General features: G+C 72.3%; 50 protein-coding genes, 1 tRNA gene and 1 pseudogene (2 of these 52 running past the window's edge). 27 read left to right on the forward strand and 25 right to left on the reverse strand.

Annotation, left to right across the window (positions count from 1 at the left end; translation table 11 throughout):
- On the reverse strand, positions 1–1,193 hold the 5' portion of the coding sequence (locus tag AB0K80_RS24615) for a DUF1343 domain-containing protein (RefSeq protein WP_365673071.1). It extends 61 nt beyond the left edge of the window; only the first 1,193 of its 1,254 coding nucleotides appear in the window; it begins with the start codon at positions 1,191–1,193; the stop codon falls past the left edge of the window.
- A 169-nt stretch (positions 1,194–1,362) separates the two neighbouring features.
- Between AB0K80_RS24615 and AB0K80_RS24620 the strand changes: the two genes are divergently transcribed.
- From AB0K80_RS24620 to AB0K80_RS24630, 3 genes are read left to right on the forward strand one after another with little or no spacing between them, the layout of a single operon-like run.
- The gene (locus tag AB0K80_RS24620; protein WP_365673072.1) at positions 1,363–2,136 is read left to right on the forward strand and encodes an SDR family oxidoreductase; all 774 of its coding nucleotides are present in this window, start codon (positions 1,363–1,365) and stop codon (positions 2,134–2,136) included.
- Entirely contained in the window at positions 2,133–3,797 is a 1,665-nt protein-coding gene (locus AB0K80_RS24625) for an AMP-binding protein (protein ID WP_365673074.1), read from the forward strand. Before AB0K80_RS24620 ends, AB0K80_RS24625 begins: the two co-directional genes overlap by 4 nt.
- A 29-nt stretch (positions 3,798–3,826) precedes the next feature.
- Positions 3,827–4,420, forward strand: coding sequence for a TetR/AcrR family transcriptional regulator (locus AB0K80_RS24630; RefSeq protein WP_365673076.1), 594 nt, complete (start codon positions 3,827–3,829; stop codon positions 4,418–4,420).
- A 62-nt stretch (positions 4,421–4,482) separates the two neighbouring features.
- On the opposite strand, the gene AB0K80_RS24635 is transcribed toward AB0K80_RS24630, so the two are convergent.
- The 6 genes from AB0K80_RS24635 to AB0K80_RS24660 all read right to left on the reverse strand — a co-directional run bounded on the left by AB0K80_RS24635 (position 4,483) and on the right by AB0K80_RS24660 (position 9,209).
- Positions 4,483–5,706, reverse strand: a complete 1,224-nt coding sequence (locus AB0K80_RS24635) for an acyl-CoA dehydrogenase family protein (RefSeq protein ID WP_365673077.1) — start codon at positions 5,704–5,706, stop codon at positions 4,483–4,485.
- Between the two features lie 3 nt (positions 5,707–5,709).
- On the reverse strand, positions 5,710–6,744 hold the full coding sequence (locus tag AB0K80_RS24640; RefSeq protein ID WP_365673079.1) for a phosphotransferase family protein: 1,035 nt from the start codon (positions 6,742–6,744) through the stop codon (positions 5,710–5,712).
- A 133-nt stretch (positions 6,745–6,877) separates the two neighbouring features.
- On the reverse strand, positions 6,878–7,216 hold the full coding sequence (locus tag AB0K80_RS24645) for a DUF202 domain-containing protein (RefSeq protein ID WP_365673081.1): 339 nt from the start codon (positions 7,214–7,216) through the stop codon (positions 6,878–6,880).
- Positions 7,213–7,605: a DUF202 domain-containing protein gene (locus AB0K80_RS24650; RefSeq protein ID WP_365673083.1), complete on the reverse strand. Its 393-nt coding sequence runs from the start codon at positions 7,603–7,605 to the stop codon at positions 7,213–7,215. Before AB0K80_RS24650 ends, AB0K80_RS24645 begins: the two co-directional genes overlap by 4 nt.
- 104 nt (positions 7,606–7,709) lie before the next feature.
- On the reverse strand, positions 7,710–8,222 hold the full coding sequence (locus tag AB0K80_RS24655) for an NUDIX domain-containing protein (RefSeq protein ID WP_365673084.1): 513 nt from the start codon (positions 8,220–8,222) through the stop codon (positions 7,710–7,712).
- 81 nt (positions 8,223–8,303) lie between these two features.
- Complete coding sequence (locus AB0K80_RS24660) at positions 8,304–9,209, reverse strand: DMT family transporter (RefSeq protein WP_365673086.1); 906 nt, start codon at positions 9,207–9,209, stop codon at positions 8,304–8,306.
- 383 nt (positions 9,210–9,592) lie between these two features.
- On the opposite strand from AB0K80_RS24660, the gene AB0K80_RS24665 reads away from it, so the two are divergent.
- From AB0K80_RS24665 to AB0K80_RS24680, 4 genes are all read left to right on the forward strand, one after another.
- Positions 9,593–10,543 carry a hypothetical protein gene (locus AB0K80_RS24665; protein ID WP_365673089.1) on the forward strand — a complete coding sequence of 317 codons (951 nt, stop codon included), beginning with the start codon at positions 9,593–9,595 and terminating at the stop codon, positions 10,541–10,543.
- Positions 10,544–10,578: 35 nt separating this feature from the next.
- The gene (locus AB0K80_RS24670; protein ID WP_365673091.1) at positions 10,579–12,132 is read left to right on the forward strand and encodes an APC family permease; all 1,554 of its coding nucleotides are present in this window, start codon (positions 10,579–10,581) and stop codon (positions 12,130–12,132) included.
- A gap of 71 nt (positions 12,133–12,203) precedes the next feature.
- The gene (locus tag AB0K80_RS24675) at positions 12,204–12,977 is read left to right on the forward strand and encodes a molybdopterin-dependent oxidoreductase (RefSeq protein WP_365673092.1); all 774 of its coding nucleotides are present in this window, start codon (positions 12,204–12,206) and stop codon (positions 12,975–12,977) included.
- Positions 12,974–13,597: a cytochrome b/b6 domain-containing protein gene (locus AB0K80_RS24680; protein WP_365673093.1), complete on the forward strand. Its 624-nt coding sequence runs from the start codon at positions 12,974–12,976 to the stop codon at positions 13,595–13,597. Before AB0K80_RS24675 ends, AB0K80_RS24680 begins: the two co-directional genes overlap by 4 nt.
- Positions 13,598–13,835: 238 nt before the next feature.
- Here the strand turns inward: AB0K80_RS24680 and AB0K80_RS24685 are convergent.
- The 4 genes and pseudogenes from AB0K80_RS24685 to AB0K80_RS24700 form a co-directional block, all read right to left on the reverse strand.
- A pseudogene (locus AB0K80_RS24685) lies at positions 13,836–14,865 on the reverse strand (L-idonate 5-dehydrogenase).
- 17 nt (positions 14,866–14,882) lie between these two features.
- Positions 14,883–15,647 (reverse strand): glucose 1-dehydrogenase, encoded by a 765-nt coding sequence (locus AB0K80_RS24690; protein WP_365673095.1) that lies wholly within the window; start codon positions 15,645–15,647, stop codon positions 14,883–14,885.
- 12 nt (positions 15,648–15,659) lie between these two features.
- Positions 15,660–17,057: a gluconate:H+ symporter gene (locus tag AB0K80_RS24695; protein ID WP_365673097.1), complete on the reverse strand. Its 1,398-nt coding sequence runs from the start codon at positions 17,055–17,057 to the stop codon at positions 15,660–15,662.
- A gap of 85 nt (positions 17,058–17,142) precedes the next feature.
- Entirely contained in the window at positions 17,143–17,655 is a 513-nt protein-coding gene (locus AB0K80_RS24700) for a gluconokinase (protein WP_365673099.1), read from the reverse strand.
- Between the two features lie 137 nt (positions 17,656–17,792).
- Between AB0K80_RS24700 and AB0K80_RS24705 the strand changes: the two genes are divergently transcribed.
- On the forward strand, positions 17,793–18,494 hold the full coding sequence (locus tag AB0K80_RS24705) for a FadR/GntR family transcriptional regulator (RefSeq protein ID WP_365673101.1): 702 nt from the start codon (positions 17,793–17,795) through the stop codon (positions 18,492–18,494).
- Positions 18,495–18,522: 28 nt separating this feature from the next.
- Here the strand turns inward: AB0K80_RS24705 and AB0K80_RS24710 are convergent, their stop codons facing one another.
- The gene (locus AB0K80_RS24710; RefSeq protein WP_365673103.1) at positions 18,523–18,900 is read right to left on the reverse strand and encodes a YchJ family metal-binding protein; all 378 of its coding nucleotides are present in this window, start codon (positions 18,898–18,900) and stop codon (positions 18,523–18,525) included.
- A 62-nt stretch (positions 18,901–18,962) separates the two neighbouring features.
- Positions 18,963–19,047: transfer RNA gene (locus tag AB0K80_RS24715), tRNA-Leu, on the reverse strand.
- A 195-nt stretch (positions 19,048–19,242) separates the two neighbouring features.
- Between AB0K80_RS24715 and AB0K80_RS24720 the strand changes: the two genes are divergently transcribed.
- The 3 genes from AB0K80_RS24720 to AB0K80_RS24730 all read left to right on the forward strand — a co-directional run bounded on the left by AB0K80_RS24720 (position 19,243) and on the right by AB0K80_RS24730 (position 22,149).
- Positions 19,243–20,568, forward strand: coding sequence for a M20/M25/M40 family metallo-hydrolase (locus AB0K80_RS24720; RefSeq protein ID WP_365673104.1), 1,326 nt, complete (start codon positions 19,243–19,245; stop codon positions 20,566–20,568).
- Positions 20,569–20,739: 171 nt separating this feature from the next.
- Positions 20,740–20,973, forward strand: a complete 234-nt coding sequence (chpH, locus tag AB0K80_RS24725; RefSeq protein ID WP_365673105.1) for a chaplin ChpH — start codon at positions 20,740–20,742, stop codon at positions 20,971–20,973.
- 231 nt (positions 20,974–21,204) lie between these two features.
- Positions 21,205–22,149 (forward strand): chaplin, encoded by a 945-nt coding sequence (locus AB0K80_RS24730; RefSeq protein ID WP_365673107.1) that lies wholly within the window; start codon positions 21,205–21,207, stop codon positions 22,147–22,149.
- Positions 22,150–22,206: 57 nt separating this feature from the next.
- Here AB0K80_RS24730 and AB0K80_RS24735 read toward each other — a convergent pair whose 3' ends face one another.
- Positions 22,207–22,395: a DUF5703 family protein gene (locus AB0K80_RS24735; RefSeq protein ID WP_037670480.1), complete on the reverse strand. Its 189-nt coding sequence runs from the start codon at positions 22,393–22,395 to the stop codon at positions 22,207–22,209.
- Positions 22,396–22,442: 47 nt separating this feature from the next.
- Here AB0K80_RS24735 and AB0K80_RS24740 point away from each other — a divergent pair, with 47 nt between their 5' ends.
- Positions 22,443–23,162, forward strand: coding sequence for a hypothetical protein (locus AB0K80_RS24740; protein WP_365673109.1), 720 nt, complete (start codon positions 22,443–22,445; stop codon positions 23,160–23,162).
- 72 nt (positions 23,163–23,234) lie between these two features.
- On the opposite strand, the gene AB0K80_RS24745 is transcribed toward AB0K80_RS24740, so the two are convergent.
- Both AB0K80_RS24745 and AB0K80_RS24750 read right to left on the reverse strand, forming a co-directional pair.
- Positions 23,235–25,391: a helix-hairpin-helix domain-containing protein gene (locus AB0K80_RS24745; RefSeq protein ID WP_365673111.1), complete on the reverse strand. Its 2,157-nt coding sequence runs from the start codon at positions 25,389–25,391 to the stop codon at positions 23,235–23,237.
- Positions 25,388–26,371 carry an aldo/keto reductase gene (locus AB0K80_RS24750; protein WP_365673112.1) on the reverse strand — a complete coding sequence of 328 codons (984 nt, stop codon included), beginning with the start codon at positions 26,369–26,371 and terminating at the stop codon, positions 25,388–25,390. Before AB0K80_RS24750 ends, AB0K80_RS24745 begins: the two co-directional genes overlap by 4 nt.
- Positions 26,372–26,517: 146 nt before the next feature.
- Here AB0K80_RS24750 and AB0K80_RS24755 point away from each other — a divergent pair, with 146 nt between their 5' ends.
- On the forward strand, positions 26,518–27,573 hold the full coding sequence (locus AB0K80_RS24755) for an LLM class F420-dependent oxidoreductase (RefSeq protein WP_365673114.1): 1,056 nt from the start codon (positions 26,518–26,520) through the stop codon (positions 27,571–27,573).
- Between the two features lie 296 nt (positions 27,574–27,869).
- Positions 27,870–28,658, forward strand: coding sequence for a ferritin-like domain-containing protein (locus tag AB0K80_RS24760; RefSeq protein ID WP_365673116.1), 789 nt, complete (start codon positions 27,870–27,872; stop codon positions 28,656–28,658).
- A gap of 16 nt (positions 28,659–28,674) precedes the next feature.
- On the opposite strand, the gene corA is transcribed toward AB0K80_RS24760, so the two are convergent.
- A complete protein-coding gene (gene corA / locus AB0K80_RS24765) occupies positions 28,675–29,670 on the reverse strand; it encodes a magnesium/cobalt transporter CorA (protein WP_365673118.1) in 996 nt (331 codons plus the stop codon).
- A gap of 90 nt (positions 29,671–29,760) precedes the next feature.
- Between corA and AB0K80_RS24770 the strand changes: the two genes are divergently transcribed.
- The 4 genes from AB0K80_RS24770 to mshC all read left to right on the forward strand — a co-directional run bounded on the left by AB0K80_RS24770 (position 29,761) and on the right by mshC (position 33,234).
- Complete coding sequence (locus AB0K80_RS24770) at positions 29,761–30,447, forward strand: histidine phosphatase family protein (protein WP_365673120.1); 687 nt, start codon at positions 29,761–29,763, stop codon at positions 30,445–30,447.
- An 86-nt stretch (positions 30,448–30,533) separates the two neighbouring features.
- Positions 30,534–31,124 (forward strand): DUF3090 domain-containing protein, encoded by a 591-nt coding sequence (locus AB0K80_RS24775; protein WP_365673122.1) that lies wholly within the window; start codon positions 30,534–30,536, stop codon positions 31,122–31,124.
- A complete protein-coding gene (locus AB0K80_RS24780) occupies positions 31,088–31,909 on the forward strand; it encodes an SCO1664 family protein (protein ID WP_365673124.1) in 822 nt (273 codons plus the stop codon). Before AB0K80_RS24775 ends, AB0K80_RS24780 begins: the two co-directional genes overlap by 37 nt.
- A gap of 95 nt (positions 31,910–32,004) precedes the next feature.
- Complete coding sequence (gene mshC / locus AB0K80_RS24785) at positions 32,005–33,234, forward strand: cysteine--1-D-myo-inosityl 2-amino-2-deoxy-alpha-D-glucopyranoside ligase (RefSeq protein ID WP_365673126.1); 1,230 nt, start codon at positions 32,005–32,007, stop codon at positions 33,232–33,234.
- A gap of 100 nt (positions 33,235–33,334) precedes the next feature.
- Here mshC and AB0K80_RS24790 read toward each other — a convergent pair whose 3' ends face one another.
- Entirely contained in the window at positions 33,335–34,333 is a 999-nt protein-coding gene (locus tag AB0K80_RS24790; RefSeq protein WP_365673127.1) for a PAC2 family protein, read from the reverse strand.
- A 202-nt stretch (positions 34,334–34,535) separates the two neighbouring features.
- Here AB0K80_RS24790 and AB0K80_RS24795 point away from each other — a divergent pair, with 202 nt between their 5' ends.
- Complete coding sequence (locus AB0K80_RS24795; RefSeq protein ID WP_365673130.1) at positions 34,536–35,453, forward strand: TIGR03620 family F420-dependent LLM class oxidoreductase; 918 nt, start codon at positions 34,536–34,538, stop codon at positions 35,451–35,453.
- A 73-nt stretch (positions 35,454–35,526) separates the two neighbouring features.
- On the opposite strand, the gene AB0K80_RS24800 is transcribed toward AB0K80_RS24795, so the two are convergent.
- The 4 genes from AB0K80_RS24800 to AB0K80_RS24815 all read right to left on the reverse strand — a co-directional run bounded on the left by AB0K80_RS24800 (position 35,527) and on the right by AB0K80_RS24815 (position 40,665).
- Positions 35,527–37,143, reverse strand: a complete 1,617-nt coding sequence (locus AB0K80_RS24800) for a glycerol-3-phosphate dehydrogenase/oxidase (RefSeq protein WP_365673132.1) — start codon at positions 37,141–37,143, stop codon at positions 35,527–35,529.
- A 43-nt stretch (positions 37,144–37,186) separates the two neighbouring features.
- Positions 37,187–38,722: a glycerol kinase GlpK gene (glpK, locus tag AB0K80_RS24805; protein WP_365673134.1), complete on the reverse strand. Its 1,536-nt coding sequence runs from the start codon at positions 38,720–38,722 to the stop codon at positions 37,187–37,189.
- Positions 38,723–38,806: 84 nt separating this feature from the next.
- Positions 38,807–39,601: an MIP/aquaporin family protein gene (locus tag AB0K80_RS24810; protein ID WP_365673136.1), complete on the reverse strand. Its 795-nt coding sequence runs from the start codon at positions 39,599–39,601 to the stop codon at positions 38,807–38,809.
- Between the two features lie 299 nt (positions 39,602–39,900).
- On the reverse strand, positions 39,901–40,665 hold the full coding sequence (locus AB0K80_RS24815; protein ID WP_365673138.1) for an IclR family transcriptional regulator: 765 nt from the start codon (positions 40,663–40,665) through the stop codon (positions 39,901–39,903).
- A 680-nt stretch (positions 40,666–41,345) separates the two neighbouring features.
- Between AB0K80_RS24815 and metH the strand changes: the two genes are divergently transcribed.
- From metH to AB0K80_RS24835, 4 genes are all read left to right on the forward strand, one after another.
- The gene (gene metH, locus AB0K80_RS24820; protein WP_365673140.1) at positions 41,346–44,858 is read left to right on the forward strand and encodes a methionine synthase; all 3,513 of its coding nucleotides are present in this window, start codon (positions 41,346–41,348) and stop codon (positions 44,856–44,858) included.
- An 850-nt stretch (positions 44,859–45,708) separates the two neighbouring features.
- Entirely contained in the window at positions 45,709–46,404 is a 696-nt protein-coding gene (locus tag AB0K80_RS24825; protein WP_365673142.1) for an HAD family phosphatase, read from the forward strand.
- Positions 46,405–46,907: 503 nt separating this feature from the next.
- Positions 46,908–48,512 carry an ABC transporter substrate-binding protein gene (locus tag AB0K80_RS24830; RefSeq protein WP_365673144.1) on the forward strand — a complete coding sequence of 535 codons (1,605 nt, stop codon included), beginning with the start codon at positions 46,908–46,910 and terminating at the stop codon, positions 48,510–48,512.
- Positions 48,513–48,616: 104 nt separating this feature from the next.
- Entirely contained in the window at positions 48,617–50,197 is a 1,581-nt protein-coding gene (locus AB0K80_RS24835) for an ABC transporter substrate-binding protein (protein ID WP_365673146.1), read from the forward strand.
- 69 nt (positions 50,198–50,266) lie between these two features.
- On the opposite strand, the gene AB0K80_RS24840 is transcribed toward AB0K80_RS24835, so the two are convergent.
- Together AB0K80_RS24840 and AB0K80_RS24845 are read right to left on the reverse strand one after the other, a co-directional pair.
- Positions 50,267–50,938, reverse strand: a complete 672-nt coding sequence (locus AB0K80_RS24840) for a response regulator transcription factor (protein WP_014671700.1) — start codon at positions 50,936–50,938, stop codon at positions 50,267–50,269.
- A 14-nt stretch (positions 50,939–50,952) separates the two neighbouring features.
- Positions 50,953–51,996 (reverse strand): RecB family exonuclease, encoded by a 1,044-nt coding sequence (locus tag AB0K80_RS24845; RefSeq protein ID WP_365673148.1) that lies wholly within the window; start codon positions 51,994–51,996, stop codon positions 50,953–50,955.
- A 150-nt stretch (positions 51,997–52,146) separates the two neighbouring features.
- Between AB0K80_RS24845 and AB0K80_RS24850 the strand changes: the two genes are divergently transcribed.
- The 3 genes from AB0K80_RS24850 (at position 52,147) to AB0K80_RS24860 (ending at position 55,598) form a co-directional block, all read left to right on the forward strand.
- The gene (locus AB0K80_RS24850) at positions 52,147–53,802 is read left to right on the forward strand and encodes a site-2 protease family protein (RefSeq protein ID WP_365673149.1); all 1,656 of its coding nucleotides are present in this window, start codon (positions 52,147–52,149) and stop codon (positions 53,800–53,802) included.
- 50 nt (positions 53,803–53,852) lie between these two features.
- The gene (locus tag AB0K80_RS24855; RefSeq protein ID WP_365673151.1) at positions 53,853–54,755 is read left to right on the forward strand and encodes a tRNA (adenine-N1)-methyltransferase; all 903 of its coding nucleotides are present in this window, start codon (positions 53,853–53,855) and stop codon (positions 54,753–54,755) included.
- Positions 54,756–55,019: 264 nt separating this feature from the next.
- A complete protein-coding gene (locus tag AB0K80_RS24860) occupies positions 55,020–55,598 on the forward strand; it encodes a hypothetical protein (RefSeq protein WP_365673152.1) in 579 nt (192 codons plus the stop codon).
- 58 nt (positions 55,599–55,656) lie between these two features.
- On the opposite strand, the gene AB0K80_RS24865 is transcribed toward AB0K80_RS24860, so the two are convergent.
- Positions 55,657–55,962: a ferredoxin gene (locus AB0K80_RS24865; RefSeq protein WP_365673153.1), complete on the reverse strand. Its 306-nt coding sequence runs from the start codon at positions 55,960–55,962 to the stop codon at positions 55,657–55,659.
- A gap of 245 nt (positions 55,963–56,207) precedes the next feature.
- On the opposite strand from AB0K80_RS24865, the gene arc reads away from it, so the two are divergent.
- Positions 56,208–56,906, forward strand: the 5' end (the start) of a protein-coding gene (gene arc / locus AB0K80_RS24870; protein WP_365673155.1) for a proteasome ATPase. The gene runs 1,068 nt beyond the window's last position; the window shows 699 of its 1,767 coding nt (coding positions 1–699); it begins with the start codon at positions 56,208–56,210; the stop codon falls past the right edge of the window.

Consider the following 56,906-nt stretch of genomic DNA (forward strand, 5'->3'; position numbering starts at 1 on the left):
CCCGCCACCACCTCGTCGGTGCCGGCCCCCGCGTCGATCATCGTGCGCACCCGCGGGGAGCCGGTGAGCTTGTCGATCCAGTGGTCCGGGCGCCATGCGAAGCCGCTCCACACCTGCCGGGCCGTCACCAGCAGCGCGATGCCGGTCCGCACGGGGTCGAAGGCGGCCCGGTCATGCACATGGATCTGCACGCCCCCGACCGTCCTGCCCTGGAACTTGGAGAAGGTGGGCGCGAAGTACGCCTCCCGGAAGCGCACTCCGGGCAGGGCGAGGCCGTTCGCGGCGGCGGCCCAGCGCCCGTCGACGCCCTCCGCGCCCAGCAGTTCGAACGGCCGGGTCGTGCCGCGCCCCTCCGACAGGTTCGTGCCCTCGAACAGGCACGTCCCGGCGTACACGAGCGCCGTGTCCGGCGTCGGCATGTTGGGGCTCGGGGGCACCCAGGGCAGCCCGGCGGCGTCGTAGAAGTCCGAGCGCCGCCAGCCCGTCATCCGTACGGTTGCCAGCTCCACCGGCGCGGTCAGGAACTCCCCGTCGAACAGCCGCGCCAGCTCGGCGACGGTCATGCCGTGCGCCTGGGAGATTGGCTGCCGCCCGACGAAGGTCGCGAACTCCTTGTGCAGCACCGGGCCGAGGGCCGCCCGGCCGGTCACCGGGTTCGGCCGGTCCAGCACCACGAAGCGCTTGCCCGCGAGCTGCGCGGCCTCCATGCAGTCGTACAGCGTCCAGATGTACGTGTAGAAGCGCGCGCCGACGTCCTGGATGTCGAAGACGACGGTGTCCACGCCGGAGGCGGTGAAGACGTCGGCGAGCGGCCGGCCGCTCTTGAGGTAGGTGTCGTAGACGGGCAGCCCGGTCGCCGGGTCCTCGTACCGCCCCTCGGAGCCGCCCGCCTGCGCCGTGCCCCGGAAGCCGTGCTCGGGGCCGAACACGGCGGTCAGCTCCACACGCCGGTCGGCGTGCATCACGTCGACGATGTGGCGTACGTCCCGGGTGACACCGGTCGGGTTGGTGACGATGCCCACCCGCTGCCCGCGCAGCAGGGCGTAACCGTCCGCGGCCAGGCGTTCGAACCCGGTCCGCAGCCGGCGGCCGCCCCGGGCCGGTGCCGCCTGCCCGGTTGCCGCCCGCGCCGGTGCGGCCGAGGCCGCCACCCCGGCCGTGGTGGCGAGCAGGCCGCGTCTGGACAGCTTCATGCGGTGACCTCCGTCTCCCGGGGGCGAATGGCATGCTCCCGCACGCTAGCGTGCGCCCGGGACACGCGGAACACAGTGGACCGGCCGCCTTGCGCCACCCTTCCGCGTGACATACCGACCGGTTAGTCTGACGCGGCAGAGTCCAGTCGCGTCGTCGTCGAAGGAGACCGTGGTGGGAGCCGTGCAGGGTGCGGGAGTGGTCGTGACCGGGGCGGGAGGCGGCATCGGGGCCGCGCTGGCCCGCCGCTTCGCCGCCGAGGGAGCCCGGGTCGTCGTCAACGACCTGGACGCCGGCCGGGCCGAGGCGGTCGCCGAGGAGATCGGCGGCCTGGCGGTGCCGGGCGACGCCTCCGCGATCGTCCCCAAGGCCCGGGAGGCGCTCGGCGGCACGGTCGACGTGTACTGCGCCAACGCGGGCGTCGCCTTCGAGGGCGGGGAGGCCGGAAAGCCGCTCGACGAGCGGGCCTGGGCCACGTCCTGGGACGTCAACGTCATGGCCCACGTCCGTGCCGCCCACGAGTTGCTGCCCGCCTGGCTGGAGCGCGGCAGCGGCCGGTTCGTCTCCACCGTGTCCGCCGCCGGTCTGCTCACCATGATCGGCGCCGCGCCGTACGCGGTCACCAAGCACGGCGCGTACGCCTTCGCCGAGTGGCTGTCGCTGACGTACCGCCACCGTGGCCTGAAGGTGCACGCCATCTGCCCGCAGGGGGTCCGCACCGACATGCTGGCCGCGACCGGCAGCGCGGGTGACCTGGTGCTCCAGCCGACCGCGATCGAGCCGGAGGACGTGGCCGACGCCCTGTTCCGGGGCATCGAGGAGGACCGTTTCCTGATCCTGCCGCACCCCGAGGTCGCCGGGTACTACCAGGCCCGGGCCGCCGACCCCGACCGCTGGCTGGGCGGCATGAACCGCATCCAGCAGCAGTGGGAGGCCACCCGGTGACCGAGTCCCGTTACGCCGCCCGGCCCTGGCTGGCCCTGCTGAGCGACGCACAGAAGGCCCCGATCAGCCCCGCCGGCTCACTCGTGGACGCCCTGCGCCGGGCCACGGCCGAGGCCCCGGAGCGCACCTTCCTCGCCTACTTCGACGGGCGCCTGACCTACCGGGAGGTGGACGAGCTCAGCGACTCCGTCGCCGGGTACCTCGCCGCGCGGGGCCTGCGGCGCGGCGACCGGGTCGCGGTGCTGCTGCAGAACTCCCCGCTGTTCGTGCTCGCCGTGCTCGGCGCGTGGAAGGCCGGCGGGATCGTCGTCCCCGTCAACCCGATGTACAAGGCGGGGGAGATGGCGCACGTCCTGCGGGACGGCGAGGTGACCGCGCTGGTGTGCTCCGAGCGGGCGTGGGAGTCGTACCTGCGCGAGACGGCGGCGCAGTCGCCGGTGCGGATCGCGCTGACCGGCTGCGAGCGGGACTTCCAGAGCCGCGACGACACGCGTGTGCTGGGCTTCGAGCGGCTCGGGCGGGCCGCCGACGCCGACGACCTCGCGACCGTGGCCCGCGCGGGCCACCCGGCGCCCGCGGGCCGCGCGCCGGGCCCGTCCGACATCGCCCTGATCAGCTACACCTCCGGCACCAGCGGCACGCCCAAGGGCGCCACCAACACGCACGGCAACATCATGTACAACGCCGAGCGGCAGCGGACCGGGCTCGGCCTGCCCGAGGCGCCCGTGTACTACGCGCTGGCGCCGCTGTTCCACATCACCGGCATGGTCTGCCAGTTCGGCGCCTGCCTGAACAGCGCGGGCACGCTCGTGCTGACGTACCGCTTCGAGGCGGGCGTGGTGTTGGACGCCTTCGCCGAGCACCGGCCGCACTACACCGTCGGCCCCTCGACCGCCTTCATGGCGCTGGCCGCCCACCCCTCCGTCACCCGTGACCACTTCTCCTCCTTCCGGGTGATCTCCTCCGGCGGCGCTCCGCTGCCGCCCGCCCTGGTCGAGAAGTTCCAGGCCGGCTTCGGCCCGTACCTGCGCAACGGCTACGGGCTGACCGAGTGCACCGCCCCCTGCGCCTCCGTCCCACCGCACCTTCGGGCGCCCGTGGACCCGGTGTCCGGGACGCTGGCGGTCGGCCTGCCCGGTCCGGACACGGTCGTGCGGATCGTGGACGACGAGGGCGCCGAGGTGCCCTTCGGCGAGCAGGGCGAGATCGTCGTCCGCGGCCCGCAGGTCGTGCCCGGCTACTGGCGGCGCCCCGACGCGACCGCCGAGACGTTCCCGGACGGTGAGCTGCGTACGGGCGACATCGGGTTCATGGACGAGCGGGGCTGGCTGTACGTCGTCGACCGCAAGAAGGACATGATCAACGCGTCCGGCTTCAAGGTGTGGCCGCGCGAGGTCGAGGACGTGCTGTACACCCACCCGGCGGTGCGCGAGGCGGCCGTCGTCGGGGTGCCCGACGGGTACCGCGGCGAGACCGTGAAGGCCTACATCAGCCTGCGTCCGGGCGCCGAGGCGGACCCCGGTACGCTCGCCGCCTACTGCAAGGAGAGACTGGCCGCCTACAAGTACCCGCGTCAGGTGGAGATCCTGCCGGACTTGCCGAAAACGGCGAGTGGGAAGATCCTCCGTCGGGAACTGCGTTCACTCCCGCACGACAACTGAGCAGCAGAACGGAAAGGCAGGTGGCGGCAGTGCCCAGGACGACGGACGGTGACGGCACTCCCGTGCCCCAGCGGCTCCTGGCCGCCGCCACCCGGCTCTTCGCCGAGCAGGGGTACGACCGGACTTCGGTCCAGGAGATCGTCGAGGCGGCCGGCGTCACCAAGGGGGCGCTCTACCACTACTTCGGCTCCAAGGACGACCTGCTGCACGAGGTGTACGCGCGTGTGCTGCGCCTCCAGCAGGAGCGCCTGGACGCCGTCGCGGCGTCCGACGAGCCGGTGGACAAGCGGCTGCGGGACGCGGCGGCGGACGTCGTGGTGACGACCATCGAGAACCTCGACGACGCGTCGATCTTCTGGCGGTCCATGCACCACCTCAGCCCCGAGAAGAACAAGCAGGTCCGCGCCGAGCGCCGCCGCTACCACGAACGCTTCCGCGCCCTGATCGAGGAGGGCCAGGAGGCGGGCGTCTTCTCCCGGGCCACCCCGGCCGACCTGGTGGTGGACTACCACTTCGGCTCCGTCCACCACCTGTCCACCTGGTACCGCCCCGACGGCCCCCTCACCCCCCAGCAGGTCGCCGACCACCTCGCGGACCTGCTGCTGCGGGCGCTGCGGCCGTAGCGCGGCTCTCCCGGGCGACGAGAAGGGGCGGTCACCGTGGCGACCGCCCCTCCACTCGCTCCCTACAGGTACTTCTTCAGCTCCCGCCGGGCCAGCGACCGCTGGTGCACCTCGTCCGGCCCGTCGGCGATCATCAGCGTCCGCGCGCTGGCGTACAGCTCGGCCAGCGGGAAGTCCTGACTGACGCCCCCGGCGCCGTGCAGCTGGATCGCCTTGTCCAGGATCCCGACGACCGTACGCGGCGTGGCGATCTTGATGGCCTGGATCTCCGTGTGGGCGCCCTTGTTGCCGACGGTGTCCATCATCCAGGCCGTCTTCAGCACCAGCAGCCGCAGCTGCTCCACGGCCACGCGCGCGTCCGCGATCCAGTTGTGGATCACGCCCTGCTCGGCCAGCGGCCGGCCGAAGGCCGTACGGGACACGGCGCGCCGGCACATCAGCTCGATCGCCCGCTCTGCCATGCCGATCAGCCGCATGCAGTGGTGGATCCGCCCGGGACCGAGCCGCGCCTGGGCGATGGCGAAACCGCCGCCCTCCTCGCCGACGAGGTTCGACACCGGCACGCGCGCGTGGTCGAAGACCACCTCGGCGTGGCCGCCGTGGTACTCGTCCTGGTAGCCGAAAACCTGCATGGGCCGCTTGACCGTGACGCCCGGCGTGTCACGGGGCACCAGCACCATCGACTGCTGGCGGCGCGGGTCCGGCCCGTCCGGGTCCGTCTTGCCCATGACGATGAAGATCTTGCAGTCGGGGTGCATGGCCCCGGAGATGTACCACTTGCGGCCGGTGATGACGTACTCGTCCGACCCGTCGGAGGCCCGCTCGATCCGGGTGGTGATGTTGGTGGCGTCCGAGGAGGCCACCTCCGGCTCGGTCATCGCGAACGCCGAGCGGATCTCCCCGGCCAGCAACGGCTCCAGCCACTGCTTCTTCTGCTGCTCGTCACCGAAGAGCGCCAGCACCTCCATGTTCCCGGTGTCGGGCGCCGCGCAGTTGGTCGCGGTGGGGGCCAGCTGCGGGGAACGGCCCATGATCTCGGCGAGCGGCGCGTACTGGAGGTTGGTGAGCCCCGCGCCGTACTCGGCGTCCGGCAGGAACAGGTTCCACAGGCCCTGCCTGCGGGCCTCGGCCTTCAGGTCCTCCACGACCGGGACGGTGTCCCACGGCGAGGCCAGGGCGGCGCGCTGCTCGTGGGCGACGGACTCGGCCGGATAGACGTACTCGTCCATGAAGGCCAGCAGCTTGGCGCGCAGTTCCTCGGTGCGCGCGTCGAACGCGAAGTCCATGGCTCAGCCCTCCTGGAGGCCTTGGTGAAGAGTGGTCAGACCGTGCTCGATGAAGACGGGGACGAGGTCGCCGATGCGGTCGAAGCCGCGGCCGACCGTCTGGCCCAGCGTGTAGCGGTAGTGGATGCCCTCCAGGATCACGGCGAGCTTGAACCACGCGAACGCCGTGTACCAGGAGACCGCGCAGACGTCGCGCCCCGAGCGCGCGGCGTACCGCTCGATGAGTTCCGACGGCGCCGGGTGCCCGGGCGCCTCGGCGGTCGTGGAGACGGGCGAGTCGGGCATGCCCAGCGGCATGCTGTACATCACCAGCAGGCCCAGGTCGGTGAGCGGATCGCCCAGCGTGGACATCTCCCAGTCGAGGATCGCCTTGATCTCGTCGTCCGCACCGATCAGGACGTTGTCCAGCCGGTAGTCGCCGTGCACGACCGCCGGTGCGGGGGAGCGGGGCAGCTCCCGCCCCAGAGCCGCGTGCAGCTCGTCGATGCCGGCCAGCTCGCGGTTGCGGGAGGCGGCCAGCTGCTTGCCCCAGCGCCGCAGCTGCCGGTCCAGGAAGCCCTCCGGGCGGCCGAAGTCGCCGAGTCCCACCTCCTGCGGGTCCACCGCGTGCAGCTCGACGAGCGTGTCCACCAGGTTCAGCACGGCCTGCCGGGTGCGCCGCGGGCCGAGCGGGGCGAGCTGGCCGGCGGTGCGGTACGGGATGCCCTCGACGAACTCCATGACGTAGAACGGCGCCCCCAGCACCTCCTCGTCCTCGCACAGCAGCACCGGCCGCGGCACCGGCACGGCCGTCGGGTGCAGCGCGCTGATCACCCGGTGCTCGCGCTTCATGTCGTGCGCGGTGGCCAGGACGTGCCCGAGCGGCGGCCGCCGTACGACCCACCGGGAGGTGCCGTCGGTGACCGCGTAGGTGAGGTTGGACCGCCCGCCCTCGATCAGCCGGCCGGACAGCGGGCCGGTCACCAGGCCGGGCCGCTCGCGCTCCAGCAGGCCGTGCAGCCGGTCGAGATCGAGTCCTGGCGGGTGGTCGGGGCTCATCGTCGCTCCTCCGGGAGGGGACCAGTACCCGACACATGATGCCGACCGGTCGGTATGTCGTCCAGTGGGGCGAGCAAACGTGATCGGAGCCACGATAGGCCCGCAAGCCGCCCGCAGGTCAGAGGCCTGAGGCTCAGGGCCGGGAGCCGTGCAGGACGAGCGCCGCCCCGCACACGGCCGTCGCCACCGTGCACAGCGCGGCCGCGACGGCCTGCCGGGGCACGAGCCGCGCGGGCACGCCCGGCACCGTGAGCCCGCGCAGCCGGCGGTGCGCGACGCCCAGCAGGCCCAGCCACAGCAGGCAGCTCAGCGCGGACGCGGTGACCCCGGCCGCCGACGCGCCGCCGTGCAGCGCGCTCTTCGCCGCGAGCACCGCGCAGACGGTGCCCGACAGGGTCGTACGCCGCCACGCCAGCCGGGTCCGCTCGGGCTGGAGCCCGGGGTCCCGGTCCTGCGCGGCCCGGGCGCTCACCCCTCCCACCCGACCAGCACGACCAGCACCATGGCGACGGCCACCACCGCCACGACCAGGCCCAGCAGCGCCGGGAACCGGGACGCCGGCAGGTCCTCGCCCCGGCGCATGGCCCGCTCGCAGCGCACCCAGTGGTTGACCGCCCGCAGCGAGCACAGCACACCCGCGGCGAGCAGGGCGAGCGCGAGGCCCACCCGCCAGCCCCAGCGCAGGTCCGGCAGGAACTGGTCCACGGCGAACCCGCCGCCGATCAGCGCGAGCGCGGTGCGCAGCCAGGCCAGGAAGGTGCGTTCGTTCGCCAGCGAGAAGCGGTAGTCGGGAGTCTGCCCCTCCCGCCGGACCTCCTCGGGGGCGAACCACAACCGGACGTTCCGCACGAACTCGCTCACGCGCAGGACCCTACCCGGGGCCGTCCCACGGGTCGCTGTCAGGACCGGCCGCCACGGTCCGGGCAGGGCGCCCCCTGCCGAGCGCCCGCTGCGCAGTGCCCTGCTCAGCCCCGCGTCCGGTACGCCCTGAGCCGCTCGTACGCCGCGAGGCCGTCCGGCACCCACTCCCAGTCGCGCAGCCGGCGTTCCACCTCGTCCTCGGGCAGGAAGTCGTACCAGGCGACCTCCTCGGCCTGCGGCCGGACGGGCAGCGCGCAGCGGACCTCGTACACCGCGGACCACCAGCTCCGCCCCGCGCCGTCGTCGTACAGGAACTTGAACAGGTACTCGGGGCGCGGCAGACCGCTCACCCCGAGCTCCTCCTCGGCCTCGCGCAGGGCGGCCTCGTCGTAGGGCTCGCCCGCGCCGACCACTCCGCCGACGAACATGTCGTACAGGGAGGGGAAGACCAGCTTGGTGGGCGTACGGCGGTGCACGAAGATCCGGCCCTCGGCGTCCCGGACCTGGATGAACACGCAGCGGTGCCGCAGGCCCTTGGCGTAGGCCTCACCCCGCGGCGACCGCGCGACCACCCGGTCGTGCTCGTCGACGATGTCGAGCATCTCGTCAGCGCTCATGCACCCATCCAAGCAGGGGGCCGGCTTTCGGGGATCACGCCCCGGGCCTCCCACAGCGGCCCCTGTCGCGCGGCCCCGCCCTCACTGCGGCTGAAGCGCCGGCACCGCTTCGGCCGTCCGGGGCCGGGCCGCCGTGCCCTGGGGCATCGCCGGATGCAGACCCAGCAGCACGATGCCCACGATCACCGCCGCCAGCCCGCCGGCCTCCCAGGTCAGCGCGACCGCGTCGGTGCGCAGGCGGTCGCCCAGGAAACCGACGCCGCAGATGATTCCCGCGATGGGCTGGGCCGCGGTCAGCGCGGGCAGGGACATCCGCAGCGGGGCCGTCTCGAAGGCGCTCTGCACCAGCAGCAGCCCGGTGACGCCGAGCGCCAGGACGGCGTACGGCTGCCAGCCCGTGAGCAGCTCAGCGAAGCCGCCGGAGGCGAAGCGCTGCCCGCTGAGCCGGGTCAGCGCGTCCTGCACGCCGTACAGCAGCCCGGCGGCCAGTGCCAGCAGCACCGGGCCGGAGCGCAGCCGGGAGCGCTTCGCGTACGCCGTGAGCAGCAGGCCGAGCCCGACCATGGGGCCGATGATCAGCCAGGGGCGCAGCGGATCGCCCGGGGCGCTGCCGCCGTGCGGCTGCCCCGCCACGATGAACACGCTCACTCCGCCCGCGAGCAGGGCGAGCCCCGCCCAGCCCTGCCGGCCGAGCGGCTGCCGGGTCTGCCGGCGCGACAGCGCGAGCGCGAAGAGGAGGTTCGTCGCCAGCAGCGGTTCGACCAGGGACACCTCGCCCTGCCCGAGCGCCATCGCCCCGAGCGCCATGCCGGCCACCATGAGCCCGATGCCCCCGAGCCAGCGCGGCACCCGCATCAGGTCCAGCAGCAGCCTGGGGGAGAGGAAGTCGTTCAGCGGGGCCCGCTGGGCGGCGTTCTGCTGGAGAACGAACCCGAAGCCCAGACAGCACGCAGCACTCACCGCGAGAAGCAGAACCAGAAACGACACGCCGCGTACCTTCGATGATCGGGGCCGGGCCGCGGGACCCGGCAGGGCGCGACCGCACGTCCAGCCATCGTGAGCGGCGAGCCGGGGCCCACGCTATGACGTACGCCACAAAAGAGCGAAAAGAATTAAGTGGGGTTAAACGGGCGAAATACCCCGGGGGGTATGCGTGTCCGTGCCGCAGCTCCGTCGTCTACCGGCCACCGTGGCCACAAGTCCCCCAGAAGTCACGCTACTTGACGCGTGTAACACGCCGCTCGCCCTTGACGCAGACTGTTGGCTCCCGGTTTGCTGTGCGTGATCAGTTCATGGCCTCGCGCACACCTCCGCCCCCGCCGACCGCGCCGTGAACCGCACCACGAGTGAACGCGTGAGGATGTTCCGCGGTGTCCCCACCCCCGCCTCCCCTCGGCCGTGGCCGAAGACGCGCGGCCCAGGCCCTCGACGAGGCCCTCGACGACGCCGCCCTCGTCGACGCGCGCTCCGCCCTCGCACAGGGCCGGTGGCAGACCGCCCGCTCGCTGCTGGCGCGCACCGGTGACGACTGGGATCGCCGGGGCCACCGCATCACCGTCCTGGCCCGCGAGACCTACTGCGCCGCCTGGGCCAAGGAGTGGCTGCTCGCCGAGCCGGAGTCCGCCGACGCCGCCGTCCTGCTCGCTCTCGCCGAGGTCCGGCGCGCCCTGCGCGGCAAGCAGAAGCCGCCGCGCGCCCGCGAGGCCTGCCACCGCGCCGCCCGGCTCGCCCCCGCCGACCCCACCCCCTGGCTCGGCCTGCTCCTGCTGGAGCGTGCCCTGGGCGCCGACGAGGACGTGGTCCGGCTCTTCGAGGAGGTCCGCGCCCGGCACGCCGACCACCATCACGCCCACCACCTGATGGTCGCCCGGCTCGCCGAGCGCCGCGCCGGCATCGGACCGGACCCGCTGCACGAGGTGTACGACTTCGCCAACTGGGCCGCCGAACAGGCCCCCGCCGACTCCCCGCTCGCCATCCTGCCGGTCGTCGCCCACGCCGAGCGCTACCGCGTGCTGGCCGCCGCCGGGCACGAACCCGCCGACCCGGCCGCCTCCGGCCACTGGGCCGGCCGCCGCGCCCGCCAGGTGATGAAGGCCGCGTTCGACTGGTGGCTGGAGTGGGAGCACGAAGGCCATCCGCGCCGCCTGGTCGACCTGAACTATCTCGCCCACGCCAAGGTCTGCGAGGGGCGGGGCGCCGAGGCCGCCGCCCTGTTCCACCGCATCGGCGACCATGCCACCCCGGCGCCCTGGTGCTACCCGGACCGCGACCCGCACGCCGCCTTCCGCGCCGCCCGCGCCGCCGCGCTCGGCACGGTGTGAGGCCCCTCCCGACCCTTCCGAAAGGACACATCCAGATGACGACGGACGAAGCGAGCACCGGCAGAGCAGCGCCCACCGCCCCCGGAGGCGGGATCAGCACGTTCAAGGGCCAGGACCGGGCCCTGCGCGCCGACCGGCTCGGCACGGTCGGCCTGCTGCTGTCCGTGCTCGCCGCGACGGCTCCCCTCATGGTGGTCGCGGGTGTCATGCCCACCACATTCGGGGTGATGGGCATCGTCGGCCAGCCGCTGCTGTTCGTGATCCTCGCCGCCGTCCTCGCCCTGTTCAGCGTCGGATACGCCGAGATGAGCCGGCACGTCCACAACGCGGGCGCCTTCTACGCGTACATCTCCCGCGGCCTCGGCGGCACCGCCGGCGCCGGCGCGGCCATGGTCGCGCTCGTCGCCTACAACGCCCTCCAGGTCGGCATCTACGGCATCTTCGGCTTCGAGGTGTCCGGGCTGCTCGCCACCTACCTGGAGATCGACCTCGCCTGGTGGATACCGGCCCTGCTGGCCGTGCTCGCCGTCGGCGCCCTCGGCTGGCTGAAGATCGACCTCAACGCGCGCGTGCTCGGCGTCCTGCTGCTCATCGAGGTCGCGCTCGTCGTCGTCTTCGACGTCGCCGCCCTCGCCGACCCCGGCCCCCAGGGCCTGTCGCTGCACGCGTTCGACCCGGACACCCTCACCGGCGCCGGCGTCGGCACCGCCCTGTGCTTCTGCGTCGCGGCCTTCCTCGGCTTCGAGCAGGCCCCCGTCTACGCCGAGGAGACCAGCAGGCCGCACGTCCTGGTGCCCCGCGTGATGTTCCTGGCCATCGGCGGCATCGCGGTCTTCTACACGATCAGCTGCTGGGCGCTGACCGTCGCCACCGGCCCGTCGGCGATCGTCGGCACCGCGCAGAAGCAGAGCGCGGGCCTGCTGTTCTTCCTCACCGGGGACCTGCTCGGCGACACCTTCACGGACGTGCTGCACGTGCTGTTCGTGACCGGCATGTTCGCCGCGATGCTCAGCTTCCACAACGTCGTCGCCCGGTACGCCTTCGCCATGGGCCGCGAAGGGCTGCTGCCCGCCGCGTTCGGCCGCACCAGCAGCACCAGCGGCGCGCCCGGCACCGGCTCGCTGCTGCAGACGGCCGTGTCCCTGCTGGTGGTGGCCGCCTTCGCCGTCACGGACGACAAGCCGGCCGGTGACCCGACCGCGCCCGTGCTGCGCCTGTTCACCTGGATGGGCAACCTCGGCGCACTCGGCGTCGCCGTGCTGATGGCCGCGGCCTCGGTCTCCGTCGTCGTCTTCTTCGTCCGCCGCGGCGCGGCCGGCGCCCAGGCCTGGCGGCTCGTCGCCTCCGGGCTCTCCGTGGTCGCGCGGCTGTTCATCGTGGTCTACACCGTCAAGGACTTCGACGTCCTGATCGGCGCGGGCCCCGACTCGGCGCTGAGCCGGCTCCTGCCCGGCGTCATCGCCCTCGCGCTGGCCGTCGGCCTGATCCAGGGCCTGGTCATGCGTGCCCGCAGGCCCGGGGCGCACGCCCGCATCGGCCTCGGCAACGAGGCGTTCCAGCTGGAGAAGGCGGCGCACGAGACCCCCTGAGGTTCCCGTGGGAGGCGACGAGCATCCGCGAACCCTGGCCCAGCCGGGCCCGCGGGTGCTCGAATGGGAGCGTGAACGACGAACGACCCGCCGAGCACCCGCACGCACCCGAGGAGCCCCCGGGCGCGCCCGAGGAGGGCGGCACCCCCGTCGGCCGCCGCGTCCTGCTCGGCACCCTCGGGCTGGGCGCCCTCGGCGTGGTCGCCGCACCCTCCCTGCAACGCGGCCTGGAGTCGCTCCTCGCCGGGGCCGCCGACAAGGACCCCACCGGGCTGACGGGCCTGCTCCCCAACGGCGGCGGCTTCCGCTACTACTCGGTCGCCACCTCCGTCCCGCACAAAAACGCCCGCACCTACCGCTTGACGGTGGACGGCCTCGTCGACCACCCGAGGACCTACACGCTGGCCGACCTGTCGGCCCTGCCGCAGACCCGCCTGGTCCGGGACGTCCAGTGCGTCACCGGCTGGCGGGTCCCCGGCACGCCCTTCGAGGGCGTACGCCTGTCCCGGCTGCTGGACGCGGCCGGCCCACGCCCCACCGCGAAGGCGGTCCGCTTCACCTGCTTCGACGGCACCTACACCGAGAGCCTCACCCTCGACCAGGCCCGCCGCGCGGACGTCCTGGTCGCCCTGCGCATGCAGGACAAGTCCCTCGGGCACAGCCACGGCGGCCCGGTCCGCCTCTACGTGGCCCCCATGTACTTCTACAAGTCCGCCAAGTGGCTCTCCGGCATCACCGTCACCGAGGACGTCCGCCCGGGCTACTGGGAGGAGCGCGGCTACGACGTGGACGCCTGGGTGGGCCGCTCCAACGGACGCGACGACGAGCCCACGAGCCGACGATGACCCTGGACGTCGACACCCCGCCGCCCACCACCCGCGTACGGCGCTTCAGCCCGGCCGAACGGTGGGTGCACCGCACCACGGCCGCCCTGATGGGCGTGTGCGTGCTGACGGCGGCCTGCCTGTACGTCCCCCAGCTCGCCGAACTCGTCGGCCGCCGGGCCCTGGTGGTCACCGTGCACGAGTGGGCCGGCCTCGCCCTGCCCGTGCCCGCCCTCGCCGGACTGGCCTCTCGCGCGTTCCGCGCCGACCTCGGCCGGCTCAACCGCTTCGGCCCGCACGACCGCCTGTGGCTGCGCGCCGCCCTGCGCCGCGACAAACGGCCCGCCTCCCGCCCGGCGGGCAAGTTCAACGCCGGCCAGAAGATCTACGCCGCCTGGATCGCCGGTGCCACGCTGGTGATGCTCGGCACGGGCCTGATCATGTGGTTCACCCACCTCACCCCGCTGCTGTGGCGTACCAGCGCCACATTCGTCCACGACTGGCTGGCCCTGACCATCGGCATCGTCCTCGCCGGCCACATCGGCATGGCCCTGGGCGACCCGGAGGCCCGCCGCGGCCTGCGCACCGGCACGGTCAGCCGCACGTGGGCCCGACGGGAGCACCCGCTGTGGCGCCCCTGACCGCGCACCACGGCCCTGTTTCTCCCACAGCTGCGGCGAAGTGGTGCCGGAGCGCGAGCGGCAGCGTGACCCCGGGCTGCGCGGCACGAGCAGCCCCCGAACGCCGTGACCAGCAAGGCGGACACCAGAACAAAGCGACCAGGACCCGTGACGGTCACACCCGAGACCAGGCCGACGCCGACCAGGCCCGTCAGCATCCAGCCGAGCGGAGCGCAGACCCGCCGCGGAGACGAACGCCTCAGGGGACCGCGAAGTCCAGCACCACCTTGCACGCCCGGCTGCGGTCCGCCGCGAGCGTGAAAGCCGACTGGGCCTCCCGCACCGGCACCACCGCGCTGACCAGCCCGTCGAAGACCGGCTCGGCCGCGAGCAGTTCAAGCGCCTCGTCGAACTCCGCGTCGAAGCGGAACGCCCCGCGCAGCTCGATCTCCCGGCTCACCACCAGGTTCCCGGCGAACGCGCTCTGCCCCGGCGGCAGCATGCCGAGCTGCACGACGGCCCCGCCGCGCCGCACCCGCCGCAGACAGGCGTCCAGCCCCGCCGCCACCCCGGAGGCCTCGACGGCCACGTCCACCTCGTCCGGCCACCCGGCGTCGTGCGGATCGTCGGCCCGTACGACCGCGTCGGCCCCGGCCGCCCGCGCGTACGCCAGCGCTTCGGGCACCAGGTCCGTGACGGTCACCCGCCCCGCCCCGGCCGCCTTCGCCGCCGCCACCACCAGGCACCCGATGGGCCCGGCCCCGGTGACCAGCACATGCCGCCCGGCCACCGCCCCGGCCCGCCGCACCGCGTGCAGCGCGACGGACAGGGGCTCCGCGAGCACGGCCCGGCGCAGCTCCAGCCCGTGGCGGCAGGCTCCTCACCTGCGCGGCGGGGACGGCCACATGAGCCGCGAACCCGCCCTGCACGTGCGGAAAGCGGGCCGCGCTGCCCAGGTACCGCGCATCGCGGCACACGTTGCGCCGCCCGGCCGCGCACTCCGGGCACACCCCGCAGGGCGTGGCCGGGTGCACGGCGACCGCCGTACCCACCGCCGGACCTGACGCCCCGTCACCGTACGAGACGACCGTCCCGGCCACCTCGTGCCCGAGCACCATCGGCTCCCGCAGCCGGAAGTCGCCGACCCCGCCGTGCCGCCAGTAGTGCAGGTCGGACCCGCACACCCCGCCGTAGCGCACGGCCACCAGGACCAGCCCGGGTCCGGGGGCGGGGACGGGCAGCTCCTCGACCCTCAGGTCGCCCCGGCCGTGGATCACACAGGCCCGCATCACCGTCTCCCGGGAGTTCACAGCACGCTCGTCATGCCGCCGTCGACGTACAGCACCTGCCCGCTGACGAAGTCCGCCGCGGGCGAGGCGAGGAACAGCAGCCCGCCCACCAGGTCCTCGGGGCGGCCCCAGCGCCCGGCCGGGGTGCGCCCCCGCACCCACGCGCTGAACTCCGCGTCCTCCACCAGGGGCCGGGTCAGTTCGGTCTCGACGTACCCCGGGCCGAGCCCGTTGACCTGCACCCCGCGCGGACCCCAGTCGGCGCACATGCCCTTGGTGAGCATCTTCAGCGCGCCCTTGGTGGCGGCGTAGGGCGCGATGCCGGGGCGGGCCACCTCGCTCTGCAGCGAGCAGATGTTGATGATCTTGCCGTGGCCGCGTCCGGTCATCCGGCGGGCCGCCTCCCGCCCGACCAGGAAGGCGCTGGTGAGGTTGGTGCCCACGATCCGGTGCCAGTCGGAGTCCGTGAACTCCAGCAGCGGCGCCCGCAGTTGCATGCCCGCGTTGTTGACCAGGATGTCGAGCGGGCCCACCCGCTCCTCGACGTCCGCGATCCCCTGCCGTACGGAGGGACCGTCGGTGACGTCGAACGCGGCCGTGTGCACCCGGTCGCCGGGGAGTTCGGCGGCGGCCTTCGCCAGACGGTCCCGGTCCCGTCCGTTGAGGACGACCGTGCAGCCGGCCTCCGCCAGGCCACGGGCGAGGGCGAGTCCGATACCCCGGCTGGAGCCGGTCACCAGGGCCGTGCGGCCGCTGATGTCGAAGAGAGGGTGAGCCGTCATCGTCGTACCCTCCTAGATCACCAGGGACAGCAGCAGGACCACGCCACCGGCGACGACGGAGATGACGCACTCCATCACCGACCAGGTCTTCAGGTTCTGGCCGACGCTGAGTCCGAAGTACTCCTTCACCAGCCAGAACCCGGCGTCGTTGACGTGGCTGAGGAAGAGCGAGCCCGCGCCGATGGCCAGCACCAGCAGGGCGGCGTGGGTCGTCGACATGTCGGCCGCGAGGGGGGCGACCAGACCGGCCGCGGAGACGGTCGCCACCGTCGCCGACCCGGTCGCCAGCCGGATCGCCACCGCGATCAGCCAGGCCAGCAGCAGCGCGGGGATCGACCAGTCCCGGGAGATGTCCAGCACCATCTGCCCGACGCCGGAGTCGATCAGCGTCTGCTTGAACCCGCCGCCCGCGCCGACGATCAGCAGGATGCCCGCGATCGGCCCGAGGCTCTTCTCGACGAGCGGCGAGACGCGCTCCTTGGTGTACCCGGCCGGCCGCAGCAGCGTGACGATGCCGACGAGCACGGCGGCGAGCAGGGCGATCATCGGCGCGCCGACGACGTCGAAGACGCGCTGCACCAGCGTCTCGGGGTCGTCGACGACGATGTCCACCAGCGCCTTGGCCAGCATCAGGATCACCGGCAGCAGGACCGTGAACAGCGTGGCGCCGAACCCGGGCCGCCTGTCCAGCTCCTCGGAGGCCCGCTGCGGGATCATGCGCTCGGGGGCCGGGACGTCCACCCACCGGGCCGCGTACCGCGAGAAGAGCGGACCGGCGATGATCACGGTCGGGACGGCGACCAGGACGCCCAGCGCCAGCGTCACGCCCAGGTCGGCCTTGACCGCGTCGATGGCGACCAGCGGGCCGGGGTGCGGCGGCACGAGTCCGTGCATCACGGACAGGCCCGCCAGCGCGGGTATGCCGATGCGCATCAGCGAGTAGTTGCCGCGCTTGGCGACCATCAGCACCACCGGGATCAGCAGCACGATGCCGACCTCGAAGAACAGCGGCAGCCCGATCACGGAGGCGATCAGCACCATCGCCCACGGCATCGACCGGCCGCCCGCCTTGGCGAGGATGGTGTCGACGATCTGGTCGGCGCCTCCGGAGTCGGCGAGCATCTTGCCGAGGATCGCGCCGAGCGCGATGAGCACGCCCACACCGGCGACCGTGGCGCCGAGCCCGGTGCTGAAGCTGGTGAGGACCTTGTCCAGCGGCGCCCCGGCGCACGCGCCCAGGGCCAGTGACCCGAGGGTCAGCGCCAGGAAGGCGTGCAGCCGGAACACGGTGATGAGCAGGACGATGACGGCGATGCCCGCCAGGACGGCGATGCCCAGCTGAGCGTGTCCGGCCGAGGTGATCGGCTCGGGTGCGTCCGCTGCCAGCATCTCGACGCTGAGTCTGGTCACGGTGGGTTCCCTTTTGGGTGTACGGGGACAGGGGAGGGGGCCCGGGGCGGTGGGGGCGCCCCGGGGACGTGCGGAACCGGCGGGGCTACGGGGCGGGCAGGGCCTCCAGGGCGTGCACCGCCCGCTCGGTGATCTCCTCGGGGCTGCCCGAGACGTCCACCGCGACCCCCGCCTCGTCCGCCTGGAGCGGCTGGAGCGCGGCGAACTGGGAGTCGAGCAGCGCCGTGGGCATGAAGTGCCCCTGCCGGTGCGACATCCGGTCCTCGATCAGCGCGCGGTCACCGGTGAGGTGCACGAAGACCACACCGGGCGCGGCGGCTCGCAGCCGGTCGCGGTACGACCGCTTCAGCGCCGAGCAGCTCACCACCCCGCCGAGCCCGGCCCGCCGCCGCGCCCAGTCGCCGAGGGCGTCGAGCCAGGGCCACCGGTCCTCGTCGGTCAGGGGCGTACCGGCCGACATCTTGGCGATGTTGGCCGGCGGGTGGAAGTCGTCGCCCTCGGCGTAGGGAACGCCGAGCCGGGCGGCGAGCAGGGAACCGACGGTGGTCTTGCCGGTGCCCGCGACGCCCATCACCACGACGACCTGGGGGGTCTTCATCGCTGCCTCACTGTCCGCTGTCTTCGTCGACACGTGATGTCGACGTCACTGAAACCCATTAGGTACGACCAATTCAAGAGGCCGTGACAAATAAGTCTGACTTTTTGGCCCGGTGATCTACCCCGTACTCTGAGTGCATGACCACACCGGGCCGGGGGCTGCACGGCCGCGTCCTGGACGCCCTGGGCCCCGCGATCACCGCGGGCGAGTTCCCGCCGGGCAGTGTGCTGCGCACCGACGAACTCGCGCAGCGCTTCGACGTGTCACGCTCCGTGATGCGGGAGGCGGTCCGCGTCCTGGAGTCCATGCACCTGGTCGAGTCCCGCCGCCGCGTCGGCGTCACGGTCCTGCCCAGGACCGAGTGGAACGTGTACGACCCTCAGGTCATCCGCTGGCGCCTGGCGGGCAAGGACCGCCCCCAGCAGCTGCGCTCCCTCACGGTGCTGCGCTCCGCGATCGAACCGGTCGCGGCGGGCCTGGCGGCGAAGAACGCCACGGCCGAGCAGTGCGCCCGGCTCACCGAGTGCGCGCTCGGGCTGGTCGCCAACTCCCGCGGCCACCGGCTGGAGCAGTACCTCGTGCACGACGTGGCCTTCCACCGGGTGATCCTCACCGCGTCCGGCAACGAGATGTTCGCCCGCCTCGGCGACGTCGTCGCCGAGGTCCTGGCCGGCCGGACCCACCACGACGTGATGTTCGACGACCCCGACCCGGCCGCCGTCACCCTGCACGTCCAGGTCGCCGAGGCGGTCCGCGCGCGCGACGCGGTCCGCGCGGAGCAGCTCACCCGCGAGATCACCGTGGGCGCGCTCCAGGAACTGGACGTCCTCGCGCCCTGAGGCGGCTGTTCCTCGCGCCCTGAGGCGGCTACTGAAGGAACTCCCCGTCGATGTACACCCACGCCCCGTCCACCCGCTCGAACCGGCTCCGCTCGTGCAGCGAGCCGCCCCGGTACGACGCCCGGAAGGTCACGGTCCCGGTGGCGTGGAAGGCCGACCCGTCGGTGGTCTCCAGGATCTCCAGCCCGGTCCACCGCATCCGCGGATCGAGCTCCAGCCGCGCGGGCCGGGTGCGCGGATGCCAGGTCCGCAGCAGATACGCCGCGTCCCCCTTCACGAAGGCGCTGTAGCGCGACCGCATCAGGGCTTCCGCGGTGGGAGCGGCGGCGGCCCCGACGGGGTGGAACCGGCCACAGCAGGATTCGTACGGCTCCGGAAGCCCGCACGGGCAGGCACGCCTGGTCATGGTCACCTCCGCGGTAACGCGTGAGGGCCGCGACCTCGCGGTCGCGGCCCTCACGCATCGTGTGTCCGAGGGGGGACTTGAACCCCCACGCCCGATAAAGGGCACTAGCACCTCAAGCTAGCGCGTCTGCCATTCCGCCACCCGGACAAGGTGTCTGTCGCGCGGATTCTCCTCGCGGCGACGACGTAAACATTACCAGGCTTTCCGGGGTGGCCGATCACCCCCACCCCCCGGCGCGACCACGTGAACGGCGTGTGACGGGCCGGGACCGGTCTTGGGCACGCGCGGCGGGGCGAGGGAGGATGAGGAGGACCCACCAGCAGGGACAGCGGGAGGAAGCACGTGAGCGAGACGGGCACGGCCAGGAGCGTCACCGGCGAGGACGAGGTCGTGGACCTCTGCCGCGAGCTGATCCGGATCGACACCAGCAACTACGGCGACCACTCGGGTCCGGGCGAGCGCAAGGCGGCCGAGTACGTCGCCGAGAAGCTCGCCGAGGTGGGACTCGAGCCGAAGATCTTCGAGTCGCACCAGGGACGGGCCTCCACCGTGGCCCGCATCGAGGGGGAGGACCCCTCCCGGCCCGCGCTGCTCATCCACGGGCACACCGACGTCGTGCCGGCCAACGCGGACGACTGGACCCACCACCCCTTCTCCGGCGAGATCGCCGACGGGTGCGTGTGGGGCCGCGGGGCCGTCGACATGAAGGACATGGACGCGATGACCCTGGCGGTCGTCCGCGACCGGCTGCGCAGCGGCCGCAAGCCGCCGCGCGACATCGTGCTCGCCTTCCTCGCCGACGAGGAGGCCGGCGGCACCTACGGCGCCAAGTACCTCGTACGGGAGCACCCCGAGCTCTTCGAGGGCGTCACCGAGGCGATCGGCGAGGTCGGCGGGTTCTCCTTCACCGTCAACGAGAAGCTGCGCCTCTACCTCGTCGAGACCGCCGAGAAGGGCATGCACTGGATGCGGCTCACCGTCGAGGGCACCGCCGGCCACGGCTCGATGACCAACACCGACAACGCCATCACCGAGCTGTGCGAGGCGGTGGCCCGGCTCGGCCGGCACACCTGGCCGGTGCGGGTGACCAAGACCGTACGGGCCTTCCTCGACGAGCTCTCCGACGCGCTCGGCACCGAGCTCGACCCCGAGAACATGGACGAGACCCTCGCCAAGCTCGGCGGCATCGCGCGCATGATCGGCACGACCCTGCGCAACTCGGCCGCGCCCACCATGCTCGGCGCCGGCTACAAGGTCAACGTCATCCCCGGCCAGGCCACCGCCCACGTCGACGGGCGGTTCCTGCCCGGCTACGAGGAGGAGTTCCTCGCCGACCTCGACCGGATCCTCGGCCCGCGCGTGAAGCGCGAGGACGTGCACGCCGACAAGGCCCTGGAGACCACCTTCGACGGCAGGCTCGTCGACGCCATGCAGAGCGCGCTGAGCGCCGAGGACCCGATCGCCCGGGCCGTGCCCTACATGCTCTCCGGCGGCACCGACGCCAAGTCCTTCGACGACCTCGGCATCCGCTGCTTCGGCTTCGCGCCGCTGAAGCTGCCGCCGGAGCTGGACTTCGCGGGCATGTTCCACGGCGTCGACGAGCGGGTGCCGGTGGAGGGCCTGAAGTTCGGTGTGCGGGTGCTCGACCGTTTCCTCGACGCCTCCTGAACCCCACGGCCGCCTGTCTTGGCCACGGATAACGGCTCGGTAATCGGCCACGCGTACGGCACTGCCCGACAACGAGTGAATGCGACCATACGCTCGTAGCCTCATTACTCCCTCCTCGTTACTCGTCATGTGATCCGCACATTGGGATCGCATTGCCAACAAGGAGGAATAATGATCAAGAAGGTCGTCGCCGCTGCGGCTGCCACCGGTGGTCTGGTTCTCGCGGGCGCGGGCATGGCCGTCGCCGACGCGGGCGCGCAGGGTTCTGCCGTGCACTCCCCGGGCGTCCTGTCCGGCAACGTTGTTCAGGTTCCTGTTCACGTCCCGGTGAACGTCTGTGGCAACACGGTTTCCGTGATCGGGCTGCTGAACCCCGCCTTCGGCAACACCTGCATCAACCAGTGACGTTGTGCCTCGCCCTCTAGGGCCCGGGCCCTCGTGGGTTGAGCCCGTCGGCCCCGGAGCGCGTGCCATGCGCTCCGGGGCCGACCGGTCTTTCGCACAGCCCTCGCACGTCGAAACGTCCACACGTCGAAAAATCGAAACGTCGCGACGTCGAAAACTCGGAATGTCGGTGCCGGAATGCCTCATCGGGTGGGATTCCGGCGAGAAGGTCTAAGGCAGGGAATTCAGAACATGCGACAGGTCACCCGCAAGGGCCTGATGACCGTGGCCGCCGCGACCGGTGTGATCGCCGCCGCGGGCGGCGCCGCCCACGCGACCGGCGGCGCAGGCGCGCACGGCTCCGCTTCCGGGTCGCCCGGTGTGCTGTCCGGGAACTCGGTGCAGGCACCGGTGCACGCGCCCGTGAACGTCTGCGGCAACACCGTCAACGTGGTCGGCGTGCTCAACCCCTCGGTGGGCAACTCGTGCGCCAACCAGGGCGGTGGGTCGTCGTCGGGGGGACACGGTGAATCCGGCGGCCACGGCGGCGCGCACTCCGGCGGTCACGCCAGTGACTCGCCGGGGGTCGGCTCCGGCAACCACGTCGAGGCCCCGGTCCACGCGCCGGTGAACGTCTGCGGCAACAGCGTCAACGTCATCGGCATCGGCAACGCCGCCGTCGGCAACGACTGCGCGAACGGCGGCTCCGGCGGCCACGACACCACCCCGCCGGGCGGTGGCCATGAGAACCCCGGAAACCCGGGTGGCCCCGGAAACCCGGGCAACCCAGGCAACCCCGGTGAGCCGGGCAACCCGGGCAACCCAGGCAACCCCGGTGAGTCGGGCAACCCGGGCAACCCTGGTAACCCGGGTGAGCCCGGCACTCCGGGCAACCCGGGCGAGCCCGGTGGTCCCGGCACCCCGGGCAACCCTGGGGAGCCCGGCACCCCCGGTACCCCGGGCGAGCCCGGCACTCCCGGCACCCCCGGCACCCCGCCCGGAGGGGCGGACGGCACCACCCCGGGCGGCTCCGCGCACGGCAGCACGCCCGGAGCCCAGGCCGTCGGCCGGTCCCACGCCGCCGCACAGCTCGCGCACACCGGCAGCGACCTGCCGATGGGCCTTGTCCTGCCGGTCGGCGCGGGAGCGCTGCTGGCCGGGGCGGTCCTCTACCGCAAGGCACGGGCCTCGGCGTGACAGCCCCGAAGACGGAGCGGGCCCCGCTGCCGCGGGGCCCGCTCCGTCGTGGTCACCTCACCATGTGGCGCGCACCTGGCGGATGATCCGCCGCCGCAACCGCACCCTGCGGCTGCCGTCACGCAACAGGCTGAGGCGGTACAACTCCCAGTTTCCGTACTCTGCGTGGTCCGTCAGCAGACGTGCCGTCTCCTTGCGGGAGACCCCGCGAGGCACGTACACGTCGACAAATTCGTATTCCGGCATCGCATCTATTGTGCGGTCTGGGGCCAGGTACGGATAGCGTCTGCACTATGTCTGATGCTGCGCAGCCCACCGCTGCCGAGGTACGCGCCGCCGCCGAGGCGGTCAAGACCGCGCTCGACCGTCACCTGGCGGCGGTCGAACGCCGGTCGGGGGAGGACGACCCGGCCGTCTACGAGGCCTTCAACCAGCTGGCCGCGGCCGCAGAGGCGTACGACGAACTGCTCTACGACCGCTACGACGAGGTCACGCCCTTCGAGATCCCCGGCGCGGAGGACGCGCTGCCGCCCTACACGGGCCCCGAGGAACCGAACGCGCTGAGCGTGCTGATCCGCCGTGACTACTCCGTGGCGGAACCGCAGCGGCTGCTGGCACAGGCACAGCGGATCGAGGCGGCCGACGAGGACACGGGCACGGGCGCCTCCGGCACGGTGCACGGGGCGCTCGGCCTGCTGTTCGGCGAGTTCGAACCGGACGAGATCGCCTCCCGGCACAAGGAGTTCGGCCTGGAGGAGGGCGACTCCACGCTCTGGGTGACGGCGGCGGACGAACCGGCGGAGCCCGGCGAGTGGCTGGAGGCGCCGTTCGAGCAGATCGACCCGCAGCGGATCGTGTGCCGCTTCGACGTCAGCGCGGTCTTCGACGACGACGCCGACCACGACCTGGACGACGAGGATCTCGAGGACGAGCTGGACCCGGATCTGGACGAAGACGAAGACGAGGACGAAGACGAGGACGAGGACCTGGAGCCGCTCGACGCGGACCGCTGAGCGAGCCGTCACGACGGCGGTGGGCACGGCAAGCACCCGTGGCCACCGCCGTCGCCGTTTCCGGAACCGGACTCAGTCCGCCGCCGGGACCTGCGGGGCCAGCAGCACCGGCAGCCGGGTCGTCCGGGGCTTGGCCGGGACCTCCGCGACGGCCCGGGGCAGCGCCTGGTCCACACCGTGGACGACGGACAGGTGCCGGTCGGCCCGCCCGAACGCCGTGTACACCCAGGGACGGCTGAGCGCCTGCGCGGCATCGCCGGGCAGCACCACCACCACGGCCGGCCACCGGCAGCCCACCGCCTGGTGCGCGGTCAGCGCCCACCCGTGCCGGACGACACTCTCCACCCGCTCCTTCGGCACGACGACGGCCTCGCCCGCACACGACAGGTGCAGCCCCTCCGCGTCCGCCTTCACGACCCGGCCCGGCAGCATCCGGCCCGGAGCGGGGGAGTAGGCGATCCGGTCGCCCGGGTCGAAGCCGCCGAACCGCCCGGGGCCCGGGTTCAGCCGCTCCTTCAACGCCGCGTTCAGCACCCGCGTCCCGGCGGCACCGCCGTGGCCCGGTGTGATCACCTGCGTCTCCTCGGCCGGGACGCCGAGCGCCCGCGGCACCGAGTCGGCCACCAGCTGCACGGTCCGGTGCACGGCCTCGCCCGCGTCCCGCACCGGCACGATCACGACCTCCTTGCCGGGGGCCTCGACCTGGTTCAGCTCACCCACGCCGATCCCGGAGACCAGCTCGCCCAGCGGGCCGGGATCCGGGCGCCGGGAAGCGATCTGCGGGCAGGCCCGCGCCGCCAGCAGGTCCGCGAACACCCGCCCGGGGCCCACCGAGCCCAGCACGTTCGGGTCCCCGGACAGCACCAGGCGCGCCCCGTCCGGCAGCGACTCCGTGACGAGTGCCGCCGCCTCCACGTCCAGCTGCGGGGCGTCCAGCACGATGAGCAGGTCGAGGTCGAGCGCCCCGTCGGCGTCCCGCCCCGGCCCCTCGGCCCCGGACAGCAGGCCGGTGACCGTGGCGACGGGAGGCTGCGGGCCGCCGTCCGGCCCGGGGAGCCGCAGCAGGGCCGCGAAACGGTCACGGCCGATCGGGCTGTGCGCGGCGGCCCAGGCCCGCAGACCGGCGCCCCCGGCCGCGTGCAGCAGGGCGGCCGGTTCGGCCAGGGCGGCCTCGCCGCCGGTGTGCAGCACCAGGGCGTGGGACGCCACCGCGCGGATCAGCTCACCGGCCGACCCCTCGGCAGAAGACGCGGCCCGCTCCCAGTCCTCCCCGGAGCCGTCCTGCTTCGGCGCGGAGTTGACCAGCCGGGCCAGCGCGTCGGCGAGGCTCTCCTCGGCGAGGGCGTACCGCTCCAGACCGACCAGGACGCGCACCGGCCGCTCCGCGTCGTCCTCGTCCTCGTCCTGCTGGGGTCCCTGGGCGCCCGGCTCGTCCAGCGCGTCCTGGAAGACCAGGACCTCTCCCTCGGTGATCGCGTTCTGCACGGCGATCTCCGGGTCCGGCACGCCCCGCTGGGCCAGGGCGGCGGTGAGCGCCGGCATCTCCAGCGCGGTGTGCCCTGCCAGCGCGGCCTGCTCCAGGAGCCAGACGGTGACCGCCCGGCCGCGCCGCTCGTCCCCGGGCCCGCACTCCGGGCCGAGCAGCGCCCGCGCGAATCCGTCGGCCTGCTCGGGCCGCACCCCGGTCACCCGCAGCACCTGCCAGGGGTCGGCCCGCAGCAGCTCCGCGGCGCCCTCCCCGAGCACCGCGACGACCTGCGGTGCGAGCGTCTCGGGCGCGCCCGCCTGGGCGAGCACGCCCCGGACGGCCTGAACGGCCTGAGCCGAGGGAGCCGGGGCGGCCTCGGCGGGCACGGGCCGCGGCCGGCGTTCCGGCTCCGGCGCGGGGCGGGGCGGCGCGGGCTCCGGCTCCGCGAACACCGCGCGCGCCGGCTTCTCCCCGCTCTCCACGGCCCGTACGGCGGCGAGCAGCTCGGCGGCCTTGCCGCTCAGCTTCGTCCCGCTCTCGATCGGCCCCTGCTTCTCGGCCTTGCGCCGCTCGATGCGCTCCCGCTCCAGCCGCTGGGCCAGCAGCTCGGCCTCGGCCTCGGACAGCTGCCCGGCCCCGGCCTCACCGTCTGCCGTACCCTCCGCGCCCTCGGTCCGCGGGGCGTCGCCCTCCGCCTCGGCGGCGGGCGCCTCCGGCTGGGCGTCCACGGCGTCCTCAGCCGGCTCGGGCTCCGTGCTCACAGCGTGCTCCAGTCGTGATCGGGATAGCGGTGCACGGGCGCCGACACGTCGTCGAGCGCCCGGCAGATCTCGTCAGGAAGACTAAGGGCCTCCACTGACAATGCCGCCGTGAGCTGCTGCGCGGTGCGCGCGCCGACGATCGGCGCGGCCACCCCGGGCCGGTCCCGGACCCAGGCGAGGGCCACCTGCAGCGGGGTGACTGCCAGGCCGTCCGCCGCCGTCGTCACGGCGTCCACGATCCGGCTCGCGGTGTCGTCGAGGTAGGGGGCGACGAACGGCGCGAGATGCTCCGAGGCGCCCCGGGAGTCCGGCGGGGTCGCGTCCCGGTACTTGCCCGTCAGCACCCCGCGCCCCAGCGGCGACGACGGCAGCAGCCCGACCCCCAGGTCCAGCGCGGCGGGCAGCACCTCCCGTTCCACACCGCGCTGCAGCAGCGAGTACTCCATCTGCGTGCTCGCCAGCCGGGTCCGGGTGCCCGGCGCCGCCAGCTGCCAGGTCGCCGCCTTCGCCAGCTGCCAGCCGCAGAAGTTGGAGACACCGGCGTAGCGGGCGCGGCCGCTGCTGACGGCCAGGTCGAGCGCCTGGAGGGTCTCCTCCAGCGGGGTGTACGGGTCGAAGGCGTGCACATGCCACACGTCGACGTGGTCCGTGCCCAGCCGGGACAGGGAGGCGTCCAGCGCGGAGAGCAGATGGCCGCGTGAGCCGTCGAAGCGCCGGTCGGGGTCCGGCACGCTGCCCGCCTTGGTCGAGATGACGAGGTCCCGCCGCGGCACCAGCCCGTCCATGAGTTTTCCGAGCAGGTACTCGGCCTCTCCGTCGCCGTACACGTCCGCGGTGTCGACGAGGTTCCCGCCCGCCTCCCAGAACGTCTTCAGCAGGTCCGCGGCGTCGTGCTCGTCGGTGTCCCGGCCCCATGTCAGAGTGCCGAGACCGATGCGGGACACGCGCAGGCCGGTACGGCCGAGATGCCTCTGCTCCATGAACGTGGAGATTACTGGCCGGAACCTGCGGTGTGGGGGCCTGTGGACAGCGGATGTGCGGGCCGCGTGCCCGCTCTCACCGTCGCGGACCCCCGCACGCTAAGGTCTCCGACAAGGACGTTACTGATCGGTAAGGGGAGTCGGCCATGCAGCTCGGTATCAACCTCGGCTACTGGGGCGCCGGAATGGACGCGGACAATCTCGCCGTCGCGCAGGAGGCCGACCGCCTCGGGTACGCCGTCTGCTGGGCCGCCGAGGCCTACGGCTCCGACGCGGCCACCGTCCTGGCCTGGGTCGCCGCCCAGACCGAGCGCATCGACGTCGGCTCGGCCATCTTCCAGATCCCGGCCCGCCAGCCGGCCATGACGGCGATGACCGCCGCCACCCTGGACTCCCTCTCCGGCGGCCGCTTCCGCCTCGGCCTCGGCGTCTCGGGCCCGCAGGTCTCCGAGGGCTGGTACGGCGTCAAGTTCGACAAGCCGCTGTCGCGCACCCGCGAGTACGTCGAGATCATCCGCAAGGCGATGACCCGCGAGCGGCTCACCTACGAGGGTGAGCACTGGACCCTGCCGCTGCCCGGCGGTCCCGGCAAGCCCATCAAGCTCACCGTGCACCCGCAGCGCGAGCACATCCCGCTGTACATCGCCGCGATCGGCCCGAAGAACCTCGAGCAGACCGGCGAGATCGCCGACGGCGCCCTGCTGATCTTCCCCTCCGCCGAGCACCTCGAGGACACCGCGATCAAGCACCTGCGCGCCGGCCGCGAGAAGGCCGGCAAGACCCTCGACGGGTTCGACGTCTGCCCGACCCTCCCGCTCGCCGTCGGCGACGACCAGGACATCGCCGCACTCGCCGACACCTTCCGCCCGTACACCGCGCTGTACGTCGGCGGCATGGGCAGCCCGAAGCAGAACTTCTACAACCAGCTCGCCCGGCGCATGGGATACGAGAAGGAGGCCGCCGAGATCCAGGAGAAGTACCTGTCCGGCGACAAGCAGGCAGCCGCGGCCGCCGTCCCGCACGACCTGATCGACAAGACCACGCTGCTGGGCTCCGTCGACCGGATCGCGGACCGGATGAAGGCCTACGCGGAGGCCGGCGTGACCACGTTGAGCCTCGCTCCCGCGGGCTTCACCCTGGAGGAGCGGATCGCCTCCCTCCGCGCCGGCACCGAGGCCCTGGAGCGCGCCGGACTGGCGTGACCCAAGGACCGGGACGGAAACTTCACGGCCGTGGTGGGGGCTCGGGGGTCTTCCCCGCCACGGCCGTCACGCGGAACAACGCGCCGGGCTCCGCACGGTTACGCCCCCCCCGGCACGGTTACGCCCCCCGCCGCACGGTCACGTCCGCGCACGTCCCGCGACGCCCCCGCCGTCCTCCGTTCGGCCCAGGCGCCCGGCACACCTGTTGCAGCACCTCTCCCGCGGCCGTTGACTCGTTCTTCGCGGAGCCCGGCGGAACCCGCGGATCCTGCGAAGCCTGCGGAGAGGTGCCAACGATGCTTTCGGCCAAGAGTCTGTTCCAGGAGATCCTCGACAACGACGAGTCCTTCGCCCTGTTCTGCTCCATCGCGGCCGGCGGCGAGGCCCAGGGCGGCTGGGAGAACGCCCGCATCGCCGCGCTCGTCCCCGGCACCGAGCGGGACCTCGCCCCCAAGATCGCCCGGCACGGCGCCGACGAGGACAAGCACGGCCGCATCTTCCACGCCCTGCTGAAGAAGCGGGGCCTGCAGCCCGTGCCCGTGCCGCCCGAGACCGACTACACCATGCTCCTGGAGCGCCGCGGCATCGGCCTCGCCCACGACCGGCTCCGGCGGGACGAGCCGCTCACGGTCCAGGACATCGTCACCTACCTCGCGCACAGCCGGGTCACCGAACAGCGCGCCTCGGAGCAGATGGACCTGCTCCGCAAGCACTTCGGCGACCACCCCGGCATCGGCCGCGCGGTCCGGCAGATCTCGCAGGACGAGGACAACCACCTGGCCTACTGCCACGAGGAGCTGCTGCGCTTCGCGCGCGCCGGACACGGCCGGGCCATCCAGCGCACCCTGCGCGCCTGCGCGCTCGCCGAGATCCGCGTCTACCGGGACGTCGGCCTCGCGGTCATGGCCCACATGGGCCGCATCCTCGGCTGGTCCCGGCTGAGGTCCGCGGTGCTGGCCGCGGGCATCCACGCCGTGTACGGGTACGAACGGCTCGGCGGCTGGCGCCGCATGGTGAGCCTGCGCATGCCCGAGCGCCGCAACGCCCTCGGCGGCCCGGCCACCGCCGCAGCCGAGCTCGCCTGACCGGGCAACGCCCGGGTCACAGCCACCCGCGTCGCTTGAACATCCGGAACACCAGCACCTCCAGGACGCCCATCACCACGATCAGCACCGGGTACGACCACACCCAGTGCAGTTCCGGCATGTGCTCGAAGTTCATGCCGTAGATCCCGGCGATCATCGTGGGGATCGCGGCCATCGCCGCCCACGCCGAGATCTTCCGCATGTCGTCGTTCTGCCGGACGCTCATCTGCGCCAGATGCGCGGAGAGGATGTCGGAGACCAGCCGGTCCAGCCCCTCCACCGACTCGTTCACGCGCGTGAGGTGGTCACTGACGTCCCGGAAGAAGGGGCGGGCCTTCTCGTCCACGAACGGCACCACCACACCGGTCGGAGCGGTGCCCGCCAGCCGGCTCATCGGCAGGGCCAGCGGCCCGGTCGCCCGCCGGAACTCCAGGATCTGCCGTTTGAAGTTGTAGATCCTCGACGCGGTGTGCCGCGAGCCGCCGTCCTCCGGGGAGAAGACCTCCGCCTCCAGCTCCTCCAGGTCGGTCTGCAACTCGGTCGCCACGTCCAGGTAGTGGTCGACGGCGGCGTCGGCGATCGCGTACAGCACCGCGGTCGGTCCCTTGCCCAGCAGCTCCGGCTCCTTCTCCAGGCGGTGGCGTACGGCCGCCAGCGGAGCTCCCTCGCCGTGCCGGACGGTCACCACGAACGAGTCGCCGAGGAAGATCATGATCTCGCCGGTGGAGACGGCGTCGCTGCCCGGGTCGTACACCACCGGCTTGAGGACCAGGAAGAGGGAGTCGTCGTAGATCTCCAGCTTGGGCCGCTGGTGGGCCTTCAGGGCGTCCTCCACGGCCAGCGGGTGCAGGGCGAACTCCTGGGTGACGTGGTCGAACTCCGCCTCCGTCGGCTCGTGCAGCCCGATCCACACGAAGCCGCCCGCCGCCCGTGCCTCGCCCAGCGCGTCGGAGAAGTCCCCGGGGCCTTCGGTCCGGTGACCGTCACGGTAGACGGCACAGTCGACGATCACGAACGCACACTCCTGTCACTCGCTCACCGGTCCTGGAACTCCTGCCCCTTCAACGCCCCCGCACGCGCGCGTGCGCCTACGCTGGGCGGCATGCCCACGCTGATCCTGGTCCGGCACGGACGTTCCACCGCCAACACCGAGGGACTGCTCGCCGGCTGGACGCCCGGCGTCGCCCTCGACGAACGCGGGGCCGCGCAGGCCGCCGCCCTGCCCGGGCGGCTCGCCGAAGTGCCGCTCGCCGAGGTCGTCACCAGCCCGCTGCAACGCTGCCAGGAGACGATCCGGCCGCTGCTGGACGCCCGCCCCCACCTCACCGCGCACACCGACGAGCGCATCGGGGAGTGCCACTACGGCGACTGGTCCGGCCGCAAGCTCGCCGAGCTGAACGACGAACCGCTGATGGAGGTGGTGCAGGCGCACCCCTCCGCGGCGGCGTTCCCCGGCGGCGAGTCGATGCGCGCGATGCAGACGCGGGCCGCCGAGGCCGTGCGCGAGTGGAACGCGCGCGTGGAGCGCGACCACGGCGCCGGCGCCGTCTACCTCATGTGCTCGCACGGCGACATCATCAAGTCGCTCGTCGCGGACGCCCTCGGGCTGCATCTCGACCTCTTCCAGCGGATCTCCGTCGAACCGTGTTCCATCACCGTGATCCGCTACACACGACTGCGTCCCTTCCTCGTCCGCCTCGGCGACACCGGTGACTTCGCCTCCCTGGTGCCGCGCGAGGAGACGCCGGGCGACGAGGCCCCGGTAGGGGGTGGTGCGGGCGCACCGTGATCGTCTCGCGCAGTAGGGTGAAGCGGTCGCAGCAGTTCGCCCCACCCACCGATTCCCTCCGTCCCTCGACTCAATGGAGACAGGACGTGTCCCGTCAGGTGTTCCTCTACGACCAACCGGACCGTTTCGTGGCCGGTACGGTCGGACTGCCAGGGCGCCGTACGTTCTTCCTCCAGGCCTCCGCCGGCTCCCGGGTGACCAGCGTGGCCCTGGAGAAGACCCAGGTCGCCGCGCTCGCCGAGCGCATGGAAGAGCTGCTCGACGAGGTCGTACGCCGCAGTGGCGGCAGCGCCGCCGTGCCCGCCGTCGCACCGGCGGAGATCAACGACACCGCCCCCCTGGACACCCCCATCGAGGAGGAGTTCCGCGTCGGCACCATGGCGCTGGCCTGGGACGGCGAGGAGCAGCGCATGATCGTCGAGGCGCAGGCCCTTGTCGAGCTCGACGCCGACTCCGAGGAGGACCTCGCCGAGGCGGAGGAGCGGCTGCTGCAGGACGAGGAGAACGGGCCCCCGATGCTGCGGGTCAGACTCACCGGCGCGCAGGCCCGGGCCTTCGCCAAGCGCGCCCTGGACGTCGTCAACGCCGGGCGGCCGCCGTGCCCGCTGTGCAGCCTCCCGCTCGACCCGGAAGGACACGTATGTCCGCGCCAGAACGGATACCGCCGCGGAGCGTGACGGCCGACGCCGCCCTGCTTGCGCACGGTGAGCTGACCGTGCGCGGACGCATCCGGGAGGCTTCCAACGCGGCCCTGTACTGCACGGTGACCCACGACGGCCGCGAGGCCGCCTGCGTCTACAAGCCGGTCGCGGGGGAGCGGCCCCTGTGGGACTTCCCCGACGGCACCCTCGCCCAGCGGGAGGTCGCCGCGTACGAGGTGTCCGAGGCGACCGGCTGGGGCCTGGTCCCGCCCACCGTGCTGCGGGACGGGCCGTACGGCGAGGGCATGTGCCAGCTGTGGATCGAGGCCACCGCGGACGACGGGCTGCTCGCCCTCGTGGACGGGGAGGAGCCCGGGCCCGGCTGGAAGGCGATCGGCTTCGCCGAGGTCGGCGAGGGCCGTACCGCGCTGCTGGTGCACGCCGACGACGCCCGGCTGCGGCGCCTGGCGGTGCTCGACGCCGTGATCAACAACGCCGACCGCAAGGGCGGGCACCTGCTGTCCGCCGGGGACGGACGGCTGTACGGCATCGACCACGGGGTCACCTTCCACGTCGAGAACAAGCTGCGCACCCTGCTGTGGGGCTGGGCGGGGGAGCCGCTCACCGAGGAGGCCGTCGACGTCCTGACGGGCCTGAGGAAGGAGCTGACGGAGGGCGGCGCGCTCGCCGGGCGCCTCGCCGGGCTGATCACCGCGGCGGAACGGGACGCCACGCGCGCGCGGGTCGACACCCTGCTGGCGACCGGCAGGCACCCGGAGCCGAGCGGGGAGTGGCCGGCGATCCCCTGGCCGCCCGTCTAGCTGCACACCGGGCGGCCGGGCGCAAGAGGGCCTTCCCGGCCATCCGGTCCGCTCCGGTTCGTATGCGGAACTTCCGTCCGGTTAGGCTCATGTACATGCATGCCTGGCCCGCTTCCGAGGTCCCCGCCCTGCCTGGTCAGGGCCGCGACCTGAGGATCCACGACACCGCGACCGGCGGTCCGGTCACCCTCGACCCCGGTCCCGTCGCACGTCTCTACGTCTGCGGCATCACCCCGTACGACGCCACCCACATGGGACACGCGGCGACCTACACCGCGTTCGACCTCGTGCAGCGCGTGTGGCTCGACACCAAGCGGCAGGTTCACTACGTCCAGAACGTCACCGACGTCGACGACCCGCTCCTGGAGCGGGCCCAGCGGGACAGCATCGACTGGGCCGCCCTCGCCGAGAAGGAGACGGCCCTCTTCCGTGAGGACATGACGGCGCTGCGGATGCTGCCGCCCCAGCACTACATAGGCGCCGTCGAGGCGATACCCGGCATCGTCCCGCTCGTCGAGCGGCTGCGCGACCTCGGCGCCGCCTACGAGCTCGAGGGCGACATCTACTTCTCCGTCGAGTCCGACCCGCACTTCGGCAAGGTCTCCCACCTGGACGCCGCGGCCATGCGGCTGCTGTCCGCCGAGCGCGGCGGCGACCCGGACCGGCCGGGCAAGAAGAACCCCCTCGACCCGATGCTGTGGATGGCGGCCCGGCCCGGGGAGCCCAGCTGGGACGGCGGTTCGCTCGGCCGCGGCCGGCCCGGCTGGCACATCGAGTGCGTCGCCATCGCCCTTGACCACCTCGGCATGGGCTTCGACGTGCAGGGCGGCGGCTCCGACCTGGCCTTCCCGCACCACGAGATGGGCGCCTCCCACGCCCAGGTCCTCACCGGCGCGTTCCCGATGGCCAAGGCGTACGTCCACGCCGGGATGGTCGCCCTGAACGGCGAGAAGATGTCCAAGTCCAAGGGCAACCTCGTCTTCGTCTCGCAGCTGCGCCGTGACGGCGTCGACCCGGTCGCCATCCGGCTGGCGCTGCTCGCCCACCACTACCGCTCCGACTGGGAGTGGACCGACCAGGTCCTCCAGGACGCCGTCGACCGGCTGGGCCGCTGGCGCGCCGCGGTGTCCCGGCCCGACGGGCCGCCCGCCGAGGCGCTCGTCGAGGAGATCCGCGAGGCCCTCGCGAACGACCTGGACGCCCCCGCCGCGCTCGCCGCGGTGGACCGCTGGGTCGCCCACCAGCAGCAGACCGGCGGCACGGACCCGGGCGCGCCCGGGATCGTCTCGCGGGCGGTGGACGCGCTGCTCGGCGTGGCCCTGTAGAGCACGACCGCGGCTCCGCGGAGCACGACCGGGAGCCACGGACAGACGAAAGGGGCCTGCGCGGTGCCGTACCGCGCAGGCCCCTTTTCGTGTCCGGGCCTCAGTCCTGCGACGACTCGTCGTCGTCCGTGCCGCCCGCCTTCGGCGGCTTCGGCGGGCGCGGACGGCCGCTGCCGGGATTGTCCCGCAGATATGGACCGCCGGGTGCGCCCTCGCCGCCCTCGGCGGTGGCGTGACCGCCGGGCGGCGGGCCCGCGGCTCCGTCCCGGCGCCGCAGATAGCGCTCGAACTCCCGGGCGATGGCCTCGCCCGACGCTTCCGGCAGCTCCGCGGTGTCCCGGGCCTCCTCCAGCGTCTGCACGTACTCGGCGACCTCGCTGTCCTCCGCGGCCAGCTGGTCCACCCCCACCTGCCAGGCGCGCGCGTCCTCGGGCAGCTCGCCCAGCGGGATGCGCACGTCGATCAGGTCCTCCAGACGGTTCAGGAGGGCCAGCGTGGCCTTGGGGTTCGGCGGCTGCGACACGTAGTGCGGCACCGCCGCCCACAGCGACACGGCCGGCACACCCGCGTGCGTGCACGCCTCCTGCAGGACGCCGACGATGCCGGTCGGACCCTCGTACTTGGTCTCCTCCAGGTCCATCCGGCGGGCCAGGTCCGCGTCGGAGGTGGTCCCGCTGATCGGGACCGGGCGCGTGTGCGGGGTGTCGCCGAGCAGGGCGCCCAGGATGACCACCAGTTCCACGCCCAGTTCGTGCGCGAAGCCGAGCAGTTCGTTGCAGAACGAGCGCCACCGCATGGAGGGTTCGATGCCGCGCACGAGCACGAGGTCGCGCGGCTTGTCACCGCCGACCCGGACCACCGACAACCTTGTCGTGGGCCATGTGATCTTGCGGACGCCGTTCTCCATGAACACCGTGGGGCGGTTCACCTGGAAGTCGTAGTAGTCCTCGGCGTCGAGCGCCGCGAACACCTCGCCCTTCCACTCCCTGTCCAGATGCGCGACCGCGGTGGAGGCGGCGTCGCCGGCATCGTTCCAGCCCTCGAACGCGGCCACCATGACCGGGTCGATCAGCTCGGGAACCCCCTCGAGCTCGATCACCCAGTGCCTCCTTCCGACGTGCCCTCACGTACGCCCCAACCTTACGGCGTGCCAACGGGGCGCTCGCAGCCCCCCATGGACGGGGGAGTGCCCCATCACTGCCCCGGGAGCGCCGCCAAAACACCCCCGCGCTCGAGGGGAGCGCGACCCCTTGATCTTGCAGTCGTATCGAGATTCTGCGATATTACGATCCTGTCAGGGCGTGATCACTGTGGACGACGAGGAGACGAAGGCGATGGGCAGTCTCGACGGCTTGGAGCTGGGTACGTTCGGCATCTACACCTTCGACTTCGAGCACCAGCCGGCCGCGCGGGTGCGCGCCTCGGTGCGGGAGCTGGAGGAGCAGGGCTGGGGCGCGGTCTGGTTCCCCGAGGTGGCCGGGCGCGAGGCGCTCACCCTCGCCGGGTACCTGCTGGCGGGCACCGAGCGGCTGCATGTCGTGAACGGCATCGCGCAGATCTGGTCCCGTCAGGCCCGGTGGACGCACGGCGCGGCCGCGCTGCTGGCCGACGCCTACCCCGGCCGGCACGTGCTGGGGCTGGGGTTCGGCGGCCGGCCGCGCCCCGGGGTGAAGCCGCTGGCGGCCATGGCCGCGTACCTGGACGAACTGGACGCGCTGGAGTCGAGCCCCGACTCCCCGGCCCCCAAGGCCCCGATCCGCCGCATCCTCGCCGCGTACGGCCCGAAGATGCTGGAGCTGGCCCGTGACCGCGCGGCCGGCGCCCAGACCTACCACGTCAACGTCGCCCACACCGCCCAGGCCCGCCAGGCCCTCGGCCCGGACGCGTTCCTGGCCGTCGAGCACGCGGTGCTGTTCGAGTACGACCCCGTGACGGCCCGGGCGATCGCCCGCGAGCACCTGCACCCCTACCTGACCACCCCCTACAACATCGCCAAGTTCCGGCGGCTCGGCTACACCGAGGAGGACATCGCGGACGGCGGCAGCGACCGGCTCGTCGACGACCTGGTGTTCTGGGGCGACCTGGAGGGCATCGTCGAACGGCTCCGGGGCCATGTCGCGGCCGGCGCCGACCACGTGGCCGTGCAGGTGATCGGGATCCGGCCGGGTGAGTCGGCGGTACCGCACTGGCGGCGGCTCGGTGAGGCGCTGCTGCCCTGAGCCGCCGGCCGTACGGAGGCACGCCGAAGGGGCGGCTCCGTCGGCGTGGAGCCGCCCCTTCGGCGGGAGGGACCTACTTCTTGTCGAGCAGGTCCTGCACCTTCGCGCGGACCTCGTCCGTGGCCAGGCCGCGGATCGTCAGCGTCGTGCGGCGGCGCAGCACGTCGTCGGCCGTCTCGGCCCACTCGTGGTCCCGGGCCCAGACGACCTGAGCCCAGATCTCCGGCGCGTCCGGGTGGACACGCTCGGCCAGTGCCGGGTCCTCGTTGGCCAGCCGGGCGATGTCGAAGGCCAGCGAGCCGTAGTGCGTGGCCAGGTGCCTGGCGGTGTCGGCCGCCATGCGCGGGCCGGGCGCCGGGCGGTCGGTCAGCAGGCGGTGGGCGACCGCGCGCGGGTTGGCGATGCCGGGCAGCGGCAGCTTCTTCGGCAGCGCGGAGACCGGCTCGAAGTCGTCACCCAGGGGGTGGCCCGGCAGCGACTCCAGCTTCTTCATCACCGTACGGCCGATGTGGCGGAACGTGGTCCACTTGCCGCCCGCGACGGACAGCATCCCGCCCCGGCCCTCGGTGACCACCGTCTCCCGCTTGGCCTTCGCGGTGTCGCCGGGGCCGCCCGGCAGCACGCGCAGGCCCGCGAAGGCGTAGGTGATCAGGTCGCGCTTGAGCTGGCGGTCGCGGACGGAGAAGGCGGCCTCGTCGAGGATCTGGGCTATGTCCTTGTCGTTGACCGCGACGTCCGCCGGGTCGCCCTCGTACTCCTCGTCGGTGGTGCCGAGCAGCAGCATGTCCTCCCAGGGGAGGGCGAAGGTGATGCGGTACTTGTCGATCGGGGTGGCCAGCGCGGCCCGCCACGGCGAGGTCCGCTTGAGCACCAGGTGCGCGCCCTTGGACAGGCGGATGGACGGCGCCGCGTTGGGGTCCTCCATCTTCCGCAGGTGGTCGACCCAGGGGCCGGTCGCGTTGAGCACGAGCCGGGCGTTGACGCCGAACTCCTCGCCCGAGAGCCGGTCCTTCAGCTCCGCGCCGGTCACCCGGCCCCGGGTGAAGCGCAGGCCGGTCACCTCGGCGTGGTTGAGCACGACCGCGCCCGCCTCGACGGCCGCCCGGACCGTCATCAGCGCCATCCGTGCGTCGTTCATCTGGTCGTCGCCGTACACGGCCACGGCCTTGAGGTTCTCGGTGCGCAGCTCGGGCACGTCCTGCGCGGCCTTGGCCGGCGAGAGCAGGTGCCCCACGCCGTCACCGAAGGCCGACAGCGCGGAGTAGGCGAAGACGCCCGCCCCGAGCTTCGCCGCGCCGTGCGGCCCGCCCTTGTACACGGGGAGGTAGAACGTGAGCGGGTTCGCCAGGTGGGGGGCCACCTGGCGGGAGACCGCACGGCGCTCGAAGTGGTTCTCCGCCACCAGCTTCACCGCGCCGGTCTGCAGGTAGCGCAGGCCGCCGTGGAGCAGCTTGGAGGAGGCGGAGGAGGTGGCGCCGGCGAAGTCGCCGGCGTCGACCAGGGCCACCCTGAGACCGGACTGCGCGGCGTGCCAGGCGGTGGAGATGCCCAGGATGCCGCCGCCGATCACGAGGAGGTCGTACGACGCCTTGGAGAGCTGCTCCCGGGTCTCGGCGCGGCTCGGGTTGGAGCCGGAGGCCGGGCGCGTCCCCAGGGCAGGCACGGACTGCAGGGTGGACTGACTGGTCATGTCGGGTTCTTACTCCTCGTCGGAGCTCTCGTCGGAGCTCGCGTCAGTTCTCGTCCTCGAGCCAGCCCATGGTCCGCTCGACGGCCTTGAGCCAGTTCTTGTACTCACGGTCGCGGGTCTCCGCGTCCATGCGGGGGGTCCACTCGGCGGCCCGGCGCCAGTTGGCGCGCAGGTCGTCGGTGCTGTTCCAGAAGCCGACGGCGAGACCGGCGGCGTAGGCGGCGCCGAGGCAGGTGGTCTCGGCGACCATCGGGCGCACCACGGGGGCGTCCAGGACGTCCGAGAGCGTCTGCATCAGCAGGTTGTTGGAGGTCATGCCGCCGTCGACCTTGAGGGTGGCCAGCGGCACGCCGGAGTCCTTCGTCATGGCGTCCGCGATCTCCCGGGTCTGCCAGGCGGTGGCCTCCAGGACGGCACGCGCGAGGTGCGCCTTGGTGACGTACCGGGTCAGGCCGGCGATCACACCGCGGGCGTCGGAGCGCCAGTACGGGGCGAACAGGCCGGAGAAGGCCGGGACGAAGTACGCGCCGCCGTTGTCCTCGACCGACAGCGCGAGGGTCTCGATCTCGGCCGCGGTGGAGATCAGGCCCATCTGGTCGCGCATCCACTGCACCAGCGAGCCCGTGACGGCGATCGAGCCCTCCAGGGCGTAGACCGTGTCCTGGTCGCCGATCTTGTAGCCGACGGTCGTCAGCAGGCCGCTGTACGAGTTGATGATCTTGTCACCGGTGTTCATCACCATGAAGGTGCCGGTGCCGTACGTCGACTTGGTCTCGCCCTCGGCGAAGCAGGTCTGGCCGAACAGGGCCGCCTGCTGGTCGCCGAGCGCGGAGGCGACCGGGATGCCGCCGAGCAGGTCGCCCAGTCTGCCGCCCTTGATCTCGCCGTAGACCTCGGCGGAGGAGCGGATCTCGGGCAGGATCTGCTGCGGCACGCCGATGGACTCGCAGATGCGGTCGTCCCACTCCATGGTGTGGAGGTTCATCAGCAGCGTGCGGGAGGCGTTGGTGACGTCCGTGACGTGCCTGCCGCCGTCGACCCCGCCGGTCAGGTTCCAGATGACCCAGGTGTCCATGGTGCCGAAGAGGATGTCGCCCGCCTCGGCGCGCTCCTTGAGGCCCTCGACGTTGTCGAGCAGCCAGCGGGCCTTGGGACCGGCGAAGTAGGAGGCCAGGGGAAGGCCGGTCTCGCGGCGGAAGCGGTCCTGGCCGACGTTGCGGCCGAGTTCCCTGCACAGGGCGTCGGTGCGGGTGTCCTGCCAGACGATGGCGTTGTGGACGGGCTCACCGGTGTTCCTGTCCCACAGCACGGTGGTCTCGCGCTGGTTGGTGATGCCGATGGCCTTGATGTCGTCCCGGGTGATGCCGGCCTTCTCGATGGCGCCGGCGACGACCTCCTGGACGTTGGTCCAGATCTCGGTGGCGTCGTGCTCGACCCAGCCCGGCTTGGGGAAGATCTGCTCGTGCTCCTTCTGGTCGACGGAGACGATCCGGCCGTCCCGGTCGAACACGATGCAGCGGGACGAGGTCGTGCCCTGGTCGATGGCGGCGATGAAGGGGCCGGCGTGGGCGTCGGTCACAGTGTGCTCCTGGGAAATCCGTCGTTATGGGGCTGTACGTACGGCGCGTGCCGAAAGTTTCGTGAATGTGCCACGGGGGCGCACTCAGGCGAAGGCGACGTTGTAGATGCCTGCGGCGATCGCACCGCCGATCAGCGGGCCGACCACCGGGATCCAGGCGTAGCCCCAGTCGGAGCCGCCCTTGTTGGGCAGCGGCAGCAGGGCGTGCACGATCCGCGGTCCGAGGTCACGGGCCGGGTTGATGGCGTACCCGGTCGGACCGCCGAGGGAGAGGCCGATCGAGACGACCACGAGCGCGGTGACCAGGGCGCCCAGGGTGCCCAGGCCGTTGCCCTTGTCGTTCAGGCCCTGCGTGAGCACGGCGAGGACCAGCACGACCGTCCCGATGATCTCCGTGGCGAGGTTCTGCCACACGACCCGGACCTCGGGACCGGTGGAGAAGACGCCGAGCACGGGACCCGCGCCCTTCTCCCGGGCCTCGACCGCCTTGGCGGTGGTGGCCTGCGCACCCGGACCGCCGATGATCTCCTTGTCGGTGAGGTGCGCGTGGAACTGGCCGTAGTAGGCGACCCAGACCAGAGCCGCACCGATCATGGCGCCGAGCAGCTGTCCGGCGAAGTACGTCGGAACGTTGCTCCAGTCGCCGTCCTTGATCGCCAGGGCGACGGTCACGGCCGGGTTGAGGTGGGCGCCGGACAGCGGCGCCGAGGTGTACACCGCCGTGAGCACTGCGAAGCCCCACCCGAAGGTGATCGCGAGCCAGCCGGCGTTGCGGGCCTTGGAGGCCTTCAGCGTGACGGCGGCGCACACGCCACCGCCGAGCAGGATGAGTATGGCGGTACCGATGGTCTCGCCGATGAAGATGTCGGAGCTGGACACCCGCGACTCCTTTGTCCTTCGTCCAGGGGAGGTACAACCGGCCTGGCGTTGTCACACTCTAGCGCGTATTGCCGGTAGGTGTTCGACAATGTCGACCGATGGACGGGAGTCTTGCTCCGGGGTCACGGGCCCGTCAAGAGTTCTGTTATCGAATGCCCGATCGTTATTGATCGTCGCGGGCCGATGCTGCGCGGCCGGTGATCCGTGCGCGGCGGTGGCCGGGAGGCCGCCCGGGTATGCCGGGGGCCGGAGCGCCGTCCCGGCGCCCCGGTGCCTTGCCGTACGTCTCGCTGGACGGTCTAGAAGCGTCCGGCGCCCAGGTCCCGCGACACCGCGCGGGCACAGTCCCGGACCGCCGCGATCAGCTCGGGCCGCAGCTCGCCGTCGCGGCACAGCCGCTCGACCGCGCCGGTGATGCCCACCGCCCCGACCGGCATGCGCCGCCGGTCGTGGATGGGCGCGGCGATGGAGGCGACGCCCTCCCAGGTCTCCTCGACGTCCGCCGCGTAGCCCCGCGCGCGGGTGAGGTCCAGGACCTGCTCGAACGCGTCCAGCTCGCAGATCGTCCGGTCCGTGAACGCCTTGCGGTCGGCCTCGATCGCCTCGCTGTGCGCGACCGGGTCGTAGGCCGACAGCACCTTGCCCAGGGCGGTGGAGTGCAGCGGCTGCATGGCCCCTATCTCCAGCACCTGCCGGCTGTCGTCGGGCCGGAAGACGTGATGCACGATCAGCACGCCCTGCTGGTGCAGGACGCCCAGGTAGACGCTCTCGCCGCTGGAGCGGGCCAGGTCGTCCGTCCACACCAGGGCGCGCGCCCGCAGCTCGTGCACGTCGAGGTACGTCGTGCCCAGCCGCAGCAGTTCGGCGCCCAGCTGGTAGCGCCCGGAGGTCTCGTCCTGCTCGACGAAGCCCTCCTGCTGGAGCGTGCGCAGGATCCCGTGGGCGGTGCCCTTGGCGAGGCCCAGCGACGAGGCGATGTCCGACAGGCCGAGCCGTCGCTCGCCGCCCGCCAGCAGCCGCAGCATCGCGGCCGCCCGCTCGAGCGACTGGATGTTCCGTGCCATCGCCGTACTGCCTCCGTCCCCTTCGACCGCCGACGGCGCGACGCCGCTGCCGCCGTTCGGCAATGCCGAACACTACCGGTCTTTGCCGACCTCCCGCTAATGGTTGGTCGCTCCGTGTTGGGCGACAGGGGCTCATCTGGCGTACATGCGTCGCCCATTCGGCGGAATCCTCGCCGGTTGGTCGCGCATCTGCTGCGGATCGGTGCACGTCTGGCCGTCGTTCCTCCGCCACGGGCCGGCGTACATCCGTCACGCATTCGGCGGAGCCTCCCTCATCCGTTGCGCATCTGCCGGCGGCTGGCCTGTGCGCGCCGCGGATCCCCGCGGTTCTGTCGCGCCTGCCCGCGCCTCCACCACGGCTCGGCGTACATCCGTCACGCCTTCGGCGGAGCCTCGCCGATCCGCCGTCGTGGCGGCGAACGACCTCGCCCCGCCGCGGGCCCAGGCGCGCCACGGCGCCGGGGCCGCCTTCGCCACGGTGTCCGCTGGCAGCGTGGGAAGGAGACGCAGCCCGGGTCCGCCATCCGCGTCCGGCCCGTGGACGCCCTGCCCATCCGAGCCGACTCCCGGTTACGCTGGCGCCGTGCGCCTTCGACGGACGCCGCTGCGGGACGCCTCGCGGCCGAAGGTCCCGGGAGGCCGCATAGCCGACAGCCGTCGCACCTGAGGGAGCCCCTTACATGGCCTCGTTGCCGCCGACCCCTTCCACCGACAGCCGGACCCGTGTGTCCGCCCTCCGCGACGCGCTCGCCACCCGTGTGGTGGTCGCCGACGGCGCGATGGGCACCATGCTCCAGGCCCAGGACCCCACCCTGGAGGACTTCCAGAACCTCGAGGGCTGCAACGAGGTCCTCAACGTCACGCGGCCGGACATCGTGCGCTCGGTGCACGACGCGTACTTCGACGCGGGCGTGGACTGCGTGGAGACCAACACCTTCGGCGCCAACCACACCGCCATGGTGGAGTACGACATCGCCGACCGGATCCACGAGCTCTCCGAGTCCGGCGCCCGCATCGCCCGCGAGGTGGCCGACGAGCACGCCGCCCGGGACGGCCGCCCCCGCTGGGTGCTCGGCTCGATCGGCCCCGGCACCAAGCTGCCCACCCTGGGACACATCGACTACCCGACGATCCGCGACGGCTACCAGGCCAACGCCGAGGGCCTGCTGGCCGGCGGCGCCGACGCGCTGATCGTGGAGACCACCCAGGACCTGCTCCAGACCAAGGCCTCCGTCCTGGGCGCCCGCCGCGCCATGGAGGCCACCGGGGTCGAGGTACCCCTGCTGTGCTCGATGGCGTTCGAGACGACCGGCACCATGCTGCTGGGCTCGGAGATCGGCGCGGCCCTGACCGCGCTGGAGCCGCTGGGCATCGACATGATCGGCCTGAACTGCTCCACCGGCCCGGCCGAGATGAGCGAGCACCTGCGCTACCTCTCGCGGCACTCCCGCATCCCGCTGCTGTGCATGCCGAACGCGGGGCTGCCCATCCTCACCAAGGACGGCGCGCACTTCCCGCTCGACCCGCAGGGCCTGGCCGACGCGCAGGAGACCTTCGTCCGCGACTACGGCCTGAACCTGGTCGGCGGCTGCTGCGGTACGACGCCGGAGCATCTGCGTCAGCTGGTCGAGCGGGTACGCGGCACCGCCCCGGCCGAGCGCACCCCGCAGCCCGAGCCGGGCGCGGCCTCCCTCTACCAGAGCGTGCCGTTCCGGCAGGACACCTCCTACCTGGCCATCGGCGAGCGCACCAACGCCAACGGCTCCAAGAAGTTCCGCGAGGCCATGCTGGACGGCCGCTGGGACGACTGCGTGGAGATGGCCCGCGAGCAGATCCGCGAGGGCGCGCACATGCTCGACCTGTGCGTGGACTACGTCGGCCGGGACGGCGTCGCCGACATGCGGGAGCTGGCCGGCCGCTTCGCCACCGCCTCCACGCTGCCGATCGTGCTGGACTCCACCGAGGTCGACGTGATCCGCGCCGGCCTGGAGAAGCTCGGCGGCCGCGCGGTGATCAACTCGGTGAACTACGAGGACGGCGACGGCCCCGAGTCCCGCTTCGCCAAGGTCACCCAGCTCGCCAAGGAGCACGGCGCCGCGCTGATCGCGCTGACCATCGACGAGGAGGGCCAGGCCCGCACCCCCGAGAAGAAGGTCGAGATCGCCGAACGGCTGATCGCGGACCTGACCGGGAACTGGGGCATCCGCGAGGAGGACATCCTCGTCGACTGCCTGACCTTCACCATCTGTACGGGCCAGGAGGAGTCCCGCAAGGACGGCATCGCCACCATCGAGGCGATCCGCGAACTGAAGAGGCGTCACCCGAACGTCCAGACCACCCTCGGTCTGTCGAACATCTCCTTCGGCCTCAACCCGGCCGCCCGCATCCTGCTCAACTCCGTCTTCCTCGACGAGTGCGTCAAGGCGGGCCTGGACTCGGCGATCGTGCACGCGTCGAAGATCCTGCCGATCGCCCGCTTCGACGAGGAGCAGGTCACCACGGCGCTGGACCTGATCTACGACCGCCGCAGCGAGGGCTACGACCCCCTCCAGAAGCTCATGCAGCTGTTCGAGGGCGCCACGGCGAAGTCCCTGAAGGCCGGCAGGGCCGAGGAGCTGGCCGCCCTGCCGCTGGACGAGCGCCTCAAGCGCCGCATCATCGACGGCGAGCGCAACGGCCTGGAGGCCGACCTCGACGAGGCCCTGCGGACCCGCCCGGCCCTCGACATCGTCAACGACACCCTCCTGGACGGCATGAAGGTCGTCGGCGAGCTGTTCGGCTCCGGCCAGATGCAGCTGCCGTTCGTGCTCCAGTCCGCCGAGGTGATGAAGACGGCCGTGGCCTACCTCGAGCCGCACATGGAGAAGACCGACGAGGCCGGCAAGGGCACGATCGTGCTGGCCACCGTGCGCGGCGACGTGCACGACATCGGCAAGAACCTCGTCGACATCATCCTGTCCAACAACGGCTACAACGTCGTCAACCTCGGCATCAAGCAGCCGGTCTCCGCGATCCTGGAGGCCGCCGAGGAGCACAAGGCCGACGTCATCGGCATGTCGGGGCTCCTGGTCAAGTCCACGGTGATCATGAAGGAGAACCTGGAGGAGCTCAACACCCGCGGCCTGGCGGCGAAGTACCCGGTCATCCTCGGCGGGGCCGCCCTGACGCGCGCGTACGTCGAGCAGGACCTGCACGAGATCTACGAGGGCGAAGTCCGCTACGCCCGCGACGCGTTCGAGGGCCTGCGCCTGATGGACGCCCTCATCGGCATCAAGCGCGGGGTGCCCGGCGCGAAGCTGCCCGAACTGCGGCAGCGCCGCGTCAAGGCGGCCACCGTCGAGATCGAGGAGCGCCCGCAGGAGGGCTCGGCCCGCTCCGACGTGGCCACCGACAACCCCGTCCCCACCCCGCCGTTCTGGGGCACCCGGGTCGTCAAGGGCGTCCAGCTCAAGGAGTACGCCTCCTGGCTGGACGAAGGCGCCCTGTTCAAGGGCCAGTGGGGCCTGAAGCAGGCCCGCACCGGTGAGGGACCGACGTACGAGGAACTCGTCGAGACCGAGGGCCGGCCCCGGCTGCGCGGCCTGCTCGACCGGCTCCAGACGGACAACCTGCTGGAGGCGGCCGTGGTCTACGGCTACTTCCCGTGCGTCTCCAAGGACGACGACCTGATCATCCTCGACGAGTCCGGCAACGAGCGGACCCGCTTCACCTTCCCGCGCCAGCGGCGCGGCCGGCGGCTGTGCCTGGCCGACTTCTTCCGCCCGGAGGAGTCCGGCGAGACGGACGTCGTGGGCCTCCAGGTCGTCACCGTGGGCTCGCGCATCGGCGAGGAGACGGCCCGTCTCTTCGAGGCCAACGCCTACCGCGACTACCTCGAACTGCACGGGCTGTCCGTGCAGTTGGCCGAGGCGCTCGCCGAGTACTGGCACGCGCGCGTGCGCGCCGAGCTCGGCTTCGCCGGCGAGGACCCGCAGGAGATGCAGGGCATGTTCGAGCTGAAGTACCGGGGTGCCCGCTTCTCCCTCGGCTACGGCGCCTGCCCCGACCTGGAGGACCGCGCCAAGATCGCCGACCTGCTCCAGCCGGAGCGCATCGGCGTCCACCTCTCCGAGGAGTTCCAGCTGCACCCCGAGCAGTCCACGGACGCCATCGTGATCCACCACCCGGAGGCAAAGTACTTCAACGCCCGCTGACCCCTGCCCACCGACCCGGCTGCCCGGGCAGCCGGGTCGACCGGCTACGGGTGGCTTTCGTGTCGGCCGTGGGTGCGTGGTGCGGGCTGCCGGGGGGAGGAGTGTCGCGCCGTCTCGGGTGGACGCTGCGCGACCCTCGGGGGTGGGTTCTCGCCGTATGGGCCGCCCGGCCGGGTTGCGCAGGACGGGCGTCGTGTCGGCCTCCGGGTGCGTGGCGCGGGTTCCCGGGGGAGGAGTGTCGCGCCGTCTCGGGTGGACGCTGCGCGGCCCTCGGGGGTGGGTTCTTGCCGTATGGGCCGCCCGGCCGGGTTGCGCAGGACGGGCGTCGTGTCGGTCCGGGTGCGTGGCGCGGGTTCCCGGGGGAGGAGTGTCGCGCCGTCTCGGGTGCACGCTGCGCGGCCCCCGGAGTGGACTCGGCGGTCTTGGCCGCCAGGCCGGGGAGCGTCGGCTTCCGGGCCGTGGGAGTGCAGCCCCGCCGGGCGTATCGCGCGTCCTGGGCGCATGGCGCGGGGCCTGGCCCTGGGTACGGGCCTCGTCCCCGGCCTCTGGCGCGAGGCCCTGGGGGCAGGCGTGCCCCACCGGCCTGGGACCTCGGCGTGGCGTCCTCGGAGCGGGTGCCGAGCCGGCTCCGGGCGCACGTCCCACCCCTGGCCCCACGCAACCTCTCGGCGCGAAACCCGACGCGACACCCCCGGCCCCCACCTGCCACGAACCCCCTCCCAACCCCGTAAACCGAGGGACACACGGGCTCAACGAGGCGTTTCGCCCGGGTACGACGTAGACTGGTCGGTCCACCGCAGGCCGGTTCCCCGCTGGGAACCGGCCTGATCGTCCCTGAGGAGGTACGTGGATGACCAGTACTGTCCCCGCGCTCGGTACCCGCACGGCCGAGGGCTCGGCCCTGCAAGCCGTGCTCCTCGACATGGACGGCACCCTGGTGGACACGGAGGGCTTCTGGTGGGACGTCGAGGTCGAGGTCTTCGCCTCCCTCGGTCACACACTGGACGACTCCTGGCGCCATGTCGTGGTCGGCGGGCCCATGACCCGCAGCGCGGGTTTCCTGATCGAGGCGACCGGCGCCGACATCACCCTCGCCGAACTGACCGTGCTGCTCAACAAGGGCTTCGAGGAGCGCATCGACGGCTCCCTGCCGCTGATGCCGGGAGCCACCCGGCTGCTGGCCGAGCTGCATGAGTACGAGATCCCCACCGCCCTGGTCTCCGCCTCGCACCGGCGCATCATCGACCGGGTGCTGACCTCGCTCGGCGCGCACCACTTCGCCCTGACGGTCGCCGGGGACGAGGTGCCGCGCACCAAGCCCCACCCCGACCCCTACCTGGTGGCCGCCGCCGGGCTCGGCGCCGATCCGGCCCGGTGCGCCGTCGTCGAGGACACCGCGACGGGTGTCGCCGCCGCCGAGGCCGCCGGCTGCCGTGTCGTGGCCGTCCCCTCCGTGGCCCCCATCGCCCCGGCCCCGGGACGCACCGTCGTGTCCTCCCTGGAAGAGATCGACCTGACATTCCTGCACGGCCTGATCAGCGGCTGATCAGCGCCCGATCAGCGCCTATCAGCGTGTGATGACGGAAATACGCCCGGTGTTCACCCTGCGTGCCGCACCGCCTTAGGCACGTAATTCCCGATGCGCCGCCCGCCCCAATGCGACACGCGTCCGAATGAATTCGGACGAGCGTGAAAGGGTGAATAGGGCGAAGTTCAAGCATCGTGCGGCATGTCGCCGGTGTGACGTTCCCCACCCCTCAGGGGCTCGACAGAGGGTCGCGGGCATGCCGGACACCCCCCGACGAGGGCCGTAGGCGCACCCTTGTGTCCTGATTCATGGAATGCTGCACGAATCCTTCCCCTGTCGGGTTTTCGGTCTGTCCACGCCCGGTTTCACTGCGTGATGGGGCCTCAACTTCGGTGGCGGTACGCCCTGCTGCCGCCGCGGACTAATCTCATCGCGAGAACATCACCCCCAGCTCCGTGATCCGCTGCGCCACCCATGCTTGCCGGATACACGGAGTCGACAGCTGACGGAGAAACTCGAGCATGAACCGCAAGACTCTGGTGCTGCCGGCCGTCATCGGCCTGCTCGCGCCGGTGCTCGCCGCCTGTGGCAGTACCGACGGTGGGAGCAGCGACGGCGATGCCATCGTCGTCGGCACCACGGACCGGTTCACCGCCTCGAAGGACGCCCCCGCGCCCCTCGACCCGGCGTACGCCTACGACGTCGGCACCTGGAACATCCTGCGCCAGACCGTGCAGACCCTGATGGTCCAGCCGCGCGGCGAGGGCGAGCCCGTGCCCGAGGCCGCCGAGAAGTGCGGCTTCACCGATGCCGGCAACGAGCGCTACGCCTGCACCCTGCGCTCCGGGCTGAAGTTCGCCAACGGCGACTCCGTCACCGCGTCCGACGTGAAGTACTCCATCGACCGGGCCCGCTCGATCAAGGCCGACAGCGGTGTGTTCGCCCTGCTGTCCACCATCGACACCGTCGAGACCCAGGGCGACCGCGAGGTCATCTTCCACCTCAAGACCGCCGACGCGACGTTCCCGTACAAGCTGTCGACCCCCGTCGCCGGCATCGTCGACCCCGACGACTACGCCAAGGACAAGCTGCGCGACGGCTTCGCCGTGGACGGCTCGGGCCCGTACACCTTCCACGCCGAGACCAAGGGCGACGAACTGGTCAGGGCCGTGTTCACCAAGAACCCCCGTTACAAGGGGGCGTTGCAGGTGAACAACGACAAGGTCGAGCTGGTCTCCTTCGACGACGCCGACGCCATGGGGCAGGCGATCGAGAAGGGCGACATCGACCTGATGACCCGCAGCATGTCGCCCGAGCAGATCCACCGGCTCTCCCGCGACTCCGGCGGCGACATCGACCTCGTCGAGATGTCCGGCCTGGAGATCCGCTACCTCGCCTTCAACACCGACGCGCCCACCGTGAAGTCCAAGGCCGTCCGCCAGGCGATGGCCCAGATCATCAACCGCGGCGAGCTCGTCTCCAAGGTGTACGGCTCCCAGGCCGAGCCGCTGTACTCGCTGGTCCCGGCCAGCATCACCGGACACTCCAACTCGTTCTTCAACAAGTACGGCGACCCGAGCGTCCCCAAGGCCAAGGCGCTGCTGGCCCGGGCCGGCATCACCACCCCGGTCAAGCTGACCCTGCACTACACCACCGACCACTACGGCCCGGCGACCAAGCAGGAGTTCGAGCTGCTGCGCAAGCAGCTCAACGACAGCGGCCTGTTCGACGTCAGCATCCAGGGCGCCCCCTGGTCCACCTTCCGCCCGGCCGAGCAGAAGGGCGAGTACGACGTCTACGGCATGGGCTGGTTCCCGGACTTCCCGGACGCGGACAACTTCCTCGCGCCCTTCCTCGACAAGGACAACTTCCTCGGCTCGCCGTACGCCAACAGCCGGATCCGCAACGAGCTGATCCCGCAGTCGCGCCGCGAGGCCGACCGGCTCTCGGCCGAGGGCAGCCTGACCGCCATTCAGGACATCGTCGCCAACGACGTACCGGTGATCCCGCTGTGGCAGGGCAAGCAGTACGTCGCCACCAACAGCGACGTCACCGGCACCGCCTACGCGCTCAACTCCTCCTCGACTCTCCAGCTGTGGGAGCTCGGTCGCGGTGTGAGCGGCTGACCGACCCCTGGCGCCCGGGGCCTTTCGACCACGGCCCCGGGTTCCGCGTCCGGCGCCCGGGACGGGCTCCGGCTACTCGAGAACCGACGACAAGGCACACACACGTGAACATGCGCAACCAGTGGCCGGTCCTGCCCCTCGTGGCGGGGCTGGCCTCCGGCCTGCTGACCGGCTGCGGATCGGAGTCCGCCGATTCCGGGGGGAACGGCTCCACCGTCGTGATGGGGATGTCCGACGACGTCCTCGCCACCGACCCCGCCTCCGGCTACGACCCCGGCTCCTGGCTGTTGTTCAACAACGTCTTCCAGTCGCTGCTCAGCTTCCCCAAGGGCGGCACCGAGCCGCAGCCCGAGGCCGCCGAGCAGTGCTCCTTCACGGACAACCAGACCAAGGTCTTCACGTGCACGCTGAAGAAGGGTCTGAAGTTCAGCAACGGTGACCCGCTCACCTCGGAGGACGTCAAGTTCTCCTTCGACCGCATGCTGAAGATCAACGACCCCGACGGTCCCGCGGTCATGTTCCCCACGCTCGACAAGGTCGAGACCCCCGACGACAACACCGTCGTCTTCCGGCTCAACACGCCGGACGCCACCTTCCCCAGCAAGATCGCCTCCGGTGCCGGCTCGATCGTCGACCACCGCCAGTACGACGCGGACGGGCTGCGCAAGGACGGCCAGGCCGTCGGCTCCGGCCCGTACAAGCTCGACTCCTTCGGCAAGGACGAGGCCGTCTTCTCGGTCAACGAGCATTACAAGGGCACCGCCGAGGCGCAGAACTCCGGTGTGACGCTGAAGTTCTTCCACGGTGACCAGTCGGCGCTCAAGCAGGCCCTGATGGACGGGGACGTCGACATCGCCTACCGCGGTCTGACCGCGCAGGACATCGCCGACATCGAGAAGGCCGACGACGGCTCCGGCGTCGAGGTCGTCGAGGGCAGCAGCGCCGAGGTCCAGCACCTGGTCTTCAACATGAACGACCCGGTGGCCGGAAAGCTCGGCGTGCGCAAGGCCATCGCGCACCTGATCGACCGCGAGGCCCTCATCAAGAACGTCCACCAGGGCACCGCCACCCCGCTGTACTCGATCATCCCGGCCGGTATCGCGGGCCACAACACGGCCTTCTTCGACATCTACGGCGCCCGCCCCTCGACCGCCAAGGCCCAGGCCGCCCTGCGCGCCGACGGCATCACCGGCAAGGTGAAGCTCACCCTGTGGTCGACCCCGTCGCGCTACGGCCCCGCCACCGACGACGTGCTGAAGGGCATCGCCGGCCAGCTCAACGCCAGCGGGCTGTTCGAGGCCGACGTCAAGTCCGTCCCCTTCGACCGGTACGAGAAGGACATCGCCGCCGGCAAGTACGGCGTGTACGTCAAGGGCTGGATCCCGGACTACCCGGACGCCGACAACTTCACGGCCCCCTTCTTCGGCAAGGGCAACGTGCTGGGCAACAACTACAGCAACAACACGATCACCGGCACGCTCATCCCGCGCACCGCGGCGCAGAGCGACCGCTCCGCCACCGACAAGGAGTTCGGCCGCCTCCAGGACATCGTCGCCCGGGAACTGCCCGTCCTGCCGGTCTGGCAGGCCAAGCAGTACGCGGTCGTCCGCGACAGCGTCTACGGGCTGGAGTACTGCCTCGACGCCTCGACCGTCTTCCGGTTCTGGGAGCTGAGCAAGGGCTGAGCCGCCGTACCGACGTCAAGGGCGCCCTCCTCCGCGGACGAGGGCGCCCTTCGCGCTGTGCGGGTCCGGCTACTGCGCGCCGGGGCGCACCAGCCCGCTCTCGTACGCGTACACCGCCGCCTGCACCCGGTCGCGCAGGCCCAGCTTGGTCAGCACGTGCCCGACGTGTGTCTTGACGGTGGTCTCGCTGACGAACAGGTCGGCGGCGATCTCCGCGTTGGACAGGCCGCGCGCCACCAGCTTCAGCACTTCCACCTCACGGTCGGTGAGGGTGTGCAGGGTGTCCGGCACCGGCTCCTCGCCGGAGGGCAGATGCGTGGCGTACTTGTCGAGCAGCCGCCTGGTGATGCTGGGCGCGAGCATCGCCTCGCCCGCGGCCACCACCCGGATCGCCTGCACCAGCTCGTTGGCCGGGGCGTCCTTCAGCAGGAAGCCGCTGGCCCCGGCCCGGAGGGCCTCCACCACGTACTCGTCGAGGTCGAAGGTGGTCAGCACCAGCACCTTCGCGGGACCGTCCCGGCCGGGCCCGGTGATCTGCCGGGTCGCCTCCACACCGTCCATCCGCGGCATGCGGATGTCCATCAGCACCACGTCGGGCTGCAGGGCCCGCACCTGGTCCAGGGCCTGGAGGCCGTCCCCGGCCTCGCCGACGACCGCGATGTCCTGCTCGGCCTCCAGGATCATCCGGAAGCCCGTACGCAGCAGCGGCTGGTCGTCGACCAGTAGGACGCGGATGGCCACGTAAGTCTCCTTCGCTAGTCCGGGCCCATTCTGCCTTGCGCGGCCCCGGACACGGGGAGCGGGTACGGCGGGGGAGTGCCGCCGAACTCCGGGCAGTGCGCCTGGTGGTCGCACCAGCCGCACAGCTTGGTGGGCCGCGGCCGCCAGTCCCCCGTCTCGGTCGCCCGCCGGATCGCCTCCCACAGGGCCAGCAGCTTGCGCTCGACCCGCTCCAGGTCCGCCGGGACGGGGTCGTACGTCAGGACGTCACCGCTGCCGAGGTAGACCAGTTGCAGCCGCCGGGGGACCACCTTCTTCAGCCGCCACACCACCAGGGCGTAGAACTTCATCTGGAACAGCGCGCCCTCGGCGTACTCGGGCCGCGGCGCCTTGCCCGTCTTGTAGTCGACGATCCGCACCTCGCCCGTGGGCGCCACGTCCACCCGGTCGATGATGCCGCGCAGCCGCAGCCCCGACTCCAGCTCCGCCTCGACGAACAGCTCGCGCTCGGCCGGCTCCAGCCTGCTCGGATCCTCCAGCGTGAACCAGCGCTCCACGAGCTGCTCCGCCTCGGCGAGCCAGCGCGCCAGCCGCTCCCCGTCCGGGTCGTCCGCGAACAGCTCCACGACCTCCGGCCTGCTCTCGCGCAGCCGGTCCCACTGTGCGGGGATCAGCGACTTGGCGCGCGGCGCGGTGCGCTCGGCCGCCGGGGCGTCGAAGAGCCGCTCCAGGACCGCGTGCACCAGGGTGCCCCGGGTCGCCGCCTCGCTGGGCTTCTCCGGGAGCCGGTCGATGACCCGGAACCGGTACAGCAGCGGGCACTGCATGAAGTCACCGGCACGGGAGGGGGACAGCGTGGTGGGAGGTATGGCGACGGCCTCGGTGGCAACGGCCCCGGTGGTCGCGGCTTCGGTGGCTGCGGTCTCGGCCGGGCCGGTCTCGCTGGGCGTGGTCGGGGCCGGGGTGGCGGCCGGGGCCACGGTGGCCGCCGTCGTCGTGCCCCCGGCCGCCGCCGTCCGCGGGTCCGCCGCGGCGGGGCTGCTGGTGGCGTCCGGCGCGCCCTCGGTGCTCGTCTCCATGCCCCAAGACCTTACGGCCCGCCACTGACAGTGACCCAGCCGCGGCCGGGACGCCCGCGACGCACGGTGACACAGGGGTGCCGGGGCGGAACGCGTCGCGACGGCCGCATACCATCGACCCGAGAGGCTTCTTCGATCGAGGGGACACCGGTGGACGAGAGCGGCGGGCGCGGGCAGCCGCGGTCCGGCAACGACGAGTCGGCCGAGCGTCACGCGGGGCCCGCGGCCCGGGCCGCGGGCCCGGCGCACCCCGACCCCGGCCCCGCCGGCCCCGTACCGGACGAACAGCCCACGGACGTACCGCCGTTGCGCGCCGGACAGGACGGCGACCCCCGGCCCGCCCCCGGCGCACGCGACGAGGCGGGGCCGAACCGGCAGCGTCCGGACGAGCCCGCCGACGGCGGCGGGGAACACCCCGCGGGTGAGTCCGCGGACGCCGACGCGGAAAAGCCCGCGGGCGGATCCGCCGCCGGGACAGCCGCCGACGCGTCCGCCGACGGCCGGACCCCGCCCGGGCAGGGCGGCCCCACACCGCATCAGGCCCGGCCCGACGGTCCGCAGCCCGCACCGGGCGCCGACCGTACCGCCCCCGGCGACCACCACCGCACCCTCGCCCGCTCCGGCGCCCCCCGCAACCCCGCGCCGCGGCCTCCGGACCCCCGGGGCGGGCTGCTGATGGGGCGGCCGTTCGGGGTACCCGTGTACGTCGCGCCCAGCTGGTTCCTCGTCGCCGCCCTGATCACCTGGGTGTTCGGCGGGCAGCTCGACCGCGTGCTGCCCGAGCTCGGTGCCCTGCGCTACCTGGTCTCCCTCTTCTTCGCGGTCGCCTTCTACGCCTCCGTGCTGGTGCACGAGCTGGCCCACACGGTCGCCGCCCTCCGCTTCAAGCTCCCGGTCCGGCGCATCAGGCTGCAGTTCTTCGGTGGCGTCTCGGAGATCGAGAAGGAGGCCGAGACCCCCGGCCGGGAGTTCGTGCTCGCCTTCGTCGGGCCGCTGCTCTCCCTTCTGCTGGCCGGCGGGTTCTACGCCGCCCTCCAGGCCGTCGAGCCCGGCACCGTCCCCGGGGTCCTGCTGGCCGGCCTGATGATCTCCAACCTGATCGTGGCCGTCTTCAACCTCCTGCCGGGCCTGCCCCTGGACGGCGGCCGCATGCTCCGCGCGGTCGTCTGGAAGATCACCGGCAAGCCCATGAGCGGGACGGTCGCCGCCGCCTGGGTCGGCCGTGCCCTCGCCGTCACCGTGCTGCTCGGCCTGCCGCTGCTCACCCAGTCCGGAGCCCTCGGCTCCGCCGCCGAGGACAGCGTCGGCATGGACACCGTCATGGACGCCCTGCTCGCCGCCATCCTCGCCGCGATCATCTGGACCGGCGCCGGCAACAGCCTGCGCATGGCCCGCCTGCGCGAACACCTCCCCGAGCTGCGCGCCCGCGCCCTGACCCGCCGGGCCGTCCCCGTCGAGACCGACACCCCGCTCTCGGAGGCCCTGCGCCGCGCCAACGCCGCCGGTGCCCGCGCCCTCGTGGTCGTCGACGCCGAGGGCACGCCCCTGTCGATCGTCAGGGAGGCCGCCATCGTCGGCGTACCCGAACACCGCCGCCCCTGGGTCGCGGTCGGCGGACTCGCCCAGGAGCTCACCGACGGCATGCGCGTCTCGGCGGAGCTGGCGGGGGAGGAGCTGCTGGAGGCGCTGCGCGCGACCCCGGCCACCGAGTACCTCGTGGTCGAGGAGACCGGCGAGATCTACGGCGTCCTGTCCGCGGCCGACGTCGAGCACGCCTTCGTCAAGGCGATGGCCAGACCGTCCTAGTGGCCGGCCCGGTGGTCGGCGGGCCCCCGAATCGCCGGTAGGCTGGTCACATGTCCGAACCGACCGGTGCCGCCCGCAGGCGCGGGCCCTTCAAGGTCGGGGACCAGGTACAGCTGACCGACCCCAAGGGCCGCCACTACACGTTCACGCTCGAGGCCGGGAAGAACTTCCACACCCACAAGGGTTCCTTCCCGCACGACGAACTGATCGGCGCTCCCGAGGGCAGCGTTGTCCGCACCACCGGGAACGTCGCCTACCTCGCGCTGCGCCCCCTGCTCCCCGACTACGTCCTGTCCATGCCCCGCGGGGCAGCCGTCGTGTACCCGAAGGACGCGGGGCAGATCCTCGCCTTCGCCGACATCTTCCCCGGCGCCCGCGTCGTGGAGGCCGGCGTCGGCTCCGGCTCGCTCAGCAGCTTCCTGCTGCGCGCCATCGGCGACCAGGGCATGCTGCACTCCTACGAGCGCCGCGAGGACTTCGCCGAGATCGCCCGGCAGAACGTCGAGCGCTACTTCGGCGGCCCGCACCCCGCCTGGCAGCTCACCGTCGGCGACCTCCAGGACAACCTGTCCGACACCGACGTCGACCGCGTCATCCTGGACATGCTCGCCCCCTGGGAGTGCCTGGAGGCCGTCTCCAAGGCCCTGGTGCCCGGCGGCATCCTGTGCTGCTACGTCGCGACCACCACCCAGCTCGCCCGGACCGTGGAGTCCATCCGCGAGATCGGCTGCTTCAACGAGCCGACCGCCTGGGAGACGATGATCCGCAACTGGCACATCGAGGGCCTGGCCGTCCGCCCGGACCACCGGATGATCGGCCACACCGGCTTCCTGCTCACCGCCCGCCGCCTCGCCGACGGCGTCGAACCCCCGATGCGCCGCCGCCGCCCCGCCAAGGGCGCCTACGGCGAGGACTACGAGGGTCCCAACGCCACCGGAGGCGCGGGCCGCTAGCCGGTCCGCCGCCGCGTCCAACGTGTGGGCGCCGTGGCCGAGTTCCGCAGTGCGGCGGGAACTCGGCCACGGCGCCCTTCTCTTGACGGCCGGAAGCACTTCCCGCGGCCGCCCGCACCTGCGTTGCGCAACCCACTCGTGTTCCCGCCGGGGGGACGTTCACACCCCCCCGCCGTTCCCCCGCCCTGTGACGTGTGGCACGATGCTGGCCATCCCCACCACCCAGCACCCCTGCCGGCACAGCCCTCACAGGAGACCCTCCTAGTGCAGCCTTCCGCCGTCCCGGAGCTCGCCCACACCCACACCCGCCCGATCCACTGGCTCGCCACCGCCACGGCCCTGGCCGGTGTCGTGGCCCTCTCCTCGGTTCTCCAGCCGGGCGCGGCGACGGCGGCCCAGAGCGCCGGGCCGGAGACCAAGAGCGCCCCGGCGCACCTCGCGCCGCCCGACCCGGCGCACGTGGCGTTCCCGCTGCAGTGCGGCCCGGTCAAGGCCGTGGTGACGAAGCGGGTATCGGGGGACCTCGACGCCGACGGCCGCCCCGAGACGGTCGCCGCGGTCCACTGCGACGCCCCCATGGGCACCCCGCCGGACGGCGTGTACGTCCTCACGCGCGCCGCGGACAGCGCCGCGCCCCGCGTGGTGGCCACCCTGCTCGACCCCGAGGACGGCACCACCGTCAGCGATTTGACCGTACGTGACGGCGCCGTCACCGCCACGCTGCTCGGCTACTCGTCGGCGGACGTGCCGCGTTGCTGCCCGGACGTGACGACCGGCGCGAAGTGGCGCTGGCACAACGGCGCGTTCGTCCGGTCCACCCCGGCCGGCGCCCACAGCGCGTGAGGCACGCCCGCCCGGGGTATGAGAAGCAAGACAGGCATGACGCTGTGTAGTAATCCAGTCACTCAGCGTCTGGGCCGTACACCTCGGTCCTGTCCGAAACGCGGCGCACATGGATGCACTCGCCCGGACACTCCTTCGCCGAGTCGATCACGTCCGTGAGGAGCGGCAGGGGCACGGGTGTTGTCGCTCCCCTGTCCTGAAGCAGCTCGTCGTCCGGGCCCTTGACGTAGGCCAGACCGTCGATGTCCAGCTCGAACACCTCGGGCGCGTACTGGGCGCAGATGCCGTCGCCGGTACACAGGTCCTGGTCGATCCAGACCTCCAGTGCCTCGCCGCCGGCCACTGCCTCCTGCTGCACGCTCATCTCTCCTGCCGTTTCCTGCGTCGAGCCGTACGGGAATCCGGCCAGCTCTGACGGGTGTTGAACGCTTCGACCCTACCTCCGACTGGGTTCCAATCATCTTCGGTGGGTATTCCCCTGGCGTGAGGGAGAGCGCAAGGGTGAAGATCGGACACACCTCGATCGTCTTTCTGATCTAGGGGTTTCAATCGACACCCGCCCAGGTAGGGTCTGGAAGCGTCCAGCTCCCCTTGGAGGAGGTGAGGACCGTGGCAGCCCACGACGACGACATTAACCGCGGCATCCGCCCGGGACGCGGGTCCGACGACCCGGCCGGGCAGATTGCCTACCTTGAGCAGGAGATCGCCGTCCTGCGACGCAAGCTCGCCGACTCTCCGCGACACACGAGGATTCTCGAAGAGCGGATCGTCGAGCTGCAGACCAACCTGGCCGGCGTGTCCGCCCAGAACGAACGACTCGCCAACACGCTCCGTGAGGCCCGCGACCAGATCGTGGCCCTCAAGGAGGAGGTCGACCGGCTCGCCCAGCCGCCGGCCGGCTTCGGAGTCTTCCTGCAGGCGAACGAGGACGGCACCGCCGACATCTTCACCGGGGGCCGCAAGCTCCGGGTGAACGTCAGCCCCAGCGTGGAGCTCGACGAGCTCCGGCGCGGCCAGGAAGTGATGCTCAACGAAGCGCTCAACGTGGTCGAGGCCATGGAGTTCGAGCGCGTCGGTGACATCGTCACCCTCAAGGAGATCCTCGAGGACGGCGAGCGGGCCCTGGTGCTCGGGCACACCGACGAGGAGCGGGTGGTACGGCTCGCCGAGCCGCTGCTGGACGTCACCATCCGCCCCGGCGACGCCCTCCTGCTCGAACCCCGCTCCGGCTACGTCTACGAGGTCGTGCCGAAGAGCGAGGTCGAGGAACTCGTCCTCGAAGAGGTCCCCGACATCGGATACGAGCAG

It is taken from the genome of Streptomyces sp. NPDC052682, assembly GCF_040678435.1.
Lineage (GTDB): Bacteria > Actinomycetota > Actinomycetes > Streptomycetales > Streptomycetaceae > Streptomyces.

What these genes read in the sequence shown, in the direction of transcription:
- AB0K80_RS24635 (WP_365673077.1), bottom strand. Translation starts at nt 5,706, where the DNA reads ATGGACTTCGCGTTCGACGCGCGCACCGAGGAACTGCGCGCCAAGCTG.
- AB0K80_RS24640 (WP_365673079.1), bottom strand. Translation starts at nt 6,744, where the DNA reads ATGAGCCCCGACCACCCGCCAGGACTCGATCTCGACCGGCTGCACGGC.
- AB0K80_RS24655 (WP_365673084.1), bottom strand. Translation starts at nt 8,222, where the DNA reads ATGAGCGCTGACGAGATGCTCGACATCGTCGACGAGCACGACCGGGTG.
- AB0K80_RS24670 (WP_365673091.1), top strand. Translation starts at nt 10,579, where the DNA reads ATGACGACGGACGAAGCGAGCACCGGCAGAGCAGCGCCCACCGCCCCC.
- AB0K80_RS24680 (WP_365673093.1), top strand. Translation starts at nt 12,974, where the DNA reads ATGACCCTGGACGTCGACACCCCGCCGCCCACCACCCGCGTACGGCGC.
- AB0K80_RS24690 (WP_365673095.1), bottom strand. Translation starts at nt 15,647, where the DNA reads ATGACGGCTCACCCTCTCTTCGACATCAGCGGCCGCACGGCCCTGGTG.
- AB0K80_RS24700 (WP_365673099.1), bottom strand. Translation starts at nt 17,655, where the DNA reads ATGAAGACCCCCCAGGTCGTCGTGGTGATGGGCGTCGCGGGCACCGGC.
- AB0K80_RS24705 (WP_365673101.1), top strand. Translation starts at nt 17,793, where the DNA reads ATGACCACACCGGGCCGGGGGCTGCACGGCCGCGTCCTGGACGCCCTG.
- AB0K80_RS24710 (WP_365673103.1), bottom strand. Translation starts at nt 18,900, where the DNA reads ATGACCAGGCGTGCCTGCCCGTGCGGGCTTCCGGAGCCGTACGAATCC.
- chpH (WP_365673105.1), top strand. Translation starts at nt 20,740, where the DNA reads ATGATCAAGAAGGTCGTCGCCGCTGCGGCTGCCACCGGTGGTCTGGTT.
- AB0K80_RS24730 (WP_365673107.1), top strand. Translation starts at nt 21,205, where the DNA reads ATGCGACAGGTCACCCGCAAGGGCCTGATGACCGTGGCCGCCGCGACC.
- AB0K80_RS24735 (WP_037670480.1), bottom strand. Translation starts at nt 22,395, where the DNA reads ATGCCGGAATACGAATTTGTCGACGTGTACGTGCCTCGCGGGGTCTCC.
- AB0K80_RS24740 (WP_365673109.1), top strand. Translation starts at nt 22,443, where the DNA reads ATGTCTGATGCTGCGCAGCCCACCGCTGCCGAGGTACGCGCCGCCGCC.
- AB0K80_RS24750 (WP_365673112.1), bottom strand. Translation starts at nt 26,371, where the DNA reads ATGGAGCAGAGGCATCTCGGCCGTACCGGCCTGCGCGTGTCCCGCATC.
- AB0K80_RS24755 (WP_365673114.1), top strand. Translation starts at nt 26,518, where the DNA reads ATGCAGCTCGGTATCAACCTCGGCTACTGGGGCGCCGGAATGGACGCG.
- AB0K80_RS24760 (WP_365673116.1), top strand. Translation starts at nt 27,870, where the DNA reads ATGCTTTCGGCCAAGAGTCTGTTCCAGGAGATCCTCGACAACGACGAG.
- AB0K80_RS24770 (WP_365673120.1), top strand. Translation starts at nt 29,761, where the DNA reads ATGCCCACGCTGATCCTGGTCCGGCACGGACGTTCCACCGCCAACACC.
- AB0K80_RS24780 (WP_365673124.1), top strand. Translation starts at nt 31,088, where the DNA reads ATGTCCGCGCCAGAACGGATACCGCCGCGGAGCGTGACGGCCGACGCC.
- mshC (WP_365673126.1), top strand. Translation starts at nt 32,005, where the DNA reads ATGCATGCCTGGCCCGCTTCCGAGGTCCCCGCCCTGCCTGGTCAGGGC.
- AB0K80_RS24800 (WP_365673132.1), bottom strand. Translation starts at nt 37,143, where the DNA reads ATGACCAGTCAGTCCACCCTGCAGTCCGTGCCTGCCCTGGGGACGCGC.
- AB0K80_RS24815 (WP_365673138.1), bottom strand. Translation starts at nt 40,665, where the DNA reads ATGGCACGGAACATCCAGTCGCTCGAGCGGGCGGCCGCGATGCTGCGG.
- metH (WP_365673140.1), top strand. Translation starts at nt 41,346, where the DNA reads ATGGCCTCGTTGCCGCCGACCCCTTCCACCGACAGCCGGACCCGTGTG.
- AB0K80_RS24825 (WP_365673142.1), top strand. Translation starts at nt 45,709, where the DNA reads ATGACCAGTACTGTCCCCGCGCTCGGTACCCGCACGGCCGAGGGCTCG.
- AB0K80_RS24830 (WP_365673144.1), top strand. Translation starts at nt 46,908, where the DNA reads ATGAACCGCAAGACTCTGGTGCTGCCGGCCGTCATCGGCCTGCTCGCG.
- AB0K80_RS24845 (WP_365673148.1), bottom strand. Translation starts at nt 51,996, where the DNA reads ATGGAGACGAGCACCGAGGGCGCGCCGGACGCCACCAGCAGCCCCGCC.
- AB0K80_RS24855 (WP_365673151.1), top strand. Translation starts at nt 53,853, where the DNA reads ATGTCCGAACCGACCGGTGCCGCCCGCAGGCGCGGGCCCTTCAAGGTC.
- AB0K80_RS24865 (WP_365673153.1), bottom strand. Translation starts at nt 55,962, where the DNA reads ATGAGCGTGCAGCAGGAGGCAGTGGCCGGCGGCGAGGCACTGGAGGTC.